This is a genomic window from Shewanella sp. MMG014 (assembly GCF_018100775.1).
Taxonomy (GTDB): Bacteria; Pseudomonadota; Gammaproteobacteria; order Enterobacterales; family Shewanellaceae; genus Shewanella; species Shewanella japonica.
The window spans coordinates 57,672-115,342 of record NZ_JAGJDZ010000006.1 but is presented as its reverse complement, the minus strand read 5'-3'; the positions used below and the strand labels follow the sequence as shown (position 1 = coordinate 115,342).

47 protein-coding genes (2 of these 47 cut by a window edge) are annotated in these 57,671 nt (G+C 41.4%); 21 read left to right on the top strand and 26 right to left on the bottom strand.

The genetic code is table 11. From position 1 onward, the window contains the following. The 6 genes from J8L86_RS11460 to J8L86_RS11435 form a co-directional block, all read left to right on the top strand. Positions 1-442, top strand: partial view of an FAD-dependent oxidoreductase gene (locus J8L86_RS11460; protein WP_211030400.1) — the 3' end only. The gene continues 770 nt to the left of window position 1, outside the view; 442 of the gene's 1,212 nt are visible here — the last part of the coding sequence; its start codon lies beyond the left edge, outside the window; the stop codon is at positions 440-442. Between the two features lie 231 nt (positions 443-673). Next, a complete protein-coding gene (gene gcvT / locus J8L86_RS11455) occupies positions 674-1,768 on the top strand; it encodes a glycine cleavage system aminomethyltransferase GcvT (protein ID WP_211030398.1) in 1,095 nt (364 codons plus the stop codon). 123 nt (positions 1,769-1,891) lie between these two features. Next, a complete protein-coding gene (gene gcvH / locus J8L86_RS11450; RefSeq protein ID WP_102528280.1) occupies positions 1,892-2,281 on the top strand; it encodes a glycine cleavage system protein GcvH in 390 nt (129 codons plus the stop codon). Between the two features lie 177 nt (positions 2,282-2,458). Then, complete coding sequence (gene gcvP, locus J8L86_RS11445; protein ID WP_211030397.1) at positions 2,459-5,362, top strand: aminomethyl-transferring glycine dehydrogenase; 2,904 nt, start codon at positions 2,459-2,461, stop codon at positions 5,360-5,362. Between the two features lie 655 nt (positions 5,363-6,017). Beyond that, a complete protein-coding gene (locus J8L86_RS11440; protein ID WP_211030395.1) occupies positions 6,018-6,851 on the top strand; it encodes a hypothetical protein in 834 nt (277 codons plus the stop codon). Further along, positions 6,844-7,581, top strand: a complete 738-nt coding sequence (locus tag J8L86_RS11435; RefSeq protein ID WP_211030393.1) for a hypothetical protein — start codon at positions 6,844-6,846, stop codon at positions 7,579-7,581. Before J8L86_RS11440 ends, J8L86_RS11435 begins: the two co-directional genes overlap by 8 nt. Positions 7,582-8,103: 522 nt before the next feature. Here J8L86_RS11435 and J8L86_RS11430 read toward each other — a convergent pair. From J8L86_RS11430 to J8L86_RS11420, 3 genes are all read right to left on the bottom strand, one after another. Further along, positions 8,104-9,564, bottom strand: coding sequence for a hypothetical protein (locus J8L86_RS11430; RefSeq protein WP_211030391.1), 1,461 nt, complete (start codon positions 9,562-9,564; stop codon positions 8,104-8,106). Between the two features lie 572 nt (positions 9,565-10,136). Then, the gene (locus tag J8L86_RS11425; RefSeq protein ID WP_211030389.1) at positions 10,137-10,658 is read right to left on the bottom strand and encodes a hypothetical protein; all 522 of its coding nucleotides are present in this window, start codon (positions 10,656-10,658) and stop codon (positions 10,137-10,139) included. Positions 10,659-11,012: 354 nt separating this feature from the next. Further along, positions 11,013-11,522, bottom strand: a complete 510-nt coding sequence (locus tag J8L86_RS11420) for a DUF2726 domain-containing protein (protein ID WP_211030387.1) — start codon at positions 11,520-11,522, stop codon at positions 11,013-11,015. Positions 11,523-11,662: 140 nt separating this feature from the next. Here J8L86_RS11420 and J8L86_RS11415 point away from each other — a divergent pair, with 140 nt between their 5' ends. From J8L86_RS11415 to J8L86_RS11400, 4 genes are all read left to right on the top strand, one after another. After that, positions 11,663-12,370, top strand: a complete 708-nt coding sequence (locus tag J8L86_RS11415) for a hypothetical protein (protein ID WP_065109865.1) — start codon at positions 11,663-11,665, stop codon at positions 12,368-12,370. A gap of 199 nt (positions 12,371-12,569) precedes the next feature. Further along, entirely contained in the window at positions 12,570-13,106 is a 537-nt protein-coding gene (locus J8L86_RS11410; RefSeq protein WP_211030385.1) for a hypothetical protein, read from the top strand. A gap of 141 nt (positions 13,107-13,247) precedes the next feature. After that, positions 13,248-13,811: a hypothetical protein gene (locus tag J8L86_RS11405; RefSeq protein WP_211030383.1), complete on the top strand. Its 564-nt coding sequence runs from the start codon at positions 13,248-13,250 to the stop codon at positions 13,809-13,811. A 300-nt stretch (positions 13,812-14,111) separates the two neighbouring features. Next, the gene (locus J8L86_RS11400; protein WP_065109872.1) at positions 14,112-16,226 is read left to right on the top strand and encodes a TonB-dependent siderophore receptor; all 2,115 of its coding nucleotides are present in this window, start codon (positions 14,112-14,114) and stop codon (positions 16,224-16,226) included. A 591-nt stretch (positions 16,227-16,817) separates the two neighbouring features. Here the strand turns inward: J8L86_RS11400 and J8L86_RS11395 are convergent. The 16 genes from J8L86_RS11395 to J8L86_RS11320 form a co-directional block, all read right to left on the bottom strand. Continuing rightward, positions 16,818-19,052, bottom strand: a complete 2,235-nt coding sequence (locus tag J8L86_RS11395) for an ATP-binding protein (RefSeq protein WP_211030381.1) — start codon at positions 19,050-19,052, stop codon at positions 16,818-16,820. Next, positions 19,021-19,701, bottom strand: a complete 681-nt coding sequence (locus J8L86_RS11390; protein ID WP_065109874.1) for a response regulator — start codon at positions 19,699-19,701, stop codon at positions 19,021-19,023. Before J8L86_RS11390 ends, J8L86_RS11395 begins: the two co-directional genes overlap by 32 nt. A 257-nt stretch (positions 19,702-19,958) precedes the next feature. Next, positions 19,959-26,903: a choice-of-anchor U domain-containing protein gene (locus tag J8L86_RS11385; protein WP_211030379.1), complete on the bottom strand. Its 6,945-nt coding sequence runs from the start codon at positions 26,901-26,903 to the stop codon at positions 19,959-19,961. Between the two features lie 495 nt (positions 26,904-27,398). Continuing rightward, complete coding sequence (locus tag J8L86_RS11380) at positions 27,399-27,872, bottom strand: Fur family transcriptional regulator (RefSeq protein ID WP_055022573.1); 474 nt, start codon at positions 27,870-27,872, stop codon at positions 27,399-27,401. Between the two features lie 308 nt (positions 27,873-28,180). Next, positions 28,181-29,881 carry a Na(+)/H(+) antiporter subunit D gene (locus tag J8L86_RS11375; protein ID WP_065109876.1) on the bottom strand — a complete coding sequence of 567 codons (1,701 nt, stop codon included), beginning with the start codon at positions 29,879-29,881 and terminating at the stop codon, positions 28,181-28,183. Further along, entirely contained in the window at positions 29,868-30,218 is a 351-nt protein-coding gene (locus J8L86_RS11370; protein ID WP_211030377.1) for a hypothetical protein, read from the bottom strand. The genes J8L86_RS11375 and J8L86_RS11370 overlap by 14 nt, the downstream gene beginning before the upstream one ends. Next, positions 30,208-31,698 carry a monovalent cation/H+ antiporter subunit D family protein gene (locus J8L86_RS11365; protein ID WP_055022570.1) on the bottom strand — a complete coding sequence of 497 codons (1,491 nt, stop codon included), beginning with the start codon at positions 31,696-31,698 and terminating at the stop codon, positions 30,208-30,210. The genes J8L86_RS11370 and J8L86_RS11365 overlap by 11 nt, the downstream gene beginning before the upstream one ends. Next, positions 31,695-33,173 (bottom strand): monovalent cation/H+ antiporter subunit D family protein, encoded by a 1,479-nt coding sequence (locus J8L86_RS11360; protein ID WP_065109878.1) that lies wholly within the window; start codon positions 33,171-33,173, stop codon positions 31,695-31,697. The genes J8L86_RS11365 and J8L86_RS11360 overlap by 4 nt, the downstream gene beginning before the upstream one ends. Next, the gene (locus J8L86_RS11355) at positions 33,173-33,535 is read right to left on the bottom strand and encodes a cation:proton antiporter subunit C (RefSeq protein WP_055022568.1); all 363 of its coding nucleotides are present in this window, start codon (positions 33,533-33,535) and stop codon (positions 33,173-33,175) included. Before J8L86_RS11355 ends, J8L86_RS11360 begins: the two co-directional genes overlap by 1 nt. Then, entirely contained in the window at positions 33,516-34,508 is a 993-nt protein-coding gene (locus tag J8L86_RS11350) for a Na(+)/H(+) antiporter subunit B (protein ID WP_348772653.1), read from the bottom strand. The genes J8L86_RS11355 and J8L86_RS11350 overlap by 20 nt, the downstream gene beginning before the upstream one ends. Positions 34,509-34,537: 29 nt before the next feature. Then, on the bottom strand, positions 34,538-34,879 hold the full coding sequence (gene mnhG / locus J8L86_RS11345; protein WP_065109879.1) for a monovalent cation/H(+) antiporter subunit G: 342 nt from the start codon (positions 34,877-34,879) through the stop codon (positions 34,538-34,540). Next, positions 34,876-35,172: a monovalent cation/H+ antiporter complex subunit F gene (locus J8L86_RS11340; RefSeq protein WP_065109880.1), complete on the bottom strand. Its 297-nt coding sequence runs from the start codon at positions 35,170-35,172 to the stop codon at positions 34,876-34,878. Before J8L86_RS11340 ends, mnhG begins: the two co-directional genes overlap by 4 nt. Further along, positions 35,172-35,672 carry a Na+/H+ antiporter subunit E gene (locus tag J8L86_RS11335; RefSeq protein ID WP_055022565.1) on the bottom strand — a complete coding sequence of 167 codons (501 nt, stop codon included), beginning with the start codon at positions 35,670-35,672 and terminating at the stop codon, positions 35,172-35,174. The genes J8L86_RS11340 and J8L86_RS11335 overlap by 1 nt, the downstream gene beginning before the upstream one ends. Before the next feature lie 80 nt (positions 35,673-35,752). Continuing rightward, positions 35,753-36,205 carry a hypothetical protein gene (locus J8L86_RS11330; protein WP_055022564.1) on the bottom strand — a complete coding sequence of 151 codons (453 nt, stop codon included), beginning with the start codon at positions 36,203-36,205 and terminating at the stop codon, positions 35,753-35,755. A gap of 486 nt (positions 36,206-36,691) precedes the next feature. Beyond that, positions 36,692-38,152: a DUF3360 family protein gene (locus J8L86_RS11325; protein WP_247663359.1), complete on the bottom strand. Its 1,461-nt coding sequence runs from the start codon at positions 38,150-38,152 to the stop codon at positions 36,692-36,694. A gap of 377 nt (positions 38,153-38,529) precedes the next feature. Further along, positions 38,530-39,504, bottom strand: a complete 975-nt coding sequence (locus J8L86_RS11320) for a hypothetical protein (RefSeq protein ID WP_211030373.1) — start codon at positions 39,502-39,504, stop codon at positions 38,530-38,532. Positions 39,505-39,991: 487 nt separating this feature from the next. Here J8L86_RS11320 and J8L86_RS11315 point away from each other — a divergent pair, with 487 nt between their 5' ends. The 5 genes from J8L86_RS11315 to J8L86_RS11295 all read left to right on the top strand — a co-directional run bounded on the left by J8L86_RS11315 (position 39,992) and on the right by J8L86_RS11295 (position 44,533). Then, positions 39,992-40,630: a trimeric intracellular cation channel family protein gene (locus tag J8L86_RS11315; RefSeq protein WP_211030371.1), complete on the top strand. Its 639-nt coding sequence runs from the start codon at positions 39,992-39,994 to the stop codon at positions 40,628-40,630. Between the two features lie 808 nt (positions 40,631-41,438). Continuing rightward, the gene (locus J8L86_RS11310; RefSeq protein ID WP_211030369.1) at positions 41,439-42,188 is read left to right on the top strand and encodes a YrhK family protein; all 750 of its coding nucleotides are present in this window, start codon (positions 41,439-41,441) and stop codon (positions 42,186-42,188) included. A 96-nt stretch (positions 42,189-42,284) separates the two neighbouring features. Then, positions 42,285-42,716, top strand: coding sequence for a CBS domain-containing protein (locus tag J8L86_RS11305; RefSeq protein ID WP_055022559.1), 432 nt, complete (start codon positions 42,285-42,287; stop codon positions 42,714-42,716). A 73-nt stretch (positions 42,717-42,789) separates the two neighbouring features. Beyond that, entirely contained in the window at positions 42,790-43,158 is a 369-nt protein-coding gene (locus J8L86_RS11300; RefSeq protein WP_211030368.1) for a DUF333 domain-containing protein, read from the top strand. A 598-nt stretch (positions 43,159-43,756) separates the two neighbouring features. Next, complete coding sequence (locus J8L86_RS11295) at positions 43,757-44,533, top strand: glycoside hydrolase family 11 protein (RefSeq protein ID WP_211030365.1); 777 nt, start codon at positions 43,757-43,759, stop codon at positions 44,531-44,533. A 179-nt stretch (positions 44,534-44,712) separates the two neighbouring features. Here J8L86_RS11295 and J8L86_RS11290 read toward each other — a convergent pair whose 3' ends face one another. The 5 genes from J8L86_RS11290 to J8L86_RS11270 all read right to left on the bottom strand — a co-directional run bounded on the left by J8L86_RS11290 (position 44,713) and on the right by J8L86_RS11270 (position 50,163). Continuing rightward, a complete protein-coding gene (locus J8L86_RS11290; protein ID WP_211030364.1) occupies positions 44,713-46,623 on the bottom strand; it encodes a methyl-accepting chemotaxis protein in 1,911 nt (636 codons plus the stop codon). A 547-nt stretch (positions 46,624-47,170) separates the two neighbouring features. Further along, entirely contained in the window at positions 47,171-48,001 is an 831-nt protein-coding gene (locus J8L86_RS21170; RefSeq protein ID WP_247663349.1) for a heavy metal-binding domain-containing protein, read from the bottom strand. A 114-nt stretch (positions 48,002-48,115) separates the two neighbouring features. Next, positions 48,116-48,535: a hypothetical protein gene (locus J8L86_RS11280; protein WP_065109888.1), complete on the bottom strand. Its 420-nt coding sequence runs from the start codon at positions 48,533-48,535 to the stop codon at positions 48,116-48,118. A gap of 241 nt (positions 48,536-48,776) precedes the next feature. Then, on the bottom strand, positions 48,777-49,328 hold the full coding sequence (locus tag J8L86_RS11275; protein ID WP_065109889.1) for a hypothetical protein: 552 nt from the start codon (positions 49,326-49,328) through the stop codon (positions 48,777-48,779). Positions 49,329-49,338: 10 nt separating this feature from the next. Beyond that, a complete protein-coding gene (locus J8L86_RS11270) occupies positions 49,339-50,163 on the bottom strand; it encodes a cytochrome c3 family protein (RefSeq protein ID WP_055022551.1) in 825 nt (274 codons plus the stop codon). 496 nt (positions 50,164-50,659) lie between these two features. On the opposite strand from J8L86_RS11270, the gene J8L86_RS11265 reads away from it, so the two are divergent. The 4 genes from J8L86_RS11265 to J8L86_RS11250 all read left to right on the top strand — a co-directional run bounded on the left by J8L86_RS11265 (position 50,660) and on the right by J8L86_RS11250 (position 53,389). After that, complete coding sequence (locus J8L86_RS11265) at positions 50,660-51,409, top strand: helix-turn-helix domain-containing protein (protein ID WP_211030362.1); 750 nt, start codon at positions 50,660-50,662, stop codon at positions 51,407-51,409. Between the two features lie 63 nt (positions 51,410-51,472). Further along, positions 51,473-51,991 carry a hypothetical protein gene (locus J8L86_RS11260; protein WP_055022549.1) on the top strand — a complete coding sequence of 173 codons (519 nt, stop codon included), beginning with the start codon at positions 51,473-51,475 and terminating at the stop codon, positions 51,989-51,991. A gap of 227 nt (positions 51,992-52,218) precedes the next feature. Further along, entirely contained in the window at positions 52,219-52,467 is a 249-nt protein-coding gene (locus J8L86_RS11255; protein WP_055022548.1) for a DUF3297 family protein, read from the top strand. Positions 52,468-52,747: 280 nt separating this feature from the next. Continuing rightward, positions 52,748-53,389, top strand: coding sequence for a LysE family translocator (locus J8L86_RS11250; protein WP_197495551.1), 642 nt, complete (start codon positions 52,748-52,750; stop codon positions 53,387-53,389). Between the two features lie 193 nt (positions 53,390-53,582). On the opposite strand, the gene J8L86_RS11245 is transcribed toward J8L86_RS11250, so the two are convergent. Next, positions 53,583-54,635, bottom strand: a complete 1,053-nt coding sequence (locus J8L86_RS11245; protein ID WP_247663348.1) for an NAD(P)/FAD-dependent oxidoreductase — start codon at positions 54,633-54,635, stop codon at positions 53,583-53,585. Between the two features lie 178 nt (positions 54,636-54,813). Next, the gene (locus J8L86_RS11240) at positions 54,814-55,422 is read right to left on the bottom strand and encodes a hypothetical protein (RefSeq protein WP_055022545.1); all 609 of its coding nucleotides are present in this window, start codon (positions 55,420-55,422) and stop codon (positions 54,814-54,816) included. A 154-nt stretch (positions 55,423-55,576) separates the two neighbouring features. Between J8L86_RS11240 and J8L86_RS11235 the strand changes: the two genes are divergently transcribed. Next, entirely contained in the window at positions 55,577-56,977 is a 1,401-nt protein-coding gene (locus J8L86_RS11235) for a TolC family protein (protein WP_211030358.1), read from the top strand. Further along, positions 56,974-57,671, top strand: the 5' portion of a protein-coding gene (locus J8L86_RS11230; protein WP_211030356.1) for an efflux RND transporter periplasmic adaptor subunit. The gene runs 595 nt beyond the window's last position; 698 of the gene's 1,293 nt are visible here — the first part of the coding sequence; its start codon is at positions 56,974-56,976; its stop codon lies beyond the right edge, outside the window. Before J8L86_RS11235 ends, J8L86_RS11230 begins: the two co-directional genes overlap by 4 nt.

The window sequence follows — 57,671 nt, the reverse complement described above, 5'->3', positions numbered from 1 at the left end:
TTTAGGCATTTGTGAACTGGTTAGCGAGCGTCAATCACATCCATTACGTATGCGCTATGCTCGTCACTTTGCCCGCCATCGTTTGGTGCTAGCAGGCGATGCGGCGCACACCATTCATCCATTAGCTGGACAAGGGGTGAACCTAGGCTTTTTAGATGCAGCCAGTATTGTAGAAACAGTCAGTGATTTGCATGAAGCAGGTAAAGATATTGGTGACTACGCCAATTTACGAGCACTGGAGCGATACCGTAAAGCCGAAGCCATTGAAATGATAACCGCGATGGAAGGCTTTAAACGACTCTTTGCCGGCAGTAATCCATTCAAAAAAGCCTTTCGTGATCTGGGCTTAAACCTAATTGATAATGCCGCTGGACTAAAAACAGTGTTCATCAAACAGGCTATAGGCAATAAACTCAAACTTCCTAAGTTATGTCGTGACTAAAATATCACCTTCCCTTCGGCCTAAAACTTGTTATATATCAGGGGATCGGCCGAAGTGGATGAAATACTTGTAAAAAAACTACACCCTTCGCATTAGTTAAACTAATGTTAATTCCCTCGGATTAGAAAATTTCCTACTATACAAAATTAACCCTATGGGTATAATTTTGGCGCATTTATAAAATGCCTTCATTCGTTTCACCTCCAGAAGGCTCATAAAAAAGAGATAATAATGGCTAATAAAACTGTACTCTTTAACAAGCACTTAGAATCAAATGGCAAGATGGTCGATTTCCACGGTTGGGATATGCCACTTAACTATGGTTCTCAAATTGAAGAACATAACGCTGTGCGCCAAGACGCAGGTATGTTCGATGTATCACACATGACGGTTGTCGATGTGACAGGTACTGAGGCTTGTGCATTCCTACGTAAATTATTAGCAAATGATATTGCTAAGCTTAAAGTGCCTGGCAAAGCCCTATACAGTGGCATGCTTGATGACAACGCAGGTGTTATCGACGACCTTATTACTTATTACCTTAACGATACTCATTACCGCGTGGTGGTTAACTCAGCGACGCGTGTTAAAGACTTAGCGTGGATGGACAAGCAATCAGCTAGCTTTGATGTAACGATTACCGAGCGTCCAGAGCTGGCGATGATTGCCGTTCAAGGCCCAAATGCTAAAGCCAAAGCCGCTGAAGTATTTAGTGCTGAGCAAAACGCTGCTGTTGAAGGCATGAAAATGTTCTTTGGTGTCCAGTCTGAGTCATTATTCATTGCGACTACTGGTTACACCGGTGAAGCAGGTTACGAAATTATTGTACCTGAAGCTGAAGCTGAAGCTTTATGGCAAGCACTATTAGACGCTGGCGTTAAGCCATGTGGACTAGGCGCACGTGACACCCTACGTTTAGAAGCAGGCATGAACCTTTACGGTTTAGATATGGATGAAACCATTAACCCATTAGCCGCCAACATGGGCTGGACTATTGCGTGGGAGCCAGAAGACCGTGACTTTATCGGTCGTGAAGCATTAACTGCGATTAAAGCTGCGGGCCCAGACAAATTAGTCGGCCTAATGATGGAACAAAAAGGTGTCCTTCGTCACGGCATGCCAGTGTTTTTCACTGACGCAGACGGTGTTGAACATGAAGGTTCGATCACCAGCGGGACTTTCTCGCCAACTTTAGGCTATTCTATTGCCATGGCACGCGTACCTAAGGGTATTAGCGACACCGCAGAAGTTGAAATGCGCAAAAAACGCGTAGCGGTTAAAGTTATCGCACCAAGTTTTGTACGTAACGGTAAACAAGCATTTTAATATCGTTCAGATCAAATAATTAAGAATTAATCCTTTGAGGATTAAAAACTTAAAATATTATCTATAACAGTAGATAACCGTATTTGAACAATATGCAGAACATGAACTAAAGGAACAACGACAATGAGCAACATTCCAGCTGAACTTAAATATGCTTCATCTCATGAGTGGATCCGTAAAGAAGAAGACGGCACCTACACAGTGGGTATCACTGAGCATGCACAAGAGCTATTAGGTGACATGGTATTCGTAGAATTACCAGAAGTTGGCGACACAGTAACAGCAGGTGAAGATTGCGCTGTAGCTGAGTCAGTTAAAGCAGCATCAGACATTTACGCGCCTATTTCTGGTGACGTTGTTGCCGTAAACGAAGCATTAGAAGATTCACCAGAATTAGTAAACAGTGAAGCGTTTGGCGAAGGTTGGTTCTTCCGCGTTAAGCCATCTGACGAAGCTGAAGTGGCTAACTTGTTAGACGCTGACGGTTACCAAGAAGTGATCGACGAAGAATAATCGTCGACGCTAACGAGAAGCTCCCTTGGGAGCTTCTTTTTGTTTTGCCTTTTAACTTTTTTTAAAGGTTTTAGCGATCCTTCCGCTCACCTTTAAAGTATTGCACAACAACATTTTTCCCTAGACCAGTTTAATGCCCTACAGCTTGATTCTGGCAGATTTGGAACACGACTTCTCATGACAAAGCAAACCCTAACTCAATTAGAGCAACACGAATTATTTTTAAGCCGACACATTGGCCCTAACGAAACTCAACAACAAGAAATGTTGAACTACGTTGGCGCTGAGTCGCTTGAAGACTTAACCGCACAAACTGTGCCTGGGTCAATTCGTTTACCGCAAGAGTTAACCATTGGTGATTCATGTGGCGAAGCGGAAGGCACTGCCTACATCCGCACCATTGCTGATAAAAACAAAGTATTTAAAAGCTACATCGGCATGGGCTACTACGGTACTGAAGTACCAAACGTCATTTTACGTAACGTGTTTGAAAATCCGGGTTGGTACACAGCGTACACCCCTTACCAGCCAGAAATCGCTCAAGGTCGTTTAGAAGCCATTTTAAATTTCCAACAAGTGTCGATGGACTTAACCGGTCTTGACCTTGCATCAGCATCACTGCTTGATGAAGCGACCGCAGCAGCAGAAGCGATGGCCATGGCCAAGCGTGTGTCTAAAGCCAAAAAAGCGAATATCTTCTTTGTGGCAGATGATGTGTTCCCACAAACATTAGATGTTGTGCAAACTCGCGCAGAATGTTTTGGTTTTGAAGTGATAGTAGGGCCAGCTGAAGAAGCCGCTAACTACGAGCTATTTGGCGCGTTATTCCAATACACTAACCGCTACGGTGAAATCACCGACAACACAGAACTGTTTGCCAAGCTTGCTGAAAAGAAAGCCATTGTCACCGTTGCTGCCGACATTATGTCACTAGTACTACTTAAGTCACCAGGCTCAATGGGCGCAGACATTGTATTTGGTAGTGCACAGCGCTTTGGCGTACCAATGGGCTATGGCGGACCGCACGCTGCATTTTTCGTTGCACGTGATGCGCACAAACGTTCAATGCCTGGTCGTATTATTGGTGTGTCTAAAGACACCCGTGGTAACAAAGCATTGCGTATGGCAATGCAAACGCGTGAGCAGCACATTCGTCGTGAAAAAGCCAACTCAAACATTTGTACCGCACAAATCTTATTAGCGAATATGGCATCGTTTTACGCCGTATTCCATGGCGCAGTTGGCCTTAAAAATATCGCCAGCCGCATTAACCGTTTAACTGACATTTTAGCCGTAGGTCTTAAAGCCAAAGGTGTTGAGCTGGTTAACAATACTTGGTTTGATACGATTTCTTTAAAAGGGCTAGATGTTGATGCCGTTAATGCCCGTGCGTTAGCTGCTCAAATGAACCTGCGTATTGATGCTGACGGCATTTTAGGTGTTAGCTTAGATGAAACCACGACTCGTGACGATATTGCGCAATTATTTGATGTTATTTTAGGTGAAGGGCATAGCCTTGACGTCACCGCTATTGATAACGATATCATTAATGGCACTGCATTTGGCGAAGGCAAAGGTTCAATCCCTGCTGAGCTTATCCGTCACGACAAAATCTTGTCTCACCCAACATTCAGCAGCTACCAAAGCGAAACTGAAATGATGCGCTACATCAAGCGTCTTGAGAACAAAGATTTAGCCCTTAACCATTCAATGATTTCGTTAGGCTCATGTACAATGAAGCTGAACGCGGCTGTTGAAATGCTACCGGTAAGCTGGCCAGAATTTGCTAACATGCACCCATTCTGCCCACTTGACCAAGCTGAAGGTTACACTCAGCTTATCAACGAATTATCTGACTTCTTAGTCAACATCACAGGTTACGATGCCGTTTGTATCCAGCCTAACTCAGGCGCACAAGGCGAATACGCCGGTCTGCTTGCGATTAAGAAATACCACGAGTCACGTGGTGATGGGCACAGAGACATCTGTTTAATCCCACAATCTGCTCACGGTACCAACCCAGCGTCTGCCCAGCTTGCAGGCATGAAAGTGGTTGTGACAGCGTGTGATAAAGACGGCAACGTTGATTTAGAAGACTTACGTGCAAAAGCGGCTGAGCTTGCTGACAGCTTATCGTGCATCATGATCACTTACCCATCGACTCACGGTGTGTATGAAGAATCAATTAGCGAGATCTGTGAAATCGTCCATCAACATGGCGGTCAAGTGTACCTTGATGGTGCCAACATGAACGCACAGGTTGGCTTAACGTCACCAGGCTTTATCGGCGCAGACGTATCGCACCTTAACCTACACAAAACCTTCGCTATTCCACATGGCGGCGGCGGACCAGGTATGGGCCCAATCGGTATCAAAAAGCATTTAGCGCCATTTGTTGCAGGTCACCAAGTTGTGAAACCAGGCCGTGAAAGCGACAACAACGGCGCAGTCTCTGCAGCGCCATACGGCAGTGCTAGCATCCTCCCAATCAGCTGGATGTACATTAAGCTACTTGGCACTAAAGGGGTGAAACAGTCTACGCAAATGGCACTGTTAAACGCTAACTACGTGATGAAGAAGCTATCAGGCCATTACCCAGTGCTATTTACTGGCCGTAACGACCGTGTTGCTCACGAATGTATTATCGACCTGCGCCCACTGAAAGAAACATCTGGTGTGACCGAAATGGACATCGCTAAGCGTCTAAACGACTATGGCTTCCATGCGCCAACCATGAGCTTCCCAGTAGCGGGCACCTTAATGATTGAGCCAACAGAATCAGAGTCAAAAGTTGAGCTAGACCGTTTCGTCGAAGCGATGATCTCAATTCGCGGCGAAATCGCTAAAGTTGAAGCAGGCGAGTGGCCAAGTGATAACAACCCACTGCACAATGCACCGCATACCCTAGCTGATATTATGGATAGCGAGTTTGACTCACGCCCATACAGCCGTGAAGAAGCCGTGTTCCCAAGTGCAGCGGTTAAAGCGAATAAGTTCTGGCCAACGGTGAATCGTATTGATGATGTTTATGGGGATCGCAATTTAATGTGTAGTTGCGTACCTTTATCTGACTACGAATAATTGCTGCTTGGGCTCGCTATTACGGTGTTGAACCTCGGCTCCAGTGCTCATTGACACCAGTCAACTCCGCGCTAGAGCCTTCGGTTCGCCTTGTACTAGCTTCGCCAGCGACGCAATTATGGTGGTAGCTGACTTTGTTTGAAGTTTAGTTATTTCCCCAATAAAAAAGCGAACCGATTGGTTCGCTTTTTTATTGGCTACTTAATATCAGTAATTGATGAGTGTTAATTAAGTTTGTGACCGTAATTAAGATTGTGACTGGCTAGATAGCGAAATGCTCATAACGACATTAAAAAGCTAACCAGAAATGGTTCGCTTTTTTTAGCTCTGTTTTACTTTTTTCGGCAGCTAGGGGGCGCCGAGTTAGTCTGACGTTCGTTAGCTTAACTCTTTGGAGGGCTAATTCGAAAGTGCTCCAGAACGCATTTAAAATGAATCCTTTTTACGTCAGACGTAGGTGCTCTAACAATCTATAAATAACCCGAGCGTATAATTGTAAAGCAATCCGTTTTGTAAATTACCTCTGCCAAAAAAAAACAATTCTAAAAACCGGTAAGTTGCTGTCATAACTATTAATTAATGCTTTCATGACTATTAATTAATGCTGTCATGTATATACTGAATGCATACCAATTTAACCGCATTAGGAATGTATATGAGCGTCAACTTTGATGTTGTGATGGCGAGTGATGACTACTCTGTAGATATGAATTCGGGACTCGATACACTTAAAGGGGCGTCTGAGGCCACTAGACAGATCGCAACTACAATTCTTGAAGAACGAGTGCCAGAGAGGCTATCGAGTGAAAGCAAAGTTCGAACAAACTTAAAAAAGAGTTTTAGAGGCTCTTTTGGTCAGCAATTCTCTATTGATATCTATGATGCGGATGTGCAGAAGCGATTCAATAAGATTGGTAAGAAGGCATTTGCGGAACTGATATCTTATTTTATAAATGAAGCTCTTTATCAAGAAAGTCTTGAACTTTCCCTAAAGGCTAAAAATGTTCTGAAAGGTCTTGGGGTCGAACTTGAAGAGAAGTTAATTAAGCAACTGCAAACAAGCTCTCTTGATCACTTGCACACTGTATCTAATAACTTTAATCAAGGTGTAAAGCTTAGGTATAGACAAAGTAGAGAAAAACAAACTATCTTAGCTAAAGTTGACCGTGCAACACATGCTACTTTAAAACCACGAACAGATAGAACTAAACGAGACATTGCTGCAAGTATAACTCGTCTTAATATCAATACTGGCAATGGTAGGCTTCAAATACAAGGTGCAGATGAAACTGTTGCATTTGGATTCCCTGCAACGAAGAGGTATCTAGAGCTTAAAGTCGCATCTAAAGCGCCTTTTTCTAAAAACTTGCATACTAATAACAGTAAGCCAAGAGAAGAATGGGAAACTCTACATCTTCGTGTTCATACGGAAACTACAAGCACAGGCCGAGTAATCAAATATATTGTTGAAGGTATTATCGATGCTTAATAGGTATTCAATTGCAGCTATCGGTTTGATGGTTGTAGTCGTTGCTTCTTATGTCTTCCAGTTTTATTTCAATCTGGGGTATGAGATCTCAGAACAGCCCTCTGATTGGGTTGATTTTGGTGGTTTCTTTAATGGGCTTGTTAGCCCACTGCTTAGCTTTGTCTCCTTGGTATTGTTGATTCAGTCCCTAAATCTTCAGAACCAAGCTAATACAGAGCTTAGGATTGAGGTGCAGCTGAACCATAAAAATGAGCAGCTGAGATCATTTGAGACCTACTTCTTTGGGCTAATAGAAGCGCAGAGGGCTTCATTTGCAAATTTTAAATTGGAGTTCAAGGAAGAGGAAGGCGTTAAATCTCTGGGAGGAGTATGCGCTATACGAGCGCTTGAAGATCGGATTGAAGCTTTTCGTGAACGCAATGCACAAGATACTGAAATAGAAGAGATGCTAGAGAAGCTTGATCAAGACGAGCACATCTATAACACGATTCGAGTTTTCTATAACATCGTGAAAATGATTACCGAAAGGCTCAGTGATACAAATCAGTTTGATGAGAGTATAAGGACGAATCAGTTTCAAACACTTATTAGCTTTACCGAGTTCTCTCAACTGAGACTTGTAATGATCTGTATGCAGTTTATGGATTACCCATCGGCTGACTACCTAAAAAACAACCATGAGTTTATGACTGTACTAACAGATCTAGGTGGAGGAGCGGATCACTATTAAGTGTTTTTAAGTCTGTTAACGGTAGCTGTAAATAAGTGGGGTCAGAGTCTGACGGAACCCCACGAATTTAATAGTGAATAAGTAGGGGCAGAATAAACGTTTCACTTTGTGCTTGTGTGGTACAAATTAACTGGCTTTTACAAACGAATGATTGCTTCTTCTTCCCTGAAAGGCGTTCTCTTATTGGATTAAGAGCTTGGCCTGCGTTTGTTTTTTTGTTGGTTCTACAATACGCCAGTTTTTCTGTTTATTGCAATGGGTTAGCGCACTGTTTCGCCCGAAATTTAAAATTAAATCATTTAAAAATAGCGTGTTAGTTACGGTGTTGTTGATTTATTCTCGCACATGCGGCTTCTTTTTGTTTTGATTTTTATAGGTAAGCGTCTTCGCTGTTGTCTTGCATCGATTTGAGCATGAGTTGATTACACAACTTATCTTGTAACTGCTGCGCTGTTTTCGATTTGCAATAAGCGGGGGCAGACTTCGATCCCGCTTAGTCTAACTAATTACAGTAGGTTACAGCTAAGTACAGTAGATTGGGTAATGCATTATTCCATAGCTTAGCTTGGGTGCAATTTTCTCAGCAAATTTAAGCTCTGCATCTTTATGCTTCCACCTATTTTGATTCATATTTGCGCTTTGGAGTATTATTGTTATATTTGAATTTATTAAGTTTTGGTCTTTAAACTTAATAAATTCTTCAGGTGAATTTAATCCCATATCGTCACTTAATATCCAGAGCCATTCGACTCCTGCTTCTGAAAGCTCAGTATAGTTTCGAACAAATATGAATATGTCCTTAGATTTAATTTTTTCAGCATGATCAGTTAAAAGTGATATAGATGATGATGTAGTACTTCCTTCAATAAAATAAGCGTTTTCGTTCACTATAAAATCAAAAAAATATGCTTCTGGTTCGTCAGCTGCATTATATGTTCTATCTAGAAAGCTATTAAGCTGACTTCTACTTGATACTGAAGATATTTTATAATTTTTATATTTCTTATTAAAAAACTTTTGCGCCAAATAAGGAAAGGTGAAATCTCCAGGGAATTCAGATAATTCGACAAAACGAAAATTACCTACAAAATTTTGTTGGAAAAATTCATATGAAGGCATTAATAGGCCCGTGCCACCATCAATATTATTAATCATTGCTTCGAAGTGTGGCTTAAGTTCGACAGGGTTGATTTCGTTCTTTGTTAATTCTTCAATAAAATATTGAACCATAGGGTCTTTGTTAGTTGAAGGTGACTTATTTGATAGTATTTCAATTACAGTTAAAAATTGAAATACCGTGCCTGCAACATTAATTAGAGAGGTGTTCAGATTATTATCTACTTCATTTAATGCATCTATTTTTTCGGGGGCGCTATTTTTTAAAGCGATACTTGATTTAAATATATTTTCTAGAACCATCAAGTTACAAGCATCTAGAAGTTGCTTATCTTTTTCTTCAAAAGCTGCTCTAACCATTGCTTGCATTCTGGCATCAAGTATATTTTCATGTAAAGTTGTAAGAAGATAATTTCGACTTAATGTCAAAGCATCATTTCTCTCAGTGTTAGTGAATGTCATGTTTGAATAGAGGCTGGTGACTGCACTAATTTGATTAAGAATCCGAATTGAATGTCTAGCTTCTAAATAGTCTGGATTTTCATTTAGATTTCCTTGTTCTTGAAGCTTATTTGACGTTGTTTGAAGAGCATTACTAATAAATTGTAAATATTCAGTATTCTTTGCAATTGTTATAGCTACGTATGCACCAGCTAACCCAACTGCTGTAGCAAATATAAATTGAATGTAACTTACTAGTAAGGCAGATATGTCAGCTTTATTATCTAAACCTAAAATATTTTTTACAACACTATGTTGTTGTCCTGAATCATATAAGAAAAAAAGTGACAGGGTGAGTGTCGCAATTAAAAAAACAATTATTAGTGTACTAAATTTAAGGTGATAATTATTTTGATTCGATGACATTGCTTACCTTCATTCTTTAGTGATTAAAGTAATTATTGGTGTTACATCTTGTTAGGTATGCGGAGAAACTTCTCCTGCAATTATGAAGGGCATAGTAAACTTTTCACTTTGTGCTTGTGTGGTTCAAATGACATGTGATTTACAAGCGAATGATTGGCTTCTTCTTCCCTGAAAGGCGTTCTCTTATTGGATTAAGAGCTTGGCCTGCGTTTGTTTTTATTGGTGATACATTACGCTATTTGTTTTGTTAAGTGCAATGCTTTAGTGCATATAACTGGCATAAAAAGTATTTAAAAATAATATGTTAGTTGCGGTTTTACTAATTTACACTCGCACATGCGGCTTCTTTTTGTTTCTGTATGTCTTCGCTGTTGCCTTGTATTGATGCAGGGATAAATTGATCATACGACTTATCTTGTAATGGCTACGCTGTTTTCGTTTTGCAGTAAGTGGGGAGATACTCTAATCCCACTTAATCATAATCACACTCACTTAATTCTCTCAATCCTAATCTGAGGTATTAGTGCTTAGTAGTTACAGTGCCTTAGATATTACCCTATATAAAGATTGCATCATTTGACTAAAAAGCACTCTGGCTCTATAGCATCATTTTCATAATCGTCATAAGTGTTTACAGTTAGGTAAACTTCTTGACCTTCATCAACTGTAATTATTTTGATGTTGGCACCACTATAAACAGGATAAACAAGCTGTCCATAATCAATAGAATCTTCGGCATAATCCCTTAAATCAATTTCATGTCTAACTGATTGTCCAACTGAAAGTGGGAACCAATTAGAACCATAATAATGTTCTGGTTTTAAGCGTTTTGTTCTTATTGACTCTCCATCATAGTAGCCAATGGATATACCCGCATTATGAGCATCAAATAGCTCACTATCCAAAAATCTAGGGTCAACAAGTAAATCCTGATCTGACGTATTTGTATATTCGAGTATAATTTGGCCATTATCTGTACATAAAGGAAGGATATCTACAGAAATATATTTGTGGTTGTGGTCGAACACGAGAGCTTGTAGTGAACAACTGAAAAGTCCACCAAGAACAATTAATCTCTTAAAATAACTAATCATAGGTATTTACCAACTATTTATACAAAAAAGTACGCAAATAAGTGGGGATCCGTCAGGAGCAGAGTAAATTTTTCACTTTGTGCTTGTATGGTTCAAATGAACTGTAATCTACAAGCTAATGATTGGCTTCTTCTTCCCTGAAAGGCGTTCTCTTATTGGATTAAGAGCTTGGCCTGCGTTTGTTTTTTATTGGTTATACATTACGCTATTGGGTCTATTTATTGCAATGCTTTAGCGCACTGTTTTGTCCTAAATATTGAAATAAAATCATTAAAAAGTAGTCTGTTACAGATTGTATCGTTAGTTTGTATTGCGGTGGTATCGCTTGCTAAAGATTAGCTTTGATTTCAGGCGTTAAAGGCTGTATTGGTAATGTGCGAGGAGCTGCTTTACTTCTTGCACTGAATATCTCGCTTTAGCTGGAAATCGTATGAGTGGCAGTTGGGCGCTTTCACAAGCATCGTTAATGAGTGCATCACGTTTCTGAGCGCGTTTGCTGTTGTGGCTTTTGTCGTCTAGCTCTATAGCTGCAACAAATTCCATGGTGTCGGGTTTACACAATATATAGTCGAAGTGCTTGGCTGAAATTCGATTGAATGCTGTTTGCCAATTGATACGGTTTAACCCTTTTTCAGGGGTAAGCACATCGGCAACACGTACTTTGGCAAATACACGATATTGAGCTGCACAGGCGGTATCAAGTACGCCTAAAAATGAGCGTTCGGCAGGGGAGAATAATTTACTTTTTTGGCGATAGCTTAACTGCTGAGGTCGGTTAATAAGGGCGGTGAACAGCTTGATAAACACGATAAATATCAACACTAAAACCAAAACGAAAACTAAAACAAGGTTGGTGATATCCATGATTCATCCTTAAATTGGAAAATGAGTTGCCTTCGATATTAGGCTTTTTTTTTCTATTTATTGCAATGGCTTACCAAGTTATATAAGTTTACTTTTACCGTTTTTATTGAGCCGTATATCTCGGGCGAGGAAAGTTTTCAATGTCAGTATCGAGCCGAATAACTGAGCTGAAAAACGTTTTAGAAGATTTAGATAGAACCTATGATATTGCGTACCCTTCAAGAGAGTTGATTGCTCCTTATGAAGCGTTGCTAATACAAGTTGAGTCTTTATATTCCAGTACAGCTAATACTGACACAGGGTTAGCTAATGCGGCAGCAGGGCAATCTGAGCGATTAGAGATTATTGAGTTGTACGTACAAAACATCAGCCAGCTTGCTTGCTTGTATCGCCAATTCTATCGCCCACATAATGTGGTTGCGCTTGCTGAACGTTCATTAACCTTGACTCATTCCTTACTGATCGATACTTCAGATAAAGTCAATTTCTTAAATCATTCTTCGAATCAAATAACATTGCCAGATTGCTTTGCGCATCTGTACTTCACATTATTACAGTGTTTCTCAAGCGTGCATGAACTCAATAGTAGGGAATTTGATTTAGAGCCGCTGTGTAAAAAAATGCTTGCGATAAGTGAGTCTGGCTATCAATCTCAGCCACGATTATGGGCGGAAGCCTATGCTTGGAATTTAGCGACTTTAGCAATGAGCATTACAGAGCAGTCACGTAGTAATGAGCAGAGTCATTTCTATCAAAAAAGCTTCATGGTTTTTAATTTTTACGAGCTTCGAATTCCTCACTTTTGGCAACAAGAGTATGCGAACCATTCTGATACCGTATTTCATTAGCTTCCCATATAACTACGGGGTCAATTAACTTTTAATTTGTGTTGTTTAACTCTTGCTCGCTTAAGTTTATTATTACTTTATAGTTTTTCTCACTTTTTCATCATATATAGTTAATAGTGATGTAGTTGATAATTATCAGCTGGTATACAATAAAAACATATAAATGGATTTTAAATAAACTAAATAAATGGAATTATTAATGAATATTCATGAGCTACCTTACGATCTCCCTAAGACACCAAAAGGTAAAAGTCATTACCTATCTAAAGTTTTAACTATTCCTCAGCATCTTTTAAGCGGTAAATATGAAGAAGAGTCAGAGGCGATGGCGGGTGTAATTTTATACCGTCACCTAACAAAAGAAGAAAAGTATCAATCTATGTTAGTGATTCATCGTCTACAGAACCGCCCTTTAAAAGGGAGACTCATTGAGAAAATCACAGATGTAACTGTGAACCCACAATGGGGAGTTTGGTCACTATCAAATACCGAACTATTACAAGATCAAAAGTTTCATGACACCATCAATACATATGCAAGCACTTTAGGGGTATCTGCTTCAGCGCTCAGTAGCAAAGATTTTGCTGTTACATTGTGGAAGACGCGTAAGGTATCTAAAGGCGGGTGGGTTAGTTTAGTTATATGGGGGTCTGTCTATTTTAATGCTAGTGAATTAAGTAAGGCCAATAAGGAAATATCCAACAGAAGTCGACTTTTAGATTCGGCACATTATTAGTTATGAATATTTTTATAGCTTCAATCATATATATAATTAATTTCGCTGGATGTGCGTGGGTTTATTATTCTGCGAATGAATCTAATAGAGAAATATTCTTTTATGTAGTTTTGTTTTTTGCCAATGTTCAAGGGGTTTACCTTGGTTACAAAATTTCGAAGCTGGAAAAAGACTAAGTACATACTTGTACTTTTTTATTTTTTTAGTTTGCTGTTTTCAATTTCACTTTCAGCTGCAAATGATGAAATATGCTCTAAAGATAACTTTAAGGACGTCTTTCATCACTTTGAGGTATCTAAAAACATTGATGGAACCAAAGTAAAAGTTTCGGCTGAAAGCAGCAAGTTTTCATGGAATTTTTCTTTGTCTCCACTTAATGATGAAGATCCTTTGTTAGTTAACAAAGGTCAGAATAATCATATGATGACACGTGATCTTGTCGTTAATAATTTTGTTTTTATGCTAGAAGAAGAGTTATTTTATACTACGGAAAAAATTGAAAATTTTGACTTTGAAAATTGGCAAGGTGCGCTCATTTTTTCAAAAGCAGCCATGACTGGTTCAGATGTTATCTTTATTGTAGGAATAAAAAAGAGTCATGATAGTTATTATCTTTCTAAACAGATAGTTATTGGTGATGAGGAACTTTCTTGGGAATTAAAAGATACTCATATTTATAAAGAATTTTTGAGGCTTTGTACTTAGGTACTTAGTGCTTAGTTTTTGTATTGATTCTATTCAACTTTTATGGGTTAAACCGCTAAATCCAAGACGACTTATTGCTCACTATCGTCCGCACTTTTCAATTATTATCTATTGAACCGCTACTTTTATCGTTATGCATTCTTTTTGAACATAAAAAACTTCAAGCCTTTTTAAAAGGTTTAATGCCCAATATTGCGGTTGCTCTTGTTTTGACGATTTGTTGTGAGACTTGGCTTTGACGAAGGTAATGATATGTTGTAACATTGCGTTTTTTTAATCAGCCCTCATCGAGAAAAGCACGTGAAAAAGCATTTTCTATACTCAATACTTATCATTTCTAATGGTGCAATTGCACAAGATAATATAACCCCAACGTCAGAAAACCAAGATGACATTGAGCGTATTGAGGTGAACAGATTATGGCAGCCTTACCGAGGTAATGTGCCATTGATTGAAACGCCGCAAGCCGTAGATAGAATTAATGCAGAAACCTTACAAAACGAGGGCATTACTCGTTTTATGGATGCCTTAGATTACTCCCCTAGTGTGGTAAGACAAAACAATTCTGGCGGTATGTTTGATAGTTTTGCTATCCGTGGTTTCTCTGGTGACGAGAATAACCCAACGGGTTATTTAGTGAATGGCTTTAATTCACGTGGCTACAACGGTAATCGAAACACGGCTAACATCGAAACCATTGAAGTGATGAAAGGGCCTGGGTCAGCGTTATATGGTCAAGGAGAGCCAGGTGGTACTGTCAATATTATTACCAAAAAGCCTCAGTTTGTTGAGCAGGGTTATATTCAAGGTACTTTAGGTAATTACAATACCAAGCAAGTCGAGTTCGACCATACGAAAGGGATAAGCGATGATGTTGCTTACCGTATTAATGGTTTCTATGAAGATTCAGAGACATTCCGTGACCATGTTGATGTTGAAAGCTTAAATTTAAGCCCATCTTTATTGTGGAATATTTCTGATGCGACAAGCCTAAGCTACGAAATGGAAATCTTAGATCAAAGCAAACCATTAGATCGCGGCGTGTATGTGCTAGATAACGACTTTGATTCTGTTGATACATCGGCTTTTTATGGCGACACGCGTGACGGCGCTCATGAAGTGAAAGCATTAGGTCATCAGTTATTGTTAAACCATCAATTCAATAACCAGTGGCATTTATTAACGGGTTTAGCGTACAGAGATTCATCTTTTAAAGGCCAATCGTCTGATACTGAGCTATCTGACGGTCGACAGCTGATTTATACCAATCCAGACCTGTTATCAAGACAGCGACGAGAGCGAGATTATCAAGCGCAGGATTTTTCAGCTCGCTTTGAAGTTAGCGGCGACGTTACGTTAGGCGGCGTTAAGAATAATCTATTAATCGGGTTAGATTACTATAACTTCCAACTTGATACTGATTACCGAGTGTGGAGAACGGCTTGGGGATCGGGTGATACGACTTATGCCATCGATCCGAATAATCCTGATTACACAATGGATCAACCTGAAACCTCACCAACTACATTGACCTCTGAAGAGCAAAAAGGCTTGGGCTTTTATGCACAAGATTTGATTGAGTTAACTGACAGAGCCAAGTTGTTAGTGGGTTTTCGAGTTGATCAATTTAACCAGCAAATCTTGAATAAACTGGATAACGAATTCCAAGAACAAGATCAAACGGAAGTGTCTTCTCGTTTTGGCTTTGTCTATGAGTTAGATAACAATATCAACCTATATACAAGCTATGCAGAAGGTTTCAGACCCAATCCAGGTTTAGATTCAGACAGAAACCCATTCGAGCCAGAGCAAACCAAATCGTTTGAAGTGGGCCTTAAGTGGCAAGATGTGGCGGACAGGTTTTCAGGTAGCTTAGCGCTGTATGATGCGAGTAAAACCAACATGCTAACCGCAGAGCCAGACACTGGGTTATCAGCAACACTAGGTGAAGTAGAAAGTCAGGGTGTTGAGTTTCAATTAACCACAGCACTCACCGCCGATACCAGCATTGAACTCGCCTATGCTTATACGGATGCCAGAACTGCTAAAGACTTAATTGATAACGATTGGGGCGTGCCTATTCCTAAAGGTTCTCGCTTAATTAATGTTGCAGAGCATGTCGGTCACGTTGCATTAAGACATTACACAGACATCATGGGTAAAGAAGCTTACTTTGGTGCGACGGTAAACTATGTTGGCGATCGTTTGGGTGAGACCACTGATCCAGACTACATTTTGCCAGCATACACATTAGTGAACTTGTCAGCAGCAGTCGATCTAACTAGCCGATTTAGTCTAATGATCGATGTGAACAACTTATTTAATGAGCAGTATTTTGAAAGCTCGTATCATAAGTTGTGGACTATGCCGGGTGAGCCGATTAACTTTACGGCGAGTGTCAAATACCAGTTCTAACTTATTGTATTAATTGCTGCTTAGGCTTGTTATTACATCGTTGAACCTCGACTCTAGTCCTCATTGACACCAGTCAACTCCGGGCTAGAGCCATCAGTTCGCCTTGTACTAACATCGCCAGCGACGCAATTTCAGGTGTATAGCTAGTAAGACTGCATCAGCCGCTACTTTTTGCATAGCTCGAAATAAGGAGTTTGACACCAGTCAACTCCGTGGCCAAAAGCAGCGGCTTTTTTGTCTTACTTTCGGCAGTAACGCTACTCGGGTTAATTGGGTAGGCACCTCTGGTGCAATTATAATTTAACTGCAACTTCCACCTTCTACCTTCCAACTTCACTAAGGCTGTACCAGTCGCTACTTTTGCATGGTTTGAAATAAGGAGTTTGACAGTAGTCAACTCCGTTTCGTAACGCTGCGGCTTTTATGCTTGTGTTAACAGTGACTTTCGCCATTAACGCTGTTTAGGGTTGGGCTTGCCTGCGACATAATCAATGTAAAGTTATTAATAAGCGACTGTCGAGTCGCTTTTTTCTTGGCTGGAATTTTATAAAGCTTAAGTGGGTTTATTCAGTGATAATCTGAGTAAAATTATTACTGACAAAGTGGAATGCGAATAGTGACGGCGAGGCCGCCTAAATCACTTTTGGAGGCGAAGATAGTGCCTTCGTGAGCTTCGATGATGTTTTGGCTGATAGACAAGCCAAGGCCTGAGCCGCCTGTGCGTCTATTGCGAGACTTCTCCACTCGGTAGAGTCGTTCAAATATCTTTTCGAGTTCTTCATCTGGTACGCCGGGGGAGCTGTCTTTTAATACCAGTATTAAACTGTTTGAATTAACCGCTAAACTCAATGAAATTTGACCGGGTGCATCCGTGTATTTAATGCTATTAGTGAGCAAGTTAGATAGCACTTGTTTGATGCGGTCTGTGTCGATATTCACCAGCGCTGTATTGGCGTTAATAGCCAGATGCCACTCAAATCCTTTGGCGCTAGCATAGTGTTCAAATTCTTCGCCCCAGTTCATTAAGATAGGGACAAAGTCGACTTGGCTTGCTTCAAACGATAAACCATTCACATCAGACAAGGCGAGCTCGTATATATCGCTGATCAGGTGGTTTAAATCATCGATTTTAGTACCGAGTTTTTGATAACTTAAGTCAACATCATCAACCAGTTGATATTTAAGCGCATCTACCTGTAATTTGAGTGCGGTTAATGGGGTACGCAGCTCGTGAGAAACATCTGCTAGAATCTGATTTTTTTGATTTAAGGCATCTTGGTAAAGATTGGCTTTTAATATTGCCAATTTACGACGTTGATAGAAAAAGTAAATCAGAACCGTAAACAAAAAAAGCAACACTAAGGCGATAAATATCACGCCTTGAGAGATAGTTTTATGGACCTCAGCTTCTGCTTCAACCGCTTTATTTTCTTCCTGTAATTTTGCTACCTTGATTTGTTCTTCTAGTAAATCAATATCACGCTTATGCTTTTCTATTTCTCTTATTCTTTGTTCTGAATAAAGTTGTAGTTTGATATTAAAAGCGGCTTCTAAATGCTGGTGGGCATCATCGTATTCGCCTAATTGATGATGGGCTTTACTCAGCAGTTCGTTGTCACTCAGTTGGTGTTCTAGCAGGCCCAGTTTGTTTGAGATGATAAGTGATTTTTCAAGATAGTGCTTAGCACTGGGGTAATCTAAGGTATCTATATAGTATTCGCCTAAGTCATGCCAAACTTGGCGAGACTGATGATCAGTTGGTGCCAGTTTTGCTGTGTCGTCCGCTAAAGATAGCTGCTTAAAACGCTGGGTATTATCGTTTAGGCCGTTGTAGATCATGGCCATCTGTAGGTGAGAGCGAGACAACAGCTGATTAGCCGACTCGCGCTTAAATATAGCAATGGCTTTATTAGTGTAATCGATGGATTTTTCATAGTCTTGGGTTTTAAGGTAGATACTGCCGAGTCGATGGTAATCAAAGCCCATATCTTGAATGCTGTTTAGCTGCTTATCGTAATCGAGTGCCTTAAGATAAAAGCGCAGTGACTTACTATAGTCTTGAGCGCTGTAATACAGCTCCCCAAGATTAAAGTAGTTGCTTGCAAGCTCTTCAATATCGCTGGTGCTTTCAAAGTAGCGCATGGCTTTGATTTGATACTCTGCGGCTAACGCTAAATTTCCTTCTGATTCGTAAAGCACGCCTAGTTGGCTGAATATCTGTGCTTCACTGTTGTAGTCTTCGTTTTGCTGAAAAATCTCTAGTGCAATTAAGTAGTATTCTTTCGCTTCTTTAAGCTTCATTTGTAAGAGAAGAAATACGCCAGCGAGTTGATATAAACGCCCTAGTTCGATGGCCTCAGGTAACGCGATAGGCAAGGCCTGATTGACGATGATATCAGTGGCTTTGGCATAGTTGTTTTTACGTCTTTCAACAAAAGCGGCGCTGATCAGTACTTTGATTTTAAGTTCATCGTGATAAGTGGGAAGCGCTGTAACTAACTCATTTAGTAACTGTTCTGATTTGGCTTGTTGGCCGCTTTTACGATAAATGGAGACCAATTTTAATTGAGCGCGCACAAGATCATCGCCCGCCGCGGTTTTGATGATTTCTTTAACTTGCCACTCTGCCTTTTTAGATGATGACGTAATGTCATTTAGTTGAGCTTCGATATCAGAGCTGGAGATAGGCTGACCTTGTGCTTGCACAATACTGATACTGTGAATACAGCCAACAACCAGAAGCACTTTAATGAATAAACCTAAAGTGCTGCTGATGAGTTGGATAGTGCTTGTTTTAGCGAAGACAGAAGCGATAGCCTGCTCCATAGACCGACTCAATAGGGTTTTCAGTAATGCCAGCCTCTTTAAACTTATTGCGAATTTTTTTTACGTGACTGTCGATCGTTCTATCTGTGATATGACGATATTGAGGGTAGGCCAGATCCAATATTTCATCTCGTGAATATATCCTGTCAGGTTTGTTATACAGCAGTGAAAATAAGCTTGCCTCAAGAGTAGATAGCTCGACCTTCTTGTCTTGATAAACCACTTTACCTTTTTCTGGGTCGACGGTGAGCTTTGAAAAGCTAACCGTTCCCTGACTGCGGGCTAAAAGTGACTTCGAGCGGAGGATAAGCTCCATCGTGTCAAAAGGTTTGCACAGATAGTCATCAGCACCCGTACTAAGGCCAATATTTTTATCAGTTTGATTGACCTTGGCGGTGAGCATGATGATGGGCACATTGCTAAATTGCCTTATTTCTTCGCAGCATGCTATCCCCGTTTTATTGGGTAGCATGATATCTAAGACGATAAGGTCAGGTTGGTATGTTGAAACCGCTTGAATCACATTAGCACCATCATCAATATGAAGCGTTTCTAAGTTATGGTGGTGATAAAATAATGCCAAGCTTTCGGCAATATCAAGATCATCTTCAACAATTAAAATTTTTTGTTTTTCTTGTGTTTCGTTCATGTGGTATACCGCAGCTGGTCGTTCCTTGTTCCAGCATTACCCCTTTAGTTATTACAAAACAGCTAAGTATTGCAAAACGTCCATGGCTATTACAAGTTTGGATTTTATTCTCCCACAGTAAATAACTTATTGCCATCTTGTTGATTTATTGTGTCATCATCTTCTTTTGCGGTAATAAAGAAGATGGCGACGTTGTTAAGGCGATCCGCTATGTTTTATGCAGTACTGTCGGCTTGTCTAAGCTTATTTGTACTTTCTTATTTGTACCTTCTGCGACTGAAGCTGATTAGCATCAATAACATGAACCAAATACCCAAAGCACCACCACTGCTCGACTTTGACTCTGGCTCAGGTTCAGGCTGCGTAGGTTCTTCAGTTTCTACCTCAGTTTTATTGGTAACGGTTAAACTGGTCGTTACTGAATAACTGAGTTCGCCATCAGATACCGTGACTTGAACCTCAATCACTTCATCAGTGCTGACTTCTGGTGTTGTCAGAGTCAGTTGATTGGTTGTTTGATTTTCAAGTAATACAGCTGGGCCTGATAACTGCTGCCATTGATAACTCAGTGAGTTATTCTCTGCATCACTACCGACAGCTATCAGGGTAATACTGCTGTTTTCTTCAACTTCATTGTTGTGGCTCTCAAGCACTAGCGATGGCGCAGTATTCACAGGAGGTGTGCCTGTTTGCACGGCAACCACTCCGGGATCTTCAATTGAGCCATTCGCGAGACCGTCGATATCGTTAGGACCACCGTCTTCAATGAGTAATCGAATACAGTTGTTACCTTCAACTAATCCTTGCGCCGAGGCCTGAGCATAAGTTGCATCATTAACAAGTGGGCAGTTACCGTTTTCATCCGCCAATGCAGAGCTGATGCTGTTATTGGCATCAACAACAAAGCTATACCAGCCTAGTGCTGGGTTGTACTTACGGTATATAGCATCAGCTGGTAATGTTTGACCTTCTGCTAATGGAATTACCACTGCAACAGATTCACCTTGCTCACTTAATCCATTAACGATGAAGTTATAAACAGGCGTGATAGTCTCAAAATACGCATCTTGAGGTTCGGCATCGCCAGCTTGTAATAACGCGATTAAGTCTTCAATTGAAAAACTTGCTGAATCTGCGGTAATACCGAGTCGAGAAACAAACAATCCAAGCGTCATTGATAAGCCGTCTTCGGTGTGAGCTGGCTCTGCATCGTTCTGCGTCGGTAAGCGGGTGTCGTTAGCATCATTATCTAAATAATCAGCAATACCGTCACCATCACTATCAGCATATCCTTCATCGCTATCTGGGATACCATCATTATCTGAGTCAACATCACTGCCTAACGCTGGCAAGTCGGCAATCACCAATTGCGCCGTGCGAGAGACAGAGAAGACATCAGAAGTATTGGTTTCAGTAGCAATAGCATTAACTTGATAAACACCAGACTGCAATAAACTTGGGTCTATTTCGAATGTCATTGGGTTTTCGTCAATGGCTGCATCAACGAATCCATCAATACTTGACCAGGTGAGGTTGTGAGTATCGTTTTGGTTAATATCACGCACATTAGCAGTGATGGTAACCATGCCATTATTGGCATCGATAACACTAATTACTCGGCCATTTTGGCGCATTGTGAGGTTCATTCTAGGCGCAACATTTCGTTCTATCAGGGTGAATTCAGTTATGTTGGCATCACCAATAAATGCATTTACACCATAATCTAACTGAAGCTGCAATTGATCTTCGTTAGTCACGCTTTCAGGAATCGCTATGTCGAGCTGCCCAATTTGACCTGCTTCAATATCTGCAACCAGTTGATTATTAACAAACCCATTAACGAGTAAGCTATATGAAATCTGCACTGGGTAATGTGCCGCTTCACCATTTAAGTAAGCATTAATAGTGTATTCGCCGCCAGCTTCAACAGGGCGCTGAGAAGGCAAGGTTAGCATTGGCACAATGTCGAGATTAAATGACGATACTGCAATATTACCAAGGGCATCAGTTGCTTTTACTTCAACAATATGACTTCCTGAAGTCAGTAAAGTGTCACCCATCATATTTACAGTGATGTCACCGTCGACCAAGTCAGTCGCAGATAGCGACACTAAGTTAGCAATATTGGTTAAACGCCCCTGGGCATTAATTGACATATCGATTAAATCGTCAAAGCTTGGCGCTGTAGTATCGACAATGGTGATAACTTGTTCAGCACTAGAATGGTTGCCCGACATATCAGTCGCTGTCCAAGTGATGACATGCTCACCTAAGCTAAAGGTGAAGTTATCCGTATCCACAGTTAGTTCAGGTGAAGCATCGTTATCATCCATCACTGATGGCTGAGGTACTTGCACTTGAGTTAACTCACCTGTTGCTTCAAATGTCATACTTTCAACATGACTGATCACAGGTGCTTGTGTGTCTGAGTCATTAGGATCGAGCGGGTTAGGGTCATTTGCATCGATAACACCATCACCATCATCGTCATTATCAGCATTGTTACCAATACCGTCGTTATCCGTATCTAACGTTTCAGTTGGATCCGTTGGGAAGGCATCCGCGTTATCACCGACACCGTCGTTATCAGTATCTAAGGTTTCAGATGCGTCGTTAGGGAAGGCATCTGCATTATCACCGACACCGTCGTTATCAGTATCTAATGTTTCAGATGCGTCATTCGGGAAAGCATCTGCATTATCACCAACGCCGTCGTTATCTGAATCTAACGATTCAGATGCGTCATTCGGGAATGCATCCGCGTTATCACCCACGCCGTCGTTATCAGTATCTAATGTTTCAGATGCGTCGTTAGGGAAGGCATCTGCATTATCACCGACACCATCATTATCAGAATCTAACCATTCACTGCTGTCGTATGGGAAGGCATCTGATTGATCGCCATAGCCATCGTTGTCGGAATCAACTGTTTCATTAGCATCAAATGGGAATGCGTCAGTATTGTCACCGATACCATCGTTATCTGAATCTAACGTTTCAGTTGGGTCAAGAGGGAAGGCATCGCTGATGTCTTCAACGCCATCCGCATCATCATCTCGATCATTCGAGTTAGTTAAGCCATCGCCGTCTAGGTCGTAGTCATTAAGCATATTGACTAGGTGAATGCCAAAACCATTCCAGTCAGAACCGGCGATTAACAAGTTACCATCGTCTTGAAGGATTAATTTGATTGGGTCGTAATCTTGTACATCTAAGCGAACATAGCCTACGGTATTGAATTGACTATCTAATTCACCATTTTCAGTAAAGCGAACAACATGGGCGTAATCAGCTGTTAAACCGCTTAATACCAGTATACGGCCGTCACGTTGAATCTGAATATCTTGAACATTCCAGACGCTAACATCTTCGTCAAAATCGTTGGCCGAATAACCATTGTCTGCAAATGTGCTGTCAAGTTGGCCATCAACAATTTTCAGTACACTGAGTCGTTTAGCAACGTTTGATGTTGTACCCGCAGCGTAAACATTGCCTTCTGCGTCTTTAGCTAATTTAATAGAACGGGTAAACATATCGCTATCAAGTGCGAGCTCGCCATCCGTACCAAAGCTAGTATCAATGTTGCCATCAACGTCAATTTTGGTCAGATAGAAAGTGCGATCTTGTTTCTGCATTGCTAACACTTGGCTATCATCATCAAGCATGATGGTATCTAGCACATAAATGTAGCTACCTAATTCTGGCTCACCAATTGCCAAGCTACCAGCATCACCAAAATTGGTATCAAAAGTGCCGTCACTGCTGAGCTTATGTGCGAAGTTTTGATAGGTGTACTTACCGTAAATTACCGTGCTGCCATCAGATAATGTTGAAGCAACATCAACACCACGGGTAATGAAACCATCTTCATTATCGTAAATACCCGTTTCATTGAAGCTAGTATCTAAAGCACCAGTTGCATCATACTGAGCGATAAATACTTGATTGTCTTTATCACCTGCGACTTTAATGCCGCTTTCATTTGTTAGTGCTAGTTTAAAGTGAGTCGCTAGATCTTGGTTTATTGCATAAAGAATACCGCTTTCAGCAAAATCTGTGTTAATGGCACCTGAATTATCCATATCAATGATCACACCACTATCATCAGTATGGGCGTCGTAATATGCACTACCGATAAGGTACAGACCATTATCGTGAGCAATGGCGTCAGTAATATAAATTTCTCTATCGCCGTTATGCACATAAGCTGAAGCAATACCGTTTAAGCCATAAGCAGTGACTAAGTCACCGGCATCATCGTTATCTGCATTGTTACCAACACCATCAGCATCGGTATCGTATTGTTCATTACGATCATTCGGGAAGGCGTCTGCGTTATCACCCACGCCATCGTTATCAGAATCTAGGTATTCAGTCGCATCGTTATCAAATGCATCTTCAAACGCCCAGTAACCGTCAGCATCAGCATCGCGGTATAAATTGCCACTTAATAATAATGCTGGATATTGTTCGGACGTGCCAAAATCCCAGTTGGCTGAAGACCAGTCATTTGTATAAGCTGTACTGTTACAATTAATATCAACAGGTGTTGTAGGGCATTGCAGTTCTTCAGATGTATAACCCGCGCCTGAATTGTTGAATGTGCTCGATATGCCAGTTGCTTCGGTATCCCAAAGGGCATACACAACAGATAATGTATTTGATGTGCTGTAACCTAAAAGGCCACCTGTATCGGTATTTTGATCATCATTGGTGTTAATAGCACCATATGCCAAGACACGCTCAAATGTTGAATCTGCATTTAGGTCACCTGCGATACCACCAATAATCGAGTCACCTAACAGTGAAACATCAGCGTATGAGTCAACCACCTCTGTCGCACCATCAATATCACCAATTAAACCACCTAGAATCTTGGGGGCAGTAATGCTGCCTTGGGCAAACACTCGGGTTAACACGCTTGTGCCTTCAACTTTACCGATAAGACCGCCTGCGACTTCAATATCTGTCTCAATGCCAGCTTCATCAATCAGGGTAATATCTACAATCGCGTAACTATCGTTAATCGTGACACTTTCAGCATCACCAATTAAGCCGCCTGCAGACGTTACGGCTTGGATATCGCCTTCAAAACTCACGTTATCTAAGGTGTTGGTCCCTGATAATTGACCAAACAAACCACCGGTATCAGAACCTGCGTCATCAGTAATAGAAATCGACGTGATATTACCTTGTGCATGAACTTGATCCGCATCTAAGTTATAAAGTCGACCTGCAACTAAACCGCTGTCATCATTACCAAGGATGGTACCTTGCACGTTAATATTGCTCAGCACCGCTGAATCAGCGCTGCTGTTTCGGGCAATTAAGAATGCTGAGTTATTCAAGCCTGTGACGCTAGTTAAATCACCGTCGATATTAATATTCGTGACACTCACCGTGGCTACATAACCCAATAGTGCTTGATAGTCTTCATCTGGGCGATTGATAAATAGGTTATGAATGGTGAAGCCATTACCGTTAAAGTTGGCAGCAAAGCGGTCATCGGAAGTACCAATAGGCTGCCAACCTTCACCTGCGTTGTAGTAGGTTTCATCTGACAGATCACCGTCAGAATCAGTATCGAAGTCTAAATCTGTGGTTAATTCGTAACCAATGCAACCTGTACCGTCAGTTAAACCGGCACAACCTGCGGTAACACCGCTTAAGCTATTACCTGCTAAGTCATCACGTATCGCGTGTAACTGAGCCAACGTTGAGATTTCAATTAAGCCATCGTCATCGATGTCAACATCTTGTGCAGCAGTTGATCCTGTCGCATCAAATGGGTATAGATCTGATTCATTGGCAACATTGTCACCATCAATATCAGGATCTGAATTATCACCAATTAAATCGCCGTCAGTATCTAACCATTCTGTTGGATCATTAGGAAAAGCATCAGCATTGTCACCGACATTATCGTTATCAGTATCTGCCCATTCTGCGGCGTCATCAGGGAAAGCGTCTAATGAATCTGGAACGCCATCATTATCTCTATCGTGAAAAGCAACACCGTTGATAATAGGTGAAGGGTACTGACTAGATGTACCAAAATCCCAATAGGCTTCATCCCAATTGGCATAGATACCAGCGTTAGTAACCGGCGCTTGTAACTCAGTTGTGGTATAGCCAGTACCTGAGCCACTTGTCGCGTTGCCACTGGCTTGGGTATCCCAGTATGAATCTGTCACAGTCCCAAGTGCAGAGCCTGTTAGTCCGCCTTTATTAAATGCCTGCTTAGCAGAGCCTGTTGAGAAGCTATTTGTAATGGTTGACGATGAAGAAGCAACGCTGCCAATTAAGCCGCCCACAGCATTATTCGCCTCGGCTTTAGCATGAGAGGCGACATTAGTGACGTCTGCACTTGAAAGGTTACCAATAAAACCGCCGCCGACTGTGCCAGAGGTAATGACAGAGCCATTGACTAGACAGTTTTCAACGCTACCATTTACTAACTCTCCTGCAAATGCACCGGCATCACCTTGGCCTGTTACATCAACAGTGGCTAAACATTGCTTAACCGTTGCTTGGCTAGAACGAGCAGCAATACCGCCGGCATAAGCCCCAGCTTGATTGCTTTCTACTGTTCCGGTAAATGAGATGTTGGTCATGACACTCGGGGTACTACCATAGATGTAACCAACTAGGCCGGCAACGTAATAACCGCTAGCTGTTACCTGACCATTAACATGAAGGTTTTCGATAGTGGTATTTTCAGCATGACCGAATAAACCAAGACTGTCGTCATCGCCTGTTAAAGACGTATTGTTGATGTATAGGTTTGCAATCGTGAAATGATTTCCGTCAAACGTACCTGTAAAAGGTGCAGCGAGGGTGCCAATAGGTGTCCAACCTTCACCCGTATTGTAGGTGTCGTTTTTAACACCATCATCATTTTCATCAAAATCTAAGTTAGTGGTTAACTCATAACCAAAACAAGCAATAATGTCGTCGTTATTACCACAACCTGTTGTGTTCTCACTAATACCGTTGTCATAAGCTGTGCCCGCTAAGTTATTACGGATATTGTTGAATTGCTCCAGGCTATTGATTTCGATTAACCCATTGCCATCAATGTCCACATCAACTGCGTCGGCTACACCATCATCGTCAGAGTCGATTCCACTGGCTTTTACTGGTGAAGTTAAACTAATAACACCAAAGAAAGTGGTTAACAGAAGGGATAATTTGAACTGCATATTAGACACCAAGGTTATAATTATTTTGAAAAAATGTTGGGTTATTTTGATTGTATTTAACAAATAAGGAAGAAATAAGGAACAAATATGCAAGTTGGTTGTATTTTAACTTTTTAACACCACATGAATCTGTGTTGTCGTTGGGAGCAAGCGCGTTTTTATAGGGAAGAGCAATTGTGACAGGAGTCGATAAACAGGAAAATATGAACGATGTTAAAGGGCAAAGTCAGTTAAATAGAGGGGCAATTAAGTCAACGAAAGAAGGGGGGATTCAGCTAGGCTTGGGTAAGCACTAGTCACTTTTTTGTTTAGAAATTGCCAGCTTAAGGCTTGATTAGCTTAGTTGTTTGTTTAATTTGGACGCTGACATAAGCGTTAAGCAAGCGTTGGGCTCACTAGGAAATAGCCTCGTTAACCCTTATACAGTTATTATCAATCTAACGAGGCCATCACTGTTTTTTTAGTATCTCTGGCAGAATGCTGCCTTGTGAAGAATTAGCCTTTCTCGCTTGGATTAGCGCAGTCATTACAGAGGCACTGTAATTCTATTTGAGAGTTTAGAAGCTGAAAGTCGGCTTGGTTAATACTTTCTTTTAATGCTTCGATTACACTAGTTTGAATGCCTTTTTCTGCAACTTTGCCACAGCTTTTACAGATTAAAAACTGCGGGACTTGATGCTCATGAGTACAAGTGATGTGTGAGCAAGCAAGGTATTTGTTTTCTGATGATAGTTTATGAACCAGTGCCAATTCACTCAATATATCCAGCATTCGGTAAACAGACATTGGCGCTAATGATTCATTATGAGTCGTGCGATATATATCGACAATTTCATAAGCAGATAAAGGCTTACTAGAATCAAGTAACACACCTAATACATTTTTTCTTTTCGCTGTAAGTTTAACGCCTTTGTTGTGACATATTTGTTCTGCCTTAGCAAAAATTTCAGCGTTATTAGTAGTAGACATAGTTCAGCTCAAAAGAAATCATAATGGGCGTTATTATTTATTGTCGTGATGACATTGTAAATGATAAAGAGTGAAACATTGCTTCTAAAGCACAAGTAGAATCGAAATTGTGTGAGCAGATTAACTGATATCGACTTAATTGGCGTGAGATCAATGTTCAAAAATAGAGGCTAAAAATACGAAAGGCTTAAGGATATGCTAAGTGAAAAATGGCAAATGAAAAATGACAAGTGCGCTAGCCTGTATGTAACCCTTGTTAGCAAAACAGGCTAGCGTGCTCTTTATTTAAATCAACTCTACCAGTTAGGTTAATTTACAAAGCCAATAAACAGATAGGTTGCAAGAATAACAGCAACCCAAAGCACCATGTTGCCAGACGGATAGTCGCTTGAGATAAAGCTACCACCTTCTTTGTATTGGCGGGCTAAAAATGCCTGACATTGACTTAGTTTACCACGAATTGACTGACGTACATCAGCATCGACTTTCCAAATAACCGCAAACATACGTTGCAATATATTAGGGACTAAACGTCTATATACCCAATCGACATCAAGGTGAGTTGAGCGCAATTCTGGCGGATATTTACCTTTAAGATTTAACCACACAAAGGCCAGCGCCGAGAACAATAACAGCTGTGTTTGTGCGAGTACGTGGGTCGCATCATAAGGGTTATAACCCGTATCATATGGCAATAATGAGTAAAGCGCCGCTGGGTAAATACCAATCCCAATACACAGGCAGGCAGCAATGAACATTGCCAATAGCATGTTGTTTGGCGGATCGTTTGCTCTAATGCCTGAATCATGGGCGAAGAAGGCAAAGTAAGGAATTTTAATACCAGCATGATGGAACACACCTGCAGAGGCGAACAATAGCATTAACCAAACCCAATCATGGCCCGTTTCCATTGCAGCCGTCATCACCATCGATTTACTGACAAATCCGCTAAACAGAGGGAATGCTGAAATAGAGGCCGCACCCACAATACACAGTATGGTGGTCTTAGGCATGGTTTTATAAAGACCACCAAGATCAGAGCCGTTTATTCGCCCTGTCATATGCAGCACTGCGCCCATGCTCATAAACAGTAAGCCTTTAAATATCACATCATTAAAGGCATGTGATACCGCGCCATTTAGTGCAAGCGAGGTGCCGATACCAATACCGACCACCATAAAGCCCACTTGGTTAATCAAGCTATAAGCCAGTACGCGACGTAGGTCGTTTTCAATGACGGCAAAGAAAATTGGGAAGCAGGTCATCGCAGCGCCAATATATACGAGTAGCTCAGTGCCAGGATAGGCTCGAGCCAGTGCATAAACGGCTACCTTAGTGGTAAACGCACTAAGCAGTACAGTGCCTGTTGGTGTCGCTTCTGGATAAGCATCGGTAAGCCAAGTATGAGCAAAAGGAAAAGCACACTTGATGCCAAAAGCGATAAAGATAAGCCAGCCCGCTATGCTGTCTAAGCCGATAAAGTCAAAGGCGATACTGCCAGTCTCACTGATATAAAACAGTGCGCCAGCCAGTAAAATGACGCCCGAGAGAACTTGCATAATGAGGTAACGCATCCCAGCGCTATAAGCAGCAGGGGTTCTACGAGCCCAAATCAAAAAGACTGAAGTAAAGGCTAATAACTCCCAAAACACAAATAGGGTTAGCAAGTCGCCGGCGAACACCGCGCCAATGGCGCTACCCGCATAAAGCATTGCAGCAACTTGCTGCACAGTGTCTTTAACGTGCAATGAGTAGACGATGCCAATAAATGCGGCGATATGGAAAATATAGCCAAACATCAGGCTTAATTTATCAGCTCGATAGGGGATGAGTTCATAGTCTAAAAACGTTAATTGCAGGTGGATGCCTTCTGGCACTGTCCATAAATGCAACCCACTGATGATTGGAATCGCAATCATCAATGCGCCACGAAGCTTTCCTCGCGTCGTTGCAGCGATTAATCCGCCAATCAAAAAGAGTACAAACGGCGGTAACTCAAGCATCCACATTGCGATCACCTTCATTGTTATTGTTAGCTTCTTTGGCATGGCTATCACTGACGTCGATAATTTCTATCTTGCTGTTATCAGGCGCTTCAACGGGGCCATAATAGTCTTCAGGTCGCATCAAAAAGGTACGCATCCAGCTGGCAATTAATACCAAAATGACACAGCCGACAAAGCCATAAATAGGATAGAAAATGGGGAGGTTTTCCCAACTATGATAAACGTGGCGATGGATCACAAAATCAAGCACCACAAGCACACCGCAGCATGCGTATAGCAGATATAAAATAAGCTGAATGTTTTTGGGCTTATCGAAAAAATACTGCTTCTCATTGTCCATGGCTAACTCCAGATACAGTCAAGATAGCTTTCGCCAATTCATAAAAGGGCTGAGGATGGATAAACATAATCAAGCAGCCTAACGTAGTAATAGTTAATGCGATCAAAGAAGGTAAAGGCGCTTCTTTTATGCCGCGATGTTCAGGTGCCTCACCTTTACCAGGGAAAAATGCGTGATAAGGGATAGGCAGTAAATACGCGATATTGAGTAGAGAACTGAGCATTAAGGTTACCATCACGAACCAGTAACCTGTTTCGATGGTGCCCATTAGCAAGAACCATTTACTCCAGGTCCCTCCAGCTGGTGGCACGCCAATAATACTCAAGCTAGCAATGAAAAAAGCGGCCATAGTGACAGGCATGGTAAAACCTAGCCCACGCATTTCACTGACTTTAGATTTATGGCTGGCCACCAAAATGGCGCCAGCACAGAAGAACAAGGTGATTTTGCCAAAAGCGTGAGAGGCAATATGCATTGAGCTGCCGATAACTCCTGACTGTGTGGCAAGGAGTGCTCCTATGGTGATATAACCGAGTTGGCTCACAGTAGAGTAGGCTAGTCTGGCTTTTAAGTTGTCCTGCCTCATTGCTACGATTGAGGCTAACAATACTGAAATAGCCGCTAGATAAAGTAAAAATTCAGTGGTTGGCAATGTCGGTAGTAGGTCGAGACCAAAAATAAAGATACAAACCTTAAGTACTGTAAATACCCCAGCTTTTACCACAGCAACCGCATGGAGTAGTGCACTGACCGGGGTCGGAGCAACCATCGCTGCTGGTAACCAGCGATGAAACGGCATCATTGCAGCCTTACCAATGCCGAAAATAAACAACACTAAGATAGCGCCAGCAATTGTGGTATCAACATTGGCATCAAATACGCCGCCAGCGGTAAATTCAAGTGTGCCGCTGATTAACCAAGTTAATACAATGGCGAGCAAAAAGAAGGCGATAGAGGTACTGAGTAAGATCCCTAAATAAACACGACCACCTTGTTTAGCCTTATCTGTGCCAGCATGGGTCACTAACGGATAAGTTGATAGGGTTAACACTTCGTAGAAGATAAATAGAGTAAATAAGTTCGCAGAAAAAGCGAGCCCCATTACAGCACTAATCGCCAAAGCAAAGCAGATATAAAAGCGGGTTTGGTTATCTTCATTATGACCACGCATATAACCAATGGCATAAATGGTGGTAATTAACCAAAGGAAGCTGGCAATCAGAGCGAATAGCATGCCAAGCGGCTCAATCACAAAGCTGACTTCTAAGCCAGGCATGAGCTCCCACCATGATACCTCAATGTTCGCACCAGCTTTAAGTGCTTGATAGAGGTTAACAACGCAGTAAAGCACCACAAGGCTGATACTGATGGTAACAGCCTCTCGAAGATTAGGTTTACTACCTGTTGCTGCAATAGCAAGTGTTGCCAGCAGAGGCAATAATATAGTTAGCTGTAACATCAGCGCCAAAGATGGATTCATGGGTTTATTCCAAACAAGCTTTGAGAAGCCGCCTGTGCAACTTGCACACTCAGGCGAGTATCGATACCGAAATAGATATTAGCGATGACAAGAGCCCAAATAGGACCAAGGAAAGTCCAAGGAGCTTCTTTAACCGTTTCACGTCCAGGTAATGGCGGCTTAAAGTAGGCCATTTCTACAATGCGCCAGATATACACAATGGCCAATAACGAACCTAAGAGGATCAGTGCGGCAACTGGCCACATACCTGCTTCAACACTGGCGATGAGCAAATACCACTTACTGACAAAACCGACCGTCAATGGCACACCAATAAGGCTTAATCCACCGATGACAATTGCAGACATGGTTAATGGCATTTGTCGGCCTAGCCCCTGGAATTGGCTTAGTTGAACACTACCAATGCGGTACATGACGGCGCCTAATGCTAAAAATAATGCACTTTTCATCAACGCATGGTTAAACAGGTGCAGTAAGCTTGCCATGACACCCGTGCTGGTGTTGATGGAGTAACCGATAATCATATAACCGACTTGAGCAACACTTGAGTAAGCTAAGATGTGTTTGACATTTTGCTGATAAATCGCAGTGATAGAAGCAACAAAAACACCTACGAGTCCAAGTACCATTAGAATGTCTTGTAAAGGCAAACTGGTAAATGAGAAGCTGATGCCAAATACGGTAAAGGTAAACCTAATTAATAAATACACTGCTACTTTGGTTGAGGTTGCCGCTAAAAAGGCGGTTACAATTGAAGGTGCATAGGCATATGCGTTTGGTAACCAAAGATGAAGCGGAAAAAGCGCCAGTTTTAAGCAGATGCCAACAATCAAGAAGGCAAAGGCCGCAAACACAGTACGGGTATGGCCAACATCAACTAAGCGAACTGCAAGGTCACTCATGTTTAATGTGCCAGTCATTTGGTACAACATACCAATGCCAATCAAGATAAACGTGGCACCAATCGTCCCCATAATCAGGTATTGAAATGCAGCCCACAGTGCGCGTCTGTCTTTACCTAAAGCAATTAACGCATAGGCAGAGAGTGAAGAAATTTCTAAAAAGACAAAGACATTAAAAGCATCGCCGGTCGCAACAATCCCGAACATACCTGTTAGTGATAATAGGTAGAGGCTATAAAACAGGGTGTGGCGATCTTCGCTCAATTCTTTTTGTATGCTGGTATTAGCGGCAAACAGGACGACAGTGCCAATGGTTGAGATAATGAGCAACAATAAGGCATTCAGCTTATCTATGCGGTATTCAATCCCCCAAGGGGCTTCCCAACCGCCGAGTTCATAGATGATGGTCCCTGATTTCATTACTTCTATCAGCAATAGTATGCTGTTGACACAAGTTGCAGCACAGACCAATAAGGCAAATATCCACACCAGTTTTGAACGGTTTAAAAACCAACATAGTGGGGCCGCCATTAGCGGCAGCACGACTTGTAAAATAGGCAGGTGAGCTAGCACTATGATTTTTCCTCGTTTAGCTGATCTTGTTTTTGGATCTCATCTTCTTCAATACAGCCATACGACTCTTTGATTCTGATGACCAGCGCAAGCCCAAGTGCTGTGGTAGCAATACCAACCACAATCGCGGTTAGGATCAGAACATGGGGCAAAGGATTAGAGTAATCACTGATCCCTTCAGCTAGGATGGGGGCACTGCCTCGTTCGACAACGCCGACACTGATATAAAAGATAAACACCGAGGTTTGGAAAATAGTGAGTCCGACTAACTTCTTCACTAAGTTACCGTGGGCGATGACGATATAAAAACCAATCATCATCAACAGGACTACAATCCAGTAGTTATAGAGTCCGAGAAACATCTTGCTCCCCTTTTTGCTTGTTATTGTTTTGCTGGGCTTGTCTGCGGGCATCAAAATTAAAAAAGATACTCAGCATGACCGATGCAACCGTGATACCGACTCCTAGTTCAATCAATAGGATCCCGATATGTTGACCATCGAGTGGATTTTCGGCTAACACGTTATAATCTAAGAAGTTTGCGCCATTAATCATTGAAACAACTCCAACGGAGGCGTAAAGCAATAGTCCAACAGCGGCAAGAAGTTGAATGAGGGCTGGATTAAATACCTTTTGAGCGGTTTCTAAGCCAAATAACATGGTGTATAGAATAATCGCAGCAGCAAAAATTACCCCTGCTTGGAAACCACCACCAGGGCCGAAATCACCATGGAACTGCACATAAAGGGCAAACAATAAGATGAAAGGAATGAGGGCTTTACTGACAATACGCACGACCATATGACGTTCGTGCATTTGCTCTTCAGTCGCTTCATCTGATTGAGGATTTTTACGACGACGTGGTAATCTGAGTAATGACAGCACACCAATACCAGCAGTAAAAATAACCGCAACTTCGCCTAACGTATCAAAGGCACGGTAACTGCCTAACACTGAGGTCACAATATTAGGAACGCCGACTTCTTCCATAGAGTCATGGATATAGCGAGGGGCCACATGCTGGTGAACTGGAGCATCAACGGCGCCAAAGTAAGGCATATCCATTGTGCCATATATCAACATGCTACCTGTAACCAGTACGACAAATAATGATAAAAGAGGCTTATGACGCCTTGGCGCTTCTTTTCGGCCTGTCATTGTAATGGCCGCTAACATGAGTAAACCCGATATTCCCGCACCAACAGATGCTTCGGTAAAGGCCACATCTACTGCATCGAGTACAACAAAGAAACAGGCAGATAATAAGCCATAAATACCGCTTAACATGACAACAGCTAATAGGTCAGTCATGCGCACGATTGCAATGGCAATCACCACTAAAAATACTAATAGTATGATATCAACTAAAGCTTCGATGACTTGTTCCCTCCCAGATTTGCACGCTTAGCTTCTTTTGGTATTAAGCCATTATGTAGTGCCGCTTTTGCTAATGCATGACTGGCAGATGGGTTAATGAACAGCGTACAAATTAAAATCAATATCAGTTTAATTAAGACCATACCATTGGGGCTTTGCAGCATAAGGCCAATGAGAATTAAGCCTGCGCCTAATGTGTCGGTAACACTTGCAGCATGCATGCGGGTGTAAAAGTCTGGGAAACGTATAATGCCTATCCCACCCGAAAAGCATAAAAAACTCCCTATTAGCAGGCATATACCGCTGCAGATTTCGAGTAACAAGCTCATTCTTTAGTCTCCTTGGTTGGATGAGATTTATAAGGAGCGACTTTAAATTCGGTAGAATCTGAGTAACGTAATACGCCGATAACACTGATAAAGTTAATGAGGGCGTAGACGAGGGCGATGTCGAGAAACTCTGGGCGACCCATTAAAAACCCTAAAACGGAAATCAACAAAATGGCTTTAGTGCCAAAAAAGTTGAACGCTAATATCCGATCGTAAAGGGTGGGGCCGACGATGCAGCGAATGATCGCAAGTAACATAACAACTAGAATGGCGATTGTGGCAGCGGCTAACATTAGTTTTCAAGCTCCCTTACCCGGCGATCCATCTCTCCGGTTTTAAGTGTGTCGATATCAGCATTATCTAAAGCATGAACGGTGAGTTGGTCATCAATTAAGTCTATCGCTACGGTTCCTGGGGTTAAGGTGATGGAGTTAGCGTAGATCACTTTATTAATATCTGAGCATTGTTGCGTGTCTATGGTGGTCAGGACGGGGGTAATACTTTTATTACCCATCCAAATATGTTTAACCACACTGATATTCGACAAAATGACCTGTTTAACTAGCCATAGAGCGTAACTGGGCATGTGGGCATTAAGGCGAATAGGATGAGTTTCTTGATCGATTACATCCATTTTTTGCGCAATATAGAGCACCAGCATGATTGAACCAGCCCCTAAAGATAATAATAAAGGGTTGCTGTAATTGGAGTTAATCCACCAAAATAGCGCCAGTGTTAATATCAAGCTAAGCCTATGGCTTGGCACAACGCTGCGTTTAATTTCTTGTGTCATATTAATCAATACTTAGTGTGAGTTATTGCTAGCTAAAACTTAGCCTGCCGGTAAAAGTTATTTTTTAATTTCTGTTGCCGTTAATCTTGCTGCTCGCACGATGATTCGTTGGCGATTGCTTGATAAATCTGACTGTGTAGCCCTTGCAATGAATCTGTAGTCGGTGACAATTGCTCAATTGTTCTATCGACGATACGCCCAACTAACTGCTCTTTGGTTTCATTTGCAGGTATGCACACCTCAGTTGGAAGTATTTTTGATGTCTGTTTACCGACTCGGGTGCGATAGGCTCTATCGGTGAATCCGCCCGATGTGTTCTTTAGTTCATACTGTTGACTGGTGTTGAATGAGCCAGCAAGAAAGCCTTGAATATAGTAGGAACATGCTTGAGTCGACATCTCAGATGCGGTTTTATTAACTGATAAACAAGATGAAAGAACGAGCTGCTCTTCATTTTTAGCGTTACTCGAAACTGCTGATAGTGAAAAAGTGAGTGTGAACGTTAATAGCGCTAAGAGTTGGATGATCCTCATATGAACCCCTTTTTTATAATTCTATTGATTGCACATTCATAAATTGAACGGTATCAGCGCAATACGCTTTAGGTACCTTTGGTTTACTTTATATGGTTATTCTTTGCTCGTTTTAAGGCGATATATGCCGACACTATTCAAGCAAACCATAAAAGTTTGTGATTAACATTGATTTAACACAAAGATTTTTTAAATTAACATCGAATTGTTTTTTATTTAACCCTGTTATTCGTTTATAACACAGTTTGTTTTAATTTAAATACTAAGTAAGTGTAAATAGACTGTTTTTTTATAATGTCGAATATTTTTCAAGTTGGTGAGTAAGCTCGATAAGCTGGGGGATTGGCGGTTATTGTTAATATTTGGATCTACAAAAGCAGTTTGGCGGCTTTATTCACAGAGGCTTGTAGGTTCAAGCCTCTGTCTATTTATTGCTCAGTTATGTCATTAGCGCTCAGCTAGCTTAAATTTTTGGCGAATGAACCGTTAGTTTAATCCTGAAATGATGGCTGGAATACCTGGTAGTAAGCCAACTAATGCCATCACCCCTGTAAGAATGATAAACATAACGCTAGGGGCTATCCAGCGGTTCATTTTGGTGAGTTTAGCACTGCGATCTTTACAGCCTATTAAACCTAAATTATCCAATAGCATTGTCAGTGACCAACCAAAAGCAGGGTTAACTAATACTGACGAAAACACCACAATCGCAGCTGATTGAGTGGTTTTTCCTTCTCGAGTCATTTCCATACCAGCCTCAAGAAGAGGGATAAATACCCCAACGACTAAGGCGACACACAATACGGGTTCCCAAATGGCTAAATCCATTGGATAACCCCAAAGTGCGGCAATAACACAGAACAAGGCTGTCAGTAGCGCACCTGCAGGAATGGGGCGTTTAGCAATTGCCGCAGGGACTATGTATGTGCCCCAAGATGAAGTGAAGTTGGCCCCCCCAAGCATTGAACCAAAGGTTTGACGAATTGAAGCGCTGGTCATCGTGTCATCTATATTCATATGCACTTTTTCAGTGCGCAACGGGTAGTTAATCTTTTGAAATACTTGATGCCCTAAAAAGTCTGGCGACCACATCGCGACAGCGAGCACAGCGAAGGGCAAAACCACGATAAAGCTTTCAAGAGTCGGTAAGCCAAGCATCCAACCTGAGCTTTCTCCCCACCAGTACATTGGGCTCATGTTCGGTAGACCTGGCGCAGTTTGAAACTCAAATGGCGCGCCGAGGGCAAAGGCTAACGTTCCACCGAGTAAGCAACTTAATGGCACGGCTAGCCAACGTTTTCGCCAGTGCTCTAGTAAGGCATATAAAATAATGGTGCAGAAAATCACGATAAATGCGATGTGTTCCATGCCGATACTGTTGGCCCATGCATACAGTTTTTTTACTTGTGATGCAGTACCAACAAACCCCAGATACAGCAAGAGTCCGCCACAAACCCCTTTACTGGTGAGGTTGGCGAGCATACTCCCGCCTTTACTGATGGCAAGAATTAAGCCTAAGGCGCCAATGAGTAGTCCAAATGCCATTGGGTGGCCGCCTGCTGCAACCACAATTGGAATAATGGGAATAAGCGGTCCGTGGGTGCCAGCTAAGTTTGCTGTTGGCAATAAAAATCCTGAAAAAATGACAATGAAGAAAGCGGCAATAATGAGTTCGTAACGAACATTTTCCAGAATAAAGCTTTCTTCAAGGCCAAGTGAGGTTGCAAATGTGGTGGCAATGGCACCGACCATGACCACTTTACCTATGGTTGCAGCCATTGCTGGAATGGTGTCTTCCAGTTCAAAGCGATAGTCTTTGCCTGGTAGATTAGGGCGCCAGCGCTTTGGATCCATAATCGTTAATTCATGCTCTAAATACTCATCTCGAGAGTTAAAGGCTGAACTGGGTTTATGTTGCTGTTGATATTGTTTGTTGGATGGATTCATTTGCGATTGACTGGGGGGAGATTCACTTTTCTGTTCATGTATGGATTTTGAATTACTGCTCATATCATTCCTATTGCTCACTCACTAAAAGTGCTACTGCTTTAAATTAGAAGCACCTTATCTGAACCCTATAGCCATAGCGAGTAATAATCGGCGTTTTAACCTCAGACATTAGTCGTAGGTAAATATTTGTTTACATTAGTAAAATAGGTTTGGGTGAAGTCAGTGTCGCTAGCGTTGTGAGGTAAAAAAGCGATATATAGGGGAGTTTGATGCTTTGTTAGCAAGAAGCCTGTTAATAAAGGTGTTAGCTAGATGAAACTTAAAGGAGTCTCTATGGCGCATCAGCACCATAGAGAATGATATTTTTTGTGTGATCACTTATTCTGCACAAATTGATCAATTTGATTTTGTGCTAAGGCTTGATCCATGGTGCCTTTCAGTAATTTATACATCAAAATAGATGCATCAATTTCAGTCTTGCGATTAGTTAAACTTTCAATGTTTAACCCTAACGGGATATTTAGCTGAATCACCGCATCTAAAATTTGCAGTAGATTACTGTGGTTTATTTTAATCGACTCATATAAAGGATCGGCTGCAGATAGAATACGCTCACTGGTTTCTTCTGGTACTGAGACCCCTAACCAGTTGATAAATTCTAGGGTTTTGGCGCTGCCACAAGGTGAGAAAGTTAAGATAACTCGATTGGGTTTAATGTTGTTTAACTCACATTCTTGAGCATAGCTGGTTAGCATATCAATTGTCGCTTGGGCGTTATATACCGCTTGAGTAATGTAGTACTCGCAGCCTTGAGTCGACTTACCTAATAAACGAATGTGCTCATTCTTTTTGCTTAAGTGGCGCTCTGCAATGGCAACACCACCAAGATAGAAGTCCTGAGAGTGCGAAGCTAAGACCTTATAAGCATCATTAAGTGGTAATGAACTTTTTACCTGAGTAGAGGGGGAGCCCACCAAGACGAGATCTCTGACATTGTTTTGATACCAAGCGCGAGATAACCATTCATTAAACCCTTGCTCATCCAGCCCTGCAACACTCTTATAGGCTATAACAGGCTTACCTGACTTTTGGTTGATTAATTGTGCATAGGTGCCAGAGTCATGGGTGGCTTTGAATGGAAAAGGTCTAGGGGTGTCAGTACGACTGGTTTCATCTTGAATGTCATAAATGATCAAACCGTCAAAACTTATCTCATCAAGGCGAGCGAGTAACTTATCGGCAATAATGCTGACCGACTCAAAATCAGTATCGATTTTCGGTGGGGTAGTACCAATAAAGTATATTCCACGGTGATGATCGGACGATCGCTGTTTTAATGATTTTCTCATGTTTAGCCGTCTAGATGGATGTTATCTACATTGTGTCTTAAATCAGGGCGGTTGTTAAGGCTCAATAAGATAATTTTTAGATATAACTAAGGTCATCGTCATTCAGCGGCTAAATGATAAAAGCCTAATCGTTTTGTGTTGCCAAACCCTGACTGAAATTACTGTCGACTCTAATAGTAATTCAGTGTGTTGAATGGCGGCAGTTGGAATACACAACAACATAATAATAGCGAATAGGATAAGGTTAATGTAACTTTTGGTGTATCTAGTGTCCTTATTTATTTTGGTTGCATAAATACTATGTTAGCTATTTTATTTATTACTAAATTTTGTTTTTAAGTCTGCCTACCTCATATATATAGATACCTGCATAATTTTTTACTGTAAAAGCATTAGAAAATGTAATGGTAAAATTAGAAATCATATCTGTATTTTTAGCGGGGATGAGCGCAATATTTGCTTCCTTTTTTATTTGTTAGTGCGTGTTATGTTAGAAGTTAAAGTGATCAGTGCCTTATGGCTAGTTGGTATCCTAGCTGAAGCGATGACAGGCGCGTTGGCCGCAGGTAAAAAACAAATGGATTTGTTTGGTGTCGTTATCATTGGCTGTGTTACTGCCATTGGTGGTGGCACATTACGAGACATGTTACTGGGAAATTATCCCATTATATGGATTGAAAACGTGCACTACTTGTTAGCCATCGCTACCGCATCTTTACTGACGGTGATGATAGCACCGTTAATGCGTTACCTTTCGCGCCTATTCTTGGCAATTGATGCAGTCGGGTTAGCGGTATTTTCTATTGTGGGTGCACAAAAAACCTTGATGCTTGGTTATGGTCCTGAAATTGCGATCGTTATGGGAGTTGTTACGGGTGTTTTTGGTGGCGTCATTCGAGATATTTTATGTAATCAGGTGCCGCTTATCTTTAAAAAAGAGCTCTATGCACTTGTCGCTCTCGCAACTGCTGCCTTGTATGTGGTGATGAAATTCAGCGGTGTTGTTGAATGGATAAGCTTATCAATTGCTGTGATATTTGGCTTTAGTTTCAGAATGCTGGCGATTCGATATCAGTGGTCAATGCCCAAGTTTGATTACCAGACTCCTTCAGATAGCCTTCATTAACAAGAGCCGTTATTGACAAGAGCCGTTATTTACAAGAGCTGCCATTGACAAGAGCTGTCATTGACAAGAGCTGTCATTAACAAGAGCTGTCATTGACAAGAGCTGTCATTGACAAGAGCTGCCATTAACAAGAGCCGTTATTGACAAGAGCTGTCATTAACAAGAGCTGCCATCTATAAGGGCCGTTATTTACAAGAGCTGTTATTAACAAGAGCCGTAATTAACAAGAGCTGTCATTGACAAGAGCTGCCATTGACAAGAGCTGTCATTGACAAGAGCTGTCATTGACAAGAGCTGCCATTAACAAGAGCCGTTATTGACAAGAGCTGTCATTGGCAAGAGCTGTCATTGACAAGAGCTGTCATTGGCAAGAGCTGTCATTGACAAGAGCTGTCATTGACAAGAGCTGTCATTGACAAGAGCTGTCATTGGCAAGAGCTGTCATTGACAAGAGCTGTCATTGACAAGAGCTGTCATTGACAAGAGCTGTCATTAACAAGAGCTGCCATCTATAAGGGCCGTCATTTGCACGAACTGTCATTGACAAGGCCTATTATTTACAAGAGCTGTCATTGATAAGATTTGCCATCAACCAGAACAGTCATTCGTCATCAGTGGGGTGTATTTCACCCCATTCTGGTTTTTCTATTTCTTTTCTAACTACATCTGTGTTTGTGATTAAGTCAACGTTGTCTTGGTTGAGTGCTAATCAAATACGGTTATTTGTAGGGTTCGCTCCTTCATATAAGATTCGCACTAATCCTTATTATCGATGACGATAGCATTAATCACTGGCGTTAGTGCTGAATTGAGCAAAGACAAAACCTATCGAGATATCAAACCTATGCCACATGCTTTTTCAAATCGTCGCCGTATCTTAAATTTAACCGCGGATAAAAAAGCCTTAAGATCTCAGTTTCGCTGGGAAACGATCAATGCTATTGCCTATAAATTAGGTGGCATTTTATTTGTTATTGGCAGTTTCTTCTTTTTTCCTAGCCGAGCTGAATACGCTTATATTGGTGGGTGGATTTTTCTAGCTGCATCGTTAACTTACTTAGTGGTTAATATTCACGATATGGCAGAGATCCGGCGTTATTGGAAAAGTCATACATCCCATCAAGTAGACGAGGTTGTTGAGTATTTTGCAGGGGCGACATACCTGTTTGGCACCTTATGTTTTGTATTTGGTCGGTTAGCGAGTTTTCCTCAAGTGGATTGGCCGTTAATCAGCACCTGGTTGTTTATTATTGGTAGCACGTTATTTGTTGTTGGCGCAGCGGCTAACGTATTTTTGATCGTCAAAGCAGACTCAGTGCAGTTACTTCAGTTGATGAACCTTACTTCGATTTGCTTCATCGTTGGTTCAGTTCTTTATGGCTTGGCTTCCGTGCCATATTTATGGGCTTTTGAGTCATCAAATGATCACTTACTTATTCTTAACTTTCTTGCTTGGCAGTACATGATTGGCAGCTTGTTATTCTTATTGGGTGGTGTATTTAACTACTGGCGAGCATATTTGTTGGTAGAAGGTGAAATAGCGAAAAAGCAGCTATAGTCATCATTGTTATTTGGCTGATTTGCTTGTTAATTACTCGCTATTCATGACGGGTTTGATTAGAATTTATACATAATCTGTATAAGGAATAATACGATGAAAGTAAGCGATATCATGACCCCTAATCCTATTTGTATTAGTAATGAGGCCAGCCTGAAAGACGCTCACCAATTAATGCAAAGCCGTAATGTGCGTCATCTTCCTGTTATTTCTGAATCCGATGGCAAATTTGTCGGCATGTTGACCCATAAAAAAATGATTGCAACTGTGCTAAGTGTGCTCAATAAATACGGTCAAGGAGCGTTAGATAGAAAAGAGCGCTATACCCCTATCGCCGATATTATGGATACCCAAGTCGATAAATTAGGATTAGATGAGCCACTTCCTGTTGTCGTGCAATATTTTATCGACAATAAACTAGGTTGTTTGCCTGTTTTAGACAGAGACAACAGAGTGTTAGGGATTGTTACATCATCTGATTTTATTAAACTCTGTCAGCGCTTATTAGTCACTCAGCAGTTATCATGAGCGTTGAAAACCTTTGCTAAACGCTGCTTAATCAACTTATGTGAACACATTAATTTTCAAGGATGGAACAACAATGAAACGTTATCAAATCATAGGGCTGGTTGGCTTGTTCTGTATGATGTCTGCTTGCAGTGACAATAAACAAAGTCAGGTTGAATCAAGCCAGCAAAAACTTGCCAATCCTGCCGCTGTATTTTGTGCTGAGCGGGGTAAATATGATATTTCTTCTGGGCAATGTATGCTTGAAGACAATACCCAAGTGGATGCTTGGGAGTTTTATAGAAAATATCATGCAGATCAATCTGTAGGGCTAGAAAATCCTGCTGCGGCCTATTGCATATCATCCCAAGGAGAATACGATATCAACACTAGCGAATGTAAGTTCGCTGATGGCCGTATTGTTAACGCTTGGGATTACTTTAAGCAGCAAAGCAGTAAATAGCCGATGACAGATTAATCATGGTGAGTATAAAGCCTATTTATATTCGCCAACTTTACTTGCTTATTGACTCGCCATGTTTAGCATCATTTTTTGTTGATTTCTAAGCGCTTTATTTTGGCTGGTCATCTCCCTTCCTATATTGCTTTGTTTACCCTCTATAACGTTATTTATTTCAACTTCTTAAGTTAATTTTGACGAGTGTTTGTCGCCTCGTTATTAACACAGCTTTAGCCGCCTACACCTAGCCAGTTGTATTCATACTTTTGATGTATATTCGCCATTGCTTATGTTGACACGGCTTATAGTCATATGTACTAATAGGTCGTCGAGTAATGAAGCAGGTCTATTTTGTTGTCTTAATTAAGTAAATAAATTCATTGGCGATAATCATCAATTTTTAGGTGGGCAAGGTAATGTAATTTTGCTTTTTAACAGACGAGATTATTACAATCTAGGTTGGCGTCATAGGTAAACCCTGTTTTCTGTTTGTAGAACACGGTGTCGTTATTAAGCATTGATTTATGAGGATAAATAACCTCATGCGGTACTTGAGATAACACCACCTTTTAATATATTTAGATATATAAATGGGGAAACTATGAACTCACATACAAATAGAAATACATATATAAGGGCATTGTTGGTTGCCGCAGCCTTTTGTGTCACCTCTGGGAATATACAGGCCGCTGAAACGTTTCAAACTTCCGAAGCCAGATTTCCAAATACTGAGCAAGGGTACTTCACCAGCCACTATGAATTGAACAACGATCCAAATACTTATCTTTACACCACTAGCTATACCGCAAGTTATATAAAAATGTCTGGAAACTCGCAAAACGTGGTGTCAGGTCGAGGTTGGCAAACTGGGCATCAATGGCGCAAAGTCAACTTTAGTATTGAAAATTACTATCCTGATAACAGCAGCCAAAAGTCAGTTTTTGCATTGTATGGTTGGACTAAAAGCAATAACACCAATTACGATGGTATGGCCGAATACTACATTATTGATAAGCACAATGGTTGGTATCCCGAGCATCAAAATGATGATGGCAAAGACAATGGTGCACGTTGGTTAGGAACTAAAAATGTAGATGGTGCTAAGTACGACTACTATGTTTCAACACGCACCGATAAGCCCCATGCCTATGGGCCTGGGCTAACAACATTTAAACAATACTGGGCAATTCGTGACTATTACAATCAGCGTGACAACGGTGAGATTAATGTCGGTCAGCATTTTCAAATGTGGATAAACCCGCATGAATATAAGCATGAAAAATATCCGTATATTGGTAATTGGGGTTATCAAATTTTTGCGATTGAGCTGATTGGTGGCGGAGGTTCTGTCAATTTAAATGCTTGGTCAAATAACTAGGCCTTGTACATAAACAGGTTTGATAGCACTCGTTAGGTTAATCTGAACCCTTTTTGTGTGGTGAGTGATGCTCAGCATAATAAGCAATTGATAGGTAGATAAATCAAGCGTTGTGCAACAAAAAAGCCAAACAATGTGTTTGGCTTTTTTATTTTGCTTACTGTTAAATGGTGGCGAAGTTAGGTTAATTTAAATCGTCCCACAAGTCCGTCTAAATCATTTGCCATTGATTTTAGCTCATTGCTTGAGCTTTCAATGCTGGCTGAAGCTTGGGCGCTGCTTTGGCTGCTGTCACCAATGTTGACCACATGCTGATTAATTTCGTTAATCACCACAGATTGCTCTTCAGTCGCAGTGGCTATTTGGGTATTGAGATCTGAGATATGCTGAACATTACCTGCAATCTCTTCCAGTGCCTGATGCGTTCGCATTGACGCTTTAACGCCTAGTTTTGCATGCTCACGTCCTTCGTGGACTGATGCTACGGCAGCTTTGGCGCCGTTTTGTAGCTCAGAAATCATAGCGTGAATTTCATCAGTTGATTCACTGGTGCGCTGGGCTAAGTTCCTCACTTCATCTGCAACAACGGCAAAACCACGGCCTTGTTCACCAGCGCGAGCAGCTTCAATAGCGGCGTTTAATGCTAGTAAGTTCGTTTGTTCTGAAATCCCACGAATCACATCTAACACGCTCGATATTGAGTCACTTTTTTCTGCTAACTTGACAATATTTTCTGAGACGTTTTCCATATTAGACGCCATATCTGTGATGGTCGTGTTTGACTCTTCAACCACAGTTTGCGCCCGTTGCGCTTTTATGGTCGCATCATTAGTGGCTTGAGCTGCAATGGAGGCACTGTTTGCTATTTCTGCAATTGTGCTGCCCATTTCGTTAATGGCTACAGAAACTTGATGCGCTCCATCACTTTGGATATCCGCAGATTTTTTAGAATGTTGTGCATCGCTATAGACATGTTGAGAAGCGTCATTCACCTTGTTTGAGGTTGCAGCTAGCTCTTGAACTACAGAGTGCAATTTACTAATAAAGGCATTAAACCCTTGAGCTAAACGGCGCATTTCTTCATTGCCATTTTCGTTAATACGCTGAGTTAAATCACCTTCACCCTCGCCGAGCTCTTTAAAGGTATCAGCTAATTGATTTAATGGACGCACTAAGCTGTTGCCAAGGTAAATACTGATCGCAATAAAGAGGACGGCAATGATAAAGAACGTAATTAAGATATTATTACGTGAAGTATCTAAGCCAGCGTATAGCTCCTCTTGAGGGACTTCAGCGATGACATACCAGCCTAAACTTGAGATATAACTTGAAGCAATGAGTTGCTCATCAGCCATTGCAAAAGCATAGTTGTTTTGGTTTAACAATTGACGACTGTTAATGCTCGGATATATATCAGCTAATGTTTTACCCGATTTATAATCGATACTGCGGTGAACTTTAATGACACCGTCACCATCAACGAGGTAAACAAAACCCGTTTGTTCGATTTGAAAACTGTTGAGGTAATCAACCATTTCATCAAAAGATTTAGACACACCGCTTAGGCCTTGGCCATTTTCTTGCTGATAATTGATGAAAATATCAGTTTGGCCAACACTGTCATGGTAAATACTCGTCGACTCGTTTTTGCCGCTTTCAGTGAAGCGAAAAAACCACTTATCATGGCCGGGATCCAGTACGCGTAAAAAGCCATTTTGATTCCAATATTTGTGACTGTTTTTATCGACAAATGAGGCATTACTAAAGCCGTTATCACTGGCTGTTTTCGCTAAGTAATCGATTAAGTACTGCTCACCTTCAACACTTTCACCTTGGTCTATCCAAAGTTGGATCATGCTGTTATTTGCGATAGCTCGAGTGACGACTTTCATCTGATTAATTTCGCCATCGATAGCATTACGAATACGCTGGACTAGGTTAGGCATATCCGACTGTTCTAATCGCTCTGATAATAAGGATTTAGCGCTATTTTGGCCTACATAAGCAACGACGCTGGTGGATACAATGACAGCAAATAACATTGCAGTTATTAACTTATTCCGAATGGATAATGTAGATAAAAAGCTCATTAACATAACTCCTACACACCGATTAACTGGGTGTGTTGATACATCTAGGCTGCCTTTGGCTAACCTAATCAAGGGTGCTGACTATAACGGCATTTATACTAAAAACATGAGGAAGTTTCACAATTAAATATAATAATCTAACAACGTGCGGTGTTTTTTCGCGCTGATTGGTTAGACTTTGTTCAGTTGGTGGCCGTGATACGATTTTTTAACGGTTACTTTTTGTTGAATAAAAAGCCGTTTTGTACGTTTCGTGACAATCATTTTATTGGCAAAAATAATAATTTGAATAAGTGTAAGATGATTTAAACAAAGCCCGTTGAGCAGAGTCAGTTGAAAGAGTCAGTTGAACAGAGTCAGTTGTACATAGTCCGTTGAACAGAGTTAGTTGAACAGAGTCCGTTGAACAGAATAAAGCAGAAGGCGTTGGGCGAAGAAAGTCATCAAAGCCTTACGATAGTCAGATGTATATGTAAGGCTTTTAAAAAGTATCTATAGTCAAAATGTAAACCGCTAATTAATCGTTAATTAGCGGTATCAGATATGCCTAATGGTGAGCGTGTTCAGTTTTTTCGGCGCTCATTGGCATCAGTTTCATGCCGCATTTAGGGCAGCTATCACCTTCAACACCTGTAATACTGGCATTCATTGGGCAAGCATGAGTATGTTGCTTGGTCTTATGATCTTTGTGTGCATGTTTTGCTGAACAGCATTTGCAGTTAGCTTTATCAGCACACTTTTTACAGTTATCACAGTTGGTTTTACCGTTACAGCCTTTGCAGTTTTCGCACTTTTTACAGTTTTCGCATTTAGCTTTACCGTCACAGCCTTTGCAGTTTTCACACTTTTTACAGTTTTCGCATTTAGCTTTACCGTCACAGCCTTTGCAGTTTTCGCACTTTTTACAGTTTTCGCATTTGGTTTTACTGTCATAGCCTTTGCAGTTTTCGCACTTTTTACAGTTTTCACATTTGGCTTTGCCATCACAACCTTTGCAGTTTTCACACTTTTTACAGTTTTTGCATTTGGCTTTGCCATCACAACCTTTGCAGTTTTCACACTTTTTACAGTTTTCGCATTTGGTTTTACCGTCACAACCTTTGCAGTTTTCACACTTTTTACAGTTTTCGCATTTGGCTTTGCCATCACAACCTTTGCAGTGGCCTTTATTAGGGCAGTGATCACCGTCAGTTTTATGGGCTTGTTCTAAGTTCATTCCGCATTTAGGGCAAGTATCTCCAGCGTTACCTGTGACTTCGGGATGCATAGGGCAAACATGTGATTGATGCTGCTCGCTAACGTGATGTGCGGCTGTGGCGACTTGCACAGTAGAGCTAATTAAAAAGAGGCTCAGTACGATATAGATAATGTTTTTCATTGCTTAATTCCATGAAATAGTCGGACGATAACCTGCGTCATTTCGTCCGTAAATTGTCGTTTGTGTAGATATAAAAGTGTTATTAGTCGTTGTTACTAAAACGGTTATATAGCGTTAACTGATAGGCGGCTTAAATGCTTGCGACGCATCGATTGATTGAAAGTAAGGCGGGGTGGTGGCAATGACATGCCCCAGATTTTGATTGAAATGCCAAGGCGTTTGAATGGATAAGGTATCTGCTAGGCTGATATATAAGCAGTTTTCACAATTGAATTGACAAGTATTATTGCTTTGGCAACTAACTGTTTGTTGGTTTTTTTCATGTTCATGCTGACAGTTTGAACAAGCTTGGCATGATGTGTCGCTTGCCTCTTGATGATGGCTAGACGTTATTACTGAAGTTGAAATTGATATTTGAGTTGATGGAGTATTGCCCTTAGGTGTCATTGCTGTTGGATTAGCAAATACCAGCTGACTGAAGAGCGTCAGTAAAGTAACAAGGTATATCAACGGATGACGTAAAAGGGTATGCATATCAATTCCATAAAAAAAGATGTTCGGAGCTTATCACCATTTTTTTACGTGGAATCTGACCCAATTCACAGTTACAAACACAGTGACAGTGAAGGTATAAACATCGATTCAATTTGTTACCTTGATCACTCTTATCGACGAATTCATCGCAAAAATCGTCACAAAAAAAGCCGTAGCAACACGCTACGGCTATAAATGCCTAATGCCTTTGTATGGGGATCGGTATCAGGCTGGGCGACGATTATTCTTCGGCTGTAATTAGCTCGAACTCATTACTCGCCTTAGCCCCATGAATCAAAATGGCCACTTTATATTGCTCGACAGCGCCTGCAGCAGCTTTACTATCAAGGTCTAAGTCAGTGGCATTAAAGGTATATTGCCCAGCAATATCTGTTTCGGTTAATACCCCATTACATGCATCTTCAGTACTCGTATCACAGCTATAACTTTGACTCACATGCCAACGCTTCCATGCTTTAGCGTTATTAGACCCAGAAATAGGATAACCAAAATACATAATCTGATAACTAGAGGCATCGGTTATTGCTTTGTCTTCATCATTTGTCAAAGTAAAAGTGAGTGTGCCAGAGTCGGTGTCGAATGTTTCTAATGTTAACGTTACCGCTTCTGCTTCATCAATGGCTACAGATTCACTGACGGGGGGATCAACAGGATCAGTTACCGGTGGTTCAACTACCGGCGGATCGACAGGTTCCGTTGTATTGTCATCATCACTACAACCTATGAGTAACAGTGAGCTCGTTAATAAGGCGCTCAAAAGTTTGCGTTTCATAATGGGCTCCTTAATTGAAATGTCCGGTATGACAAGTTTCACACTCTAAATCGCCTTTAACACTCGCAGCTGAGCCCATAGTGTCACTTGTGCCGTGGCAAGATTGACAACTTGCTGTTGCTTCTGATGCCATAGACTCTGGTAATACGCCAATATCTTCTCCAGCGTATGCACGATTGAGCAAATCGACGATGTAGTAGGCCATGCTCGCTGATAGACGTTTACAACGTTCGCCTTTTTCAACAAAAGGTTTGCCGCCATTGATTGCTGACCAGTTACTGATTGATGAGTGACATAATGGACTGTTGGCGATAGAAGTAAGGCCGACTAACAGGCTTTTTTCCGCAGTTGATCCAATACCAGCAACAAACTCATCAGAAGAAAGTGGAAGATCTTCTCTTTCGTAATATCTAAATGATGCGCTGATGACCGCTGAATTTTGATCGTTAATATCATCAAGGATATTAATCAGCATCCCTGCGGCATTTAAGTTGCCGCAAATGGTGCCTTGACCAACAATACCTGCCCAGCCGTAACCAGCTAATGCTGTTGGGATTGAGGCAAAGTTAGCCGCATCTGCACTTGATGACTCTGCAAGTTTAGTAATAATGGCGTGAAAAACTTGATGCATACAGCCCCCACCTGTTTCGTAGGCGAGTTTAGCTGTGGCCATCGCATCTAATGGTACATACTTTAATTTATCACCGAGTTCTAAACGGAAATTTCCATCGGCATCAGTGGCAGCAAATGCTGAAGTACCCACTAAAGTAGCACCTGCTGCGACACTACTGATTCCAATAATTTGGGTTAAGGCTTGACGTCTAGTTATGCTCATAATAATCACCCTATTTGCTGTTTTCTTATTGATTAAGTTCAAGCTTGTCATGCTTGTTTTGTTGTTAATTGTTCATCTCTTCGAGTCAGTGCCTTACTGGCTTTTATCATCTTGGTAGGCGTTGCTCGATAGAGTTAATGTAAGCAATGTGCAGATAAATTTTGTGATGATTAGCCAATTAATGTGGAGGTAAGAAAAACGGCTTTTGGGAGCGTTAACTCCGTTACTCACTGATGATTTTTTGAGGCAACGTGCTACTTTTTGTGAGGGGGGTCACGCTATTAATGAGATTAATCAAGATTAACGGCACTATTAACGATTAATTGGTTTTATTTACATTATGAATTTAAGTGACTTGCCTCTCACTTTGTTGTGCAAAGGTAAATAAAAGCCCTTTAGCTTGTTATAAAAAGGCCACTAAATTAATCAGGATCACAGAAAAATTTATACTTTCTTTTTACACTGTATTTATAGAAGTGTGGTTGGGAAAAGATGAATGCATTTAGGGCATTGCCGGTTTAATAAAGCTAAGGGTGAGCTAACTAACCAACAGACAGGAGATGTGTGGCATCTTCCTCGAGCTGAACGACAAGTGTTGAGCTTATTGATTGATTATCAAGGGCAAGTTGTGGCTAAACCTTTGCTGAAAAAAGGGGACGAACAAGCGCCACCATTAAGCGATGCGTCAGTCACTCATGCGATTTTCACGCTTAGAGCTTTTTTAGGCCCGCAGTATGAAACGCTAATAGAAACAGTCAAAGGACAAGGGTATCTATTAAAACCTCACCGAAGTCGCAAACATCAATCTCAGCGCTTACCCTCTAATGTGATCATCTTGGCGACATGCATTGGCATCTTTGTCATCGTCTCCATAATGACAACGATCATATTATGGGGACAGTTTTCGGAAACAGCGACATCGCCAGCGCAGCCGTTTAGTGAATCTACGGTGACATTGGCCTCAGGCAAAACTGTTGATGTGATTTTGTACTCATCATCGAAAACAAATAATGCCTTACTAAAAGAGCAGGGCACCCAATTAGAGCAAAGCTTAGCTGAGTGTAAGCAGTCTTCATTGCAAAGTGTTTATTTGTCACTGTCACACGATGAGCAAGTACTTAATATTACGTTACGTGGTGAGCTTATTGGTCAATCTGTTATTCGTAACCTCAAAATAAGCGACCTGAGACAACCCAAAAAGTTTGTCAGCCAACAATGGTTAAAAGGGGTTGAGATTTGTGATTAACGTAATTGCCATGACTGACGTTTACCGATTCATGGCTTGGCTTCAAGAACAGGAGGAACACCAATGAGTTTTTCATGGCGTTGGTTATTAGGCTTGGTGGCAATATTACTCTTCACAACGGGGATCGCTGGCGGGTATCAATTGAATACAACTAGCCCAAGTTTTATGTTGAGTTGCAGTTCTGAGTTATACAATCGCAATAATGAAACACAAGACAGCAATCATTATCTTTTGGTGGATTTATTATCAAAAGATGGCCAAGTACAAGTGCATTATCGCTATTTTAATATCGATGGCACCACTGCGGGCACTGTCTCTATGCAAGGCCAAGTAAATCATATTGATAATCAAAATCGGATTTATGATATTTCGGTGAATACTAAGCAAGAAAGCCCACTGGCTGAAGATCAGCAACCGCCAGAGCATTATCGTTATCTTTCCTACGTCAGTAACTTAAATTTAAGCCGAGACGGTATGCATAATCTGAGCTTACAAGTTCTTGAACAAGATGATGCCAAAGACTTTGCTGTAGTCTTGTTTCAGCCAAGTAATACCGTCTGTGGTTGCCGCTTAGTCAATTAGCCAACAATAAGCACTGTCGTTGCGACTCCCTAGTGGGTTAGTCATTACTTACCTGTAAACGCCGGCTTGGCAATAATTGTGTTGTCGAATAGCAGGATGAGACTTGAATATGGCGTTGTTAATGTCTTATTAACCGCAAATTGGGACACACCAAAAGATATATTCATTGAGCAAAGAGTTGGTATTGCCTACAATAGCACTAGATCTTATTACTACAGAGCATGACCATGAACGATACAACTTCACAACCCGCTTTACCTGATCGCTTATCTGTTAATCCACGCAGCCCACATCATGTTGAGGCGATTTTTCAATTTGATATTGGCATTAAGGTTAATGGCAAAGAACGTTTTGATGTTGAAGAATACTGTATCAGCGAAGGTTGGGTTAAAGTTCCAGCTGGTAAAGCATTAGACCGTCGTGGCCAACCTTTACTTATGACTGTTAAAGGTACTGTGGAAGCGTTCTACCGTTAAACACCTTGGTATAACTTGCTTAAAAAAGGCTTAGTGATAATCACTAAGCCTTTTTTGGTTTACTAGGGTGTGTCTATGTTGAGTGAAGCGATAAGTTCCCCCTGCCTACAGATGTTGTTCTGGAGGCGGTAACGAGAGTTGAGTGTCACTTAGTAATGATCATGTAGCTGGCGTAAACAAACTTTGCCGACCATAGCTCACATTTAAAAACAACATGACTTTTATTCATGTTGGATAGCTGTAAAATCCGCGCCTTGTTTAATCACTTATCTAATTCATCATGATCGACTTGGCTTTACTCCCTGTTTATTTAACCACTGTGGTCGCTTTATTGTTGATCCCTGGGCCTGACATGCTGCTGATTGCCAGTTCAAGTCTGAGTTATGGCCGAAAAGTTGGCGTATATGCAAGCTTTGGTAATGCGACTTCAGGGTTAATTTTAACCTTACTTGCGGCAATGGGTGTATCAGCATTAGTGGCGATGAACCCAATAGCGTTAGAAGTATTAAGAGTTCTGGGCGGCGCTTACTTATTAAAGATGGGGTGGGACTGCATGCGCAGCAGTGCAGCGGATGCACCTGAAATTGAGCAGCAAAATAACTTAGCCAAGTTACTTTATCGCCGCGCAGTTTTTAGTAACCTACTTAATCCAAAAGCGCTGATCTTCTTTGTGCTTTTTTTACCTCAGTTTGTGTCTACTCAGCTTACAGCCAGCTCTGGCGAACAAATGCTAGCACTGGGATTATTGCTTAATGTGATGGGGCTGTTGTTCAACTTACTGCTGGTGGCACTCGTTGGCAGCTTAGGTAAGCCATTACTTAAAAATGAAAAGTTCCGCACTTACCAAAACAAGTTTATGGGGTTAATATTTTTCGCGCTAGCGATTTGGCTGTTGGCTTCACAAGTGCAAAGCCTTAGCTAAACGATTTGGCTTTTCAGTTAGTCGCTCCCAAGTTAACTAGAGACCGAGTTAAATAGAGCTCAAGTTAAGTCAGTTGAGTCAATTCAAATAAAGCGCTTATTGCTGATAAGCCATCATAGAGGTTCAATAATAAAGCGAAATAAGGACTATCTTATTTCGCTTTATTTATGGGAAAGTCAGCAGCCAAGGTGATTTACGCCGCAACCTTGTTGTTAGAAATGTATTTCATTAGGTAATCGGCATCCTTGTATACACCGCCAAGCGTAGCTGAACCTCGGGTGTAAAGCCAAGGTAGGCCGATGAAATATAAGCCCTCAACATCATTGCTGACGCCGCGATAATTACTGGGGTAATTCATTTCATCAAATGAGATACCATCAATCCAAAAGAAATTAGGTTTAAAACCCGTAGCCCAGATAATGTTTTTAATCGTGCTGATGCTGCCTTTTTGAAACGTTATTGTCTCTTTTTCTGCTGATAAGGTTCGCCCCATGTGGATGACATTATCTTTAGCGAGTAGTGACTTAACATCTGTACCAATAACGGGCTGAACCCCTTTACTTAACCATTGGCCAATTTTACTGTAGCGATTAACCGATAAAAATCCGATTTTAGTAAACCACCACCATAAGGTTTTACCCAAAAAAGTTTGCGGTATTGCCTTAATTTGATCGGTACCTGAAAAATATGCCGTTCGGCCGGTATCTGCAATTTCCGATAAAATTTGCACACCAGAATCACCCGCACCAACAACTAAGCAATCACCGTCTTGAAGCTGTGAAGGATTTTTATAATTCTCGCTATGCAGTTGAGTTACCCCTTCAGCGATATCGACATGGCATGGTGGCGTATAGGGCGTGTGAAAAGGCCCCGTGGCAATAATCACTTGTTTGGCTTTATATTTTGTTGTGGCACTGGTGATTTCAAAAATCCCATTTACTTTAGTGACGGCAGTGATTTTTTGATTAAACTCGATAGGGATATTGTAGTGTTCTACATAGCTTTTCAAGTAGTCAGCGACTTCATATTTATTGGGGTAATAGCCCTTAGGGAAGGGGAATTTCATGCCGGGCAAATGGTTATATTCAGTGGGGGTAAACAGGGTTAACGAATCCCAACGTTTTAACCAAGGGGCACCAATACAATCATTAGCATCGAGAATCAGATAATCTTTATTTTGTTGGCTTAAATTGTAAGCCATAGATAGCCCAGATTGGCCAGCGCCAATGATGATAAATTCTTTCATGAAATCCAATCTACTGCGTTTTGATATTATTATGGGCGACATTCTAACAGAACCAGCCAGCGGTAATTGATTATTGGCTAAATCAATTGCCTAAGGCTGTGTAAACCTGTGCAGAAAGCCGGTGTTATTGGCATAAAAAAACACGGTATAAACCGTGTTTTTTTAATTGATATTGGCGTTATTTAAAAGCTGCAATTTCTTTTTTAACGGCATCAACAACGGCAAGTGGCGTGCTGATGTATTTTGAGTGGTCTATGAAAATCGCGTTGTCACCAACTGTCATCACTAACGCAGGAAAGTTTGCTGTGCCTAACATCTGCTGAATTTCTGCAATCGCTTCAAGTACACATTCAGCATCGACACTTAGCTCATCTCTAAATATTTTGTTTGATGGAGACAGCTTATATTCGGCGACAATGTCCATAAAATCATGTTTGGTATCCAGTGGATTACCTTCAATAAAATGGGCTCTTTGCAATGCATTAAGTACAGGTAATTGCTTGTCGGCTTGTTTGCTTTGCAGCCAGCCCATTAAGTTTGCTGTTTTGACAGAGTTTTTGGGACTATTCACATAACGAATGTGCTCACGACCAAATTTAAGGCCACTGGCTCTGGCTGCCGCTTCCATTTGCTCTTCGCCTGCACTGTCTTTGCCCATGTAATGTGCTGTGTGCAGCAGGTGTACCTTCATTTTTGGGTAGGCATCTTGTAAGGCATTCACTATCGGAGTGGTAGCATAGCTCCAAGGGCAGTGTGAGTCGTAGATAAAATAAAGCTCGGTGGTCATGAGTTACTTCTTAAATGAATGTTGATAGCAAGATCCTAAATAGTTTGAAGTCATTATTCAATCCTTGTCGTGTGTTACTTAGAACTTAACGACGTTAACCCTGCCTTAACCCACACTTCATTATGCTTATCCCAATATTAGTGGGAGAGCATCAATGACGTTTCGACATTCCATCATTGCAATCGTGTTAACAAGCCTCGTCGGCTGTGCTGCCAATGACAGTGCAAACTTTGCGACTCAAGCATCAGACAATCGTACTCAAACTATTGAAAAGTTGATTAAAACAGTCAATGAAAGTACGGGGAGTCATGCGGGTGTGCAACATACAACTAACGCCAATGTGTTATTGACTGATTTAGTCTGTGTACCCGCATTGAATACCTACCTTGAAGCGGCGTTAAACCATAGTCCAAGCTTACAGCAAAGCATCATTGCCCTTAAGATTGCTTATGCACAACAAGGGGTGACCTCTGCTAGTCGCTTGCCAAGCGTGAGTGCTGGATTTGATGCCCAAAACGCCGAAGACAGCGATGAATCTTATAGCGCTGATGTCACCGTCAGTTGGGAATTGGATATCTGGCAAAAGTTGGCTGATAGCTCTGCAGCAGCCACAAAAGATATTGCTGCGACTCAAGCCAGTTTAGATGCGGCTAAAAATCTGCTTGCAGCTAATATCATGCGAGGTTGGCTTGAGATCAGTGTTAACCAACAATTATTAGATATTGAACAGCGCCGTTTAGTCATCCTTGCGCAAAATGAAACCTTAGTGCTTGAACGTTACCAAGCTGGCCTAGGCTCATTAGAAGAGTTGGATAATGCTAAAACGAGTACAGCTTCAACTCGCGCTACAGTGGTTCAATACCAAGAGAATGTCACCCAAAGCAAGCGAAGCTTGATGTTACTCACTGGTCAGTGGCAGCCAGAAAGTGAGATGCCAGCGCTTGATGTTGTCAGTGAGTTTCCCCATGTCATTAACCCGCTAGATGCTGTGCCTGTGCAAAATATGGCAGGCCGCCCCGATTTACAGCAAGCCTTCTTTAATATTGAAGCTGAAGCCTTGCGCACTGACGCAGCTTATAAAGCAATGTTGCCTTCATTTAGCTTGTCGGCAAGTTTAACTGATATTGCTCAAACCCCAAGTGAAGCATTACTGACTAACCCACTTTGGAGTGTGTTAGGACAAATGTCGGCACCGTTATTTCAAGGTGGTGAACTTAAATCACAAGCTGAAATAGCGCAACTGACGACAGAGCAAAGCTTTTGGGCTTATCAAGAAACCCTGTTGACTGCGGTTAACGAAGTTGAGAATACGATTGGCCAAGAAAGCGCTTTAACCTTGCAGCAAAGCCATCTTGACGATGCGTTTTTAAGTGCACAGCGCAGCATCGTCAGTTACCAGCAGAAGTATCGCCAAGGTTTAGTCGACATATTGGATTTATTGACTGTTCAGCAACAGGCATTCGATATCGAAGCGCAATTAACTAACACCACTTATCAAAGATTATTAAACCGAATTGAATTAGGTCTAGCGCTAGGTTTAGGAGTATCAGCATGAAGCAAATCATTACCCGTAAATTAAAAAAGAATGCCTTAACGATTGCGATCACTTTAGCTGCTGCTGGTTCAATATTTGTCGTCGCGGCTTATAACGGCAGTCAAATGGGACCGGGACCTGGTGAGAAAGGGAAGGGACCAGCAGCATCGACTCAAGCGCACCAACCTGAGCGCCCTGAAGGTAAACCTGCTTCATCGTCAAATACCGCCTTGTTATCGCAAGTGGCGGTACAGCTGACGGCTGTGGAGTCTTATCAGGCGCAAGTCACCGGATATGGCGAAACCAAACCACGCTTTGAGCTGACCTATACCAGTGAAATCAGTGGTCGAATTACGTGGTTAGCTGACAGCTTTGAGTCTGGTCGAGTTGTCAAAAAAGGCGAACTGTTAGCAAGATTAGATGACACCAGCTTTCAGCAAGCTGTGTCACAAGCTAAAGCCGATGTCGCAACAGCAAGACTTGCACTTCTAGAAGAGCAACGTGAAGGCGAACAGGCAAGAAGTGAGTGGCAACGCTCAGGGTTAAGTGGAGAACCTAGTTCACCGTTAGTGCTTAGAGAGCCGCAACTGGCCAGCGCTGAAGCTGCGTTAGAGAATGCGCAAAAATCGTTAGAAAAAGCTGAGCGTGATCTTCACTATACAGAAATAAAAGCCCCGTTTGATGGGGTGATTGTCAGCCGTAATGTGCAATTAGG

What these genes read in the sequence shown, in the direction of transcription:
- J8L86_RS11395 (WP_211030381.1), bottom strand. Translation starts at nt 19,052, where the DNA reads ATGGAGCAGGCTATCGCTTCTGTCTTCGCTAAAACAAGCACTATCCAA.
- J8L86_RS11305 (WP_055022559.1), top strand. Translation starts at nt 42,285, where the DNA reads ATGAAAGTAAGCGATATCATGACCCCTAATCCTATTTGTATTAGTAAT.
- J8L86_RS11245 (WP_247663348.1), bottom strand. Translation starts at nt 54,635, where the DNA reads ATGAAAGAATTTATCATCATTGGCGCTGGCCAATCTGGGCTATCTATG.
- J8L86_RS11380 (WP_055022573.1), bottom strand. Translation starts at nt 27,872, where the DNA reads ATGTCTACTACTAATAACGCTGAAATTTTTGCTAAGGCAGAACAAATA.
- J8L86_RS11430 (WP_211030391.1), bottom strand. Translation starts at nt 9,564, where the DNA reads ATGTCATCGAATCAAAATAATTATCACCTTAAATTTAGTACACTAATA.
- mnhG (WP_065109879.1), bottom strand. Translation starts at nt 34,879, where the DNA reads ATGAGCTTGTTACTCGAAATCTGCAGCGGTATATGCCTGCTAATAGGG.
- J8L86_RS11300 (WP_211030368.1), top strand. Translation starts at nt 42,790, where the DNA reads ATGAAACGTTATCAAATCATAGGGCTGGTTGGCTTGTTCTGTATGATG.
- J8L86_RS11260 (WP_055022549.1), top strand. Translation starts at nt 51,473, where the DNA reads ATGAGTTTTTCATGGCGTTGGTTATTAGGCTTGGTGGCAATATTACTC.
- gcvT (WP_211030398.1), top strand. Translation starts at nt 674, where the DNA reads ATGGCTAATAAAACTGTACTCTTTAACAAGCACTTAGAATCAAATGGC.
- J8L86_RS11425 (WP_211030389.1), bottom strand. Translation starts at nt 10,658, where the DNA reads ATGATTAGTTATTTTAAGAGATTAATTGTTCTTGGTGGACTTTTCAGT.
- J8L86_RS11235 (WP_211030358.1), top strand. Translation starts at nt 55,577, where the DNA reads ATGACGTTTCGACATTCCATCATTGCAATCGTGTTAACAAGCCTCGTC.
- J8L86_RS11280 (WP_065109888.1), bottom strand. Translation starts at nt 48,535, where the DNA reads ATGCATACCCTTTTACGTCATCCGTTGATATACCTTGTTACTTTACTG.
- J8L86_RS11340 (WP_065109880.1), bottom strand. Translation starts at nt 35,172, where the DNA reads ATGTTAGCCGCTGCCACAATCGCCATTCTAGTTGTTATGTTACTTGCG.
- J8L86_RS11415 (WP_065109865.1), top strand. Translation starts at nt 11,663, where the DNA reads ATGTCAGTATCGAGCCGAATAACTGAGCTGAAAAACGTTTTAGAAGAT.
- J8L86_RS11270 (WP_055022551.1), bottom strand. Translation starts at nt 50,163, where the DNA reads ATGAGCATAACTAGACGTCAAGCCTTAACCCAAATTATTGGAATCAGT.
- J8L86_RS11250 (WP_197495551.1), top strand. Translation starts at nt 52,748, where the DNA reads ATGATCGACTTGGCTTTACTCCCTGTTTATTTAACCACTGTGGTCGCT.
- J8L86_RS11365 (WP_055022570.1), bottom strand. Translation starts at nt 31,698, where the DNA reads ATGAATCCATCTTTGGCGCTGATGTTACAGCTAACTATATTATTGCCT.
- J8L86_RS11420 (WP_211030387.1), bottom strand. Translation starts at nt 11,522, where the DNA reads ATGGATATCACCAACCTTGTTTTAGTTTTCGTTTTGGTTTTAGTGTTG.
- J8L86_RS11375 (WP_065109876.1), bottom strand. Translation starts at nt 29,881, where the DNA reads ATGTGGATGCTTGAGTTACCGCCGTTTGTACTCTTTTTGATTGGCGGA.
- J8L86_RS11410 (WP_211030385.1), top strand. Translation starts at nt 12,570, where the DNA reads ATGAATATTCATGAGCTACCTTACGATCTCCCTAAGACACCAAAAGGT.
- J8L86_RS11440 (WP_211030395.1), top strand. Translation starts at nt 6,018, where the DNA reads ATGAGCGTCAACTTTGATGTTGTGATGGCGAGTGATGACTACTCTGTA.
- J8L86_RS11265 (WP_211030362.1), top strand. Translation starts at nt 50,660, where the DNA reads ATGCATTTAGGGCATTGCCGGTTTAATAAAGCTAAGGGTGAGCTAACT.
- J8L86_RS11385 (WP_211030379.1), bottom strand. Translation starts at nt 26,903, where the DNA reads ATGCAGTTCAAATTATCCCTTCTGTTAACCACTTTCTTTGGTGTTATT.
- J8L86_RS21170 (WP_247663349.1), bottom strand. Translation starts at nt 48,001, where the DNA reads ATGAAAAACATTATCTATATCGTACTGAGCCTCTTTTTAATTAGCTCT.
- gcvH (WP_102528280.1), top strand. Translation starts at nt 1,892, where the DNA reads ATGAGCAACATTCCAGCTGAACTTAAATATGCTTCATCTCATGAGTGG.
- J8L86_RS11335 (WP_055022565.1), bottom strand. Translation starts at nt 35,672, where the DNA reads ATGACACAAGAAATTAAACGCAGCGTTGTGCCAAGCCATAGGCTTAGC.
- J8L86_RS11315 (WP_211030371.1), top strand. Translation starts at nt 39,992, where the DNA reads ATGTTAGAAGTTAAAGTGATCAGTGCCTTATGGCTAGTTGGTATCCTA.
- J8L86_RS11240 (WP_055022545.1), bottom strand. Translation starts at nt 55,422, where the DNA reads ATGACCACCGAGCTTTATTTTATCTACGACTCACACTGCCCTTGGAGC.
- J8L86_RS11370 (WP_211030377.1), bottom strand. Translation starts at nt 30,218, where the DNA reads ATGGACAATGAGAAGCAGTATTTTTTCGATAAGCCCAAAAACATTCAG.
- J8L86_RS11355 (WP_055022568.1), bottom strand. Translation starts at nt 33,535, where the DNA reads ATGTTTCTCGGACTCTATAACTACTGGATTGTAGTCCTGTTGATGATG.
- J8L86_RS11255 (WP_055022548.1), top strand. Translation starts at nt 52,219, where the DNA reads ATGAACGATACAACTTCACAACCCGCTTTACCTGATCGCTTATCTGTT.
- J8L86_RS11275 (WP_065109889.1), bottom strand. Translation starts at nt 49,328, where the DNA reads ATGAAACGCAAACTTTTGAGCGCCTTATTAACGAGCTCACTGTTACTC.
- J8L86_RS11435 (WP_211030393.1), top strand. Translation starts at nt 6,844, where the DNA reads ATGCTTAATAGGTATTCAATTGCAGCTATCGGTTTGATGGTTGTAGTC.
- J8L86_RS11320 (WP_211030373.1), bottom strand. Translation starts at nt 39,504, where the DNA reads ATGAGAAAATCATTAAAACAGCGATCGTCCGATCATCACCGTGGAATA.
- J8L86_RS11330 (WP_055022564.1), bottom strand. Translation starts at nt 36,205, where the DNA reads ATGAGGATCATCCAACTCTTAGCGCTATTAACGTTCACACTCACTTTT.
- J8L86_RS11290 (WP_211030364.1), bottom strand. Translation starts at nt 46,623, where the DNA reads ATGAGCTTTTTATCTACATTATCCATTCGGAATAAGTTAATAACTGCA.
- J8L86_RS11390 (WP_065109874.1), bottom strand. Translation starts at nt 19,701, where the DNA reads ATGAACGAAACACAAGAAAAACAAAAAATTTTAATTGTTGAAGATGAT.
- J8L86_RS11295 (WP_211030365.1), top strand. Translation starts at nt 43,757, where the DNA reads ATGAACTCACATACAAATAGAAATACATATATAAGGGCATTGTTGGTT.
- J8L86_RS11325 (WP_247663359.1), bottom strand. Translation starts at nt 38,152, where the DNA reads ATGAATCCATCCAACAAACAATATCAACAGCAACATAAACCCAGTTCA.
- gcvP (WP_211030397.1), top strand. Translation starts at nt 2,459, where the DNA reads ATGACAAAGCAAACCCTAACTCAATTAGAGCAACACGAATTATTTTTA.